This window comes from Streptomyces hiroshimensis (assembly GCF_014650335.1).
GTDB lineage: Bacteria > Actinomycetota > Actinomycetes > Streptomycetales > Streptomycetaceae > Streptomyces > Streptomyces hiroshimensis.
Genome location: NZ_BMUT01000005.1, coordinates 114,604 through 159,002, shown reverse-complemented (window position 1 = coordinate 159,002; position 44,399 = coordinate 114,604). Strand labels below are relative to the sequence as shown.

Annotated in this window: 41 protein-coding genes (1 of these 41 running past the window's edge); 30 read left to right on the top strand and 11 right to left on the bottom strand. The window is 72.3% G+C overall.

Going from position 1 to position 44,399, the window contains the following annotated elements:
- Positions 1-46: 46 nt before the first annotated feature.
- A complete protein-coding gene (gene ndgR, locus IE241_RS13685) occupies positions 47-775 on the bottom strand; it encodes an IclR family transcriptional regulator NdgR (protein WP_058046440.1) in 729 nt (242 codons plus the stop codon).
- Between the two features lie 127 nt (positions 776-902).
- Here ndgR and leuC point away from each other — a divergent pair, with 127 nt between their 5' ends.
- The 4 genes from leuC to IE241_RS13665 all read left to right on the top strand — a co-directional run bounded on the left by leuC (position 903) and on the right by IE241_RS13665 (position 4,190).
- Positions 903-2,345, top strand: a complete 1,443-nt coding sequence (gene leuC / locus IE241_RS13680; protein ID WP_190021989.1) for a 3-isopropylmalate dehydratase large subunit — start codon at positions 903-905, stop codon at positions 2,343-2,345.
- A 6-nt stretch (positions 2,346-2,351) separates the two neighbouring features.
- Positions 2,352-2,945 carry a 3-isopropylmalate dehydratase small subunit gene (gene leuD, locus IE241_RS13675; protein WP_190021988.1) on the top strand — a complete coding sequence of 198 codons (594 nt, stop codon included), beginning with the start codon at positions 2,352-2,354 and terminating at the stop codon, positions 2,943-2,945.
- A gap of 169 nt (positions 2,946-3,114) precedes the next feature.
- Complete coding sequence (locus IE241_RS13670) at positions 3,115-3,360, top strand: SCO5555 family protein (protein WP_190021987.1); 246 nt, start codon at positions 3,115-3,117, stop codon at positions 3,358-3,360.
- Between the two features lie 125 nt (positions 3,361-3,485).
- Complete coding sequence (locus tag IE241_RS13665) at positions 3,486-4,190, top strand: HU family DNA-binding protein (RefSeq protein ID WP_190021986.1); 705 nt, start codon at positions 3,486-3,488, stop codon at positions 4,188-4,190.
- 114 nt (positions 4,191-4,304) lie between these two features.
- Here IE241_RS13665 and IE241_RS13660 read toward each other — a convergent pair whose 3' ends face one another.
- On the bottom strand, positions 4,305-4,529 hold the full coding sequence (locus IE241_RS13660; protein WP_190021985.1) for a hypothetical protein: 225 nt from the start codon (positions 4,527-4,529) through the stop codon (positions 4,305-4,307).
- Positions 4,530-4,538: 9 nt separating this feature from the next.
- Entirely contained in the window at positions 4,539-5,273 is a 735-nt protein-coding gene (gene cofC / locus IE241_RS13655; RefSeq protein ID WP_190022197.1) for a 2-phospho-L-lactate guanylyltransferase, read from the bottom strand.
- 161 nt (positions 5,274-5,434) lie between these two features.
- Between cofC and IE241_RS13650 the strand changes: the two genes are divergently transcribed.
- The 3 genes from IE241_RS13650 to IE241_RS13640 are packed head-to-tail and all read left to right on the top strand — an operon-like array spanning position 5,435 to position 8,365.
- A complete protein-coding gene (locus IE241_RS13650; RefSeq protein ID WP_190021984.1) occupies positions 5,435-6,184 on the top strand; it encodes a lysophospholipid acyltransferase family protein in 750 nt (249 codons plus the stop codon).
- Entirely contained in the window at positions 6,181-7,182 is a 1,002-nt protein-coding gene (locus IE241_RS13645; protein ID WP_190021983.1) for an NAD(P)H-dependent glycerol-3-phosphate dehydrogenase, read from the top strand. Before IE241_RS13650 ends, IE241_RS13645 begins: the two co-directional genes overlap by 4 nt.
- Positions 7,183-7,216: 34 nt before the next feature.
- Entirely contained in the window at positions 7,217-8,365 is a 1,149-nt protein-coding gene (locus IE241_RS13640; protein ID WP_190021982.1) for a D-alanine--D-alanine ligase family protein, read from the top strand.
- A 13-nt stretch (positions 8,366-8,378) separates the two neighbouring features.
- On the opposite strand, the gene IE241_RS13635 is transcribed toward IE241_RS13640, so the two are convergent.
- On the bottom strand, positions 8,379-8,882 hold the full coding sequence (locus tag IE241_RS13635; protein WP_190021981.1) for a DUF3515 domain-containing protein: 504 nt from the start codon (positions 8,880-8,882) through the stop codon (positions 8,379-8,381).
- A gap of 20 nt (positions 8,883-8,902) precedes the next feature.
- Positions 8,903-9,136: an Lrp/AsnC family transcriptional regulator gene (locus IE241_RS13630; protein WP_030369306.1), complete on the bottom strand. Its 234-nt coding sequence runs from the start codon at positions 9,134-9,136 to the stop codon at positions 8,903-8,905.
- Between the two features lie 137 nt (positions 9,137-9,273).
- On the opposite strand from IE241_RS13630, the gene IE241_RS13625 reads away from it, so the two are divergent.
- Together IE241_RS13625 and thiD are read left to right on the top strand one after the other, a co-directional pair.
- Complete coding sequence (locus tag IE241_RS13625; protein WP_190021980.1) at positions 9,274-10,287, top strand: thiamine-phosphate kinase; 1,014 nt, start codon at positions 9,274-9,276, stop codon at positions 10,285-10,287.
- 10 nt (positions 10,288-10,297) lie between these two features.
- The gene (gene thiD / locus IE241_RS13620) at positions 10,298-11,089 is read left to right on the top strand and encodes a bifunctional hydroxymethylpyrimidine kinase/phosphomethylpyrimidine kinase (protein WP_190021979.1); all 792 of its coding nucleotides are present in this window, start codon (positions 10,298-10,300) and stop codon (positions 11,087-11,089) included.
- Positions 11,090-11,290: 201 nt separating this feature from the next.
- Here thiD and rpmB read toward each other — a convergent pair whose 3' ends face one another.
- Positions 11,291-11,476, bottom strand: a complete 186-nt coding sequence (gene rpmB / locus IE241_RS13615) for a 50S ribosomal protein L28 (protein ID WP_078660562.1) — start codon at positions 11,474-11,476, stop codon at positions 11,291-11,293.
- Positions 11,477-11,785: 309 nt separating this feature from the next.
- On the opposite strand from rpmB, the gene fakA reads away from it, so the two are divergent.
- From fakA to mutM, 9 genes are all read left to right on the top strand, one after another.
- Positions 11,786-13,576 (top strand): DAK2 domain-containing protein, encoded by a 1,791-nt coding sequence (gene fakA / locus IE241_RS13610; protein WP_190021978.1) that lies wholly within the window; start codon positions 11,786-11,788, stop codon positions 13,574-13,576.
- A 72-nt stretch (positions 13,577-13,648) separates the two neighbouring features.
- Positions 13,649-15,940 (top strand): ATP-dependent DNA helicase RecG, encoded by a 2,292-nt coding sequence (gene recG / locus IE241_RS13605; RefSeq protein ID WP_190021977.1) that lies wholly within the window; start codon positions 13,649-13,651, stop codon positions 15,938-15,940.
- A 210-nt stretch (positions 15,941-16,150) separates the two neighbouring features.
- A complete protein-coding gene (gene rsmD, locus IE241_RS13600) occupies positions 16,151-16,750 on the top strand; it encodes a 16S rRNA (guanine(966)-N(2))-methyltransferase RsmD (protein WP_190021976.1) in 600 nt (199 codons plus the stop codon).
- A 26-nt stretch (positions 16,751-16,776) separates the two neighbouring features.
- Entirely contained in the window at positions 16,777-17,256 is a 480-nt protein-coding gene (gene coaD / locus IE241_RS13595) for a pantetheine-phosphate adenylyltransferase (protein WP_308433676.1), read from the top strand.
- Positions 17,257-17,352: 96 nt separating this feature from the next.
- On the top strand, positions 17,353-18,525 hold the full coding sequence (locus IE241_RS13590; protein ID WP_190021974.1) for a F0F1 ATP synthase subunit B: 1,173 nt from the start codon (positions 17,353-17,355) through the stop codon (positions 18,523-18,525).
- A 189-nt stretch (positions 18,526-18,714) separates the two neighbouring features.
- Entirely contained in the window at positions 18,715-19,311 is a 597-nt protein-coding gene (locus IE241_RS13585) for a YceD family protein (RefSeq protein WP_190021973.1), read from the top strand.
- Between the two features lie 2 nt (positions 19,312-19,313).
- A complete protein-coding gene (gene rpmF, locus IE241_RS13580) occupies positions 19,314-19,487 on the top strand; it encodes a 50S ribosomal protein L32 (protein WP_015657589.1) in 174 nt (57 codons plus the stop codon).
- A 19-nt stretch (positions 19,488-19,506) separates the two neighbouring features.
- The gene (gene rnc, locus IE241_RS13575) at positions 19,507-20,364 is read left to right on the top strand and encodes a ribonuclease III (RefSeq protein ID WP_190021972.1); all 858 of its coding nucleotides are present in this window, start codon (positions 19,507-19,509) and stop codon (positions 20,362-20,364) included.
- A gap of 155 nt (positions 20,365-20,519) precedes the next feature.
- The gene (gene mutM, locus IE241_RS13570; protein ID WP_190021971.1) at positions 20,520-21,407 is read left to right on the top strand and encodes a bifunctional DNA-formamidopyrimidine glycosylase/DNA-(apurinic or apyrimidinic site) lyase; all 888 of its coding nucleotides are present in this window, start codon (positions 20,520-20,522) and stop codon (positions 21,405-21,407) included.
- A gap of 39 nt (positions 21,408-21,446) precedes the next feature.
- Here mutM and IE241_RS13565 read toward each other — a convergent pair whose 3' ends face one another.
- Positions 21,447-21,821 (bottom strand): winged helix-turn-helix transcriptional regulator, encoded by a 375-nt coding sequence (locus IE241_RS13565; protein WP_190021970.1) that lies wholly within the window; start codon positions 21,819-21,821, stop codon positions 21,447-21,449.
- Between the two features lie 157 nt (positions 21,822-21,978).
- On the opposite strand from IE241_RS13565, the gene IE241_RS13560 reads away from it, so the two are divergent.
- Positions 21,979-22,563 (top strand): flavodoxin family protein, encoded by a 585-nt coding sequence (locus IE241_RS13560; protein WP_455409962.1) that lies wholly within the window; start codon positions 21,979-21,981, stop codon positions 22,561-22,563.
- 142 nt (positions 22,564-22,705) lie between these two features.
- Here the strand turns inward: IE241_RS13560 and IE241_RS13555 are convergent, their stop codons facing one another.
- Entirely contained in the window at positions 22,706-23,779 is a 1,074-nt protein-coding gene (locus tag IE241_RS13555) for a CAP domain-containing protein (RefSeq protein WP_190021968.1), read from the bottom strand.
- 135 nt (positions 23,780-23,914) lie between these two features.
- On the opposite strand from IE241_RS13555, the gene IE241_RS13550 reads away from it, so the two are divergent.
- The 4 genes from IE241_RS13550 (at position 23,915) to IE241_RS13535 (ending at position 30,349) form a co-directional block, all read left to right on the top strand.
- Positions 23,915-24,196 carry an acylphosphatase gene (locus IE241_RS13550; RefSeq protein WP_190021967.1) on the top strand — a complete coding sequence of 94 codons (282 nt, stop codon included), beginning with the start codon at positions 23,915-23,917 and terminating at the stop codon, positions 24,194-24,196.
- Positions 24,197-24,619: 423 nt separating this feature from the next.
- Entirely contained in the window at positions 24,620-24,826 is a 207-nt protein-coding gene (locus IE241_RS13545; protein ID WP_030369319.1) for a hypothetical protein, read from the top strand.
- A gap of 268 nt (positions 24,827-25,094) precedes the next feature.
- The gene (gene smc / locus IE241_RS13540; protein ID WP_190021966.1) at positions 25,095-28,706 is read left to right on the top strand and encodes a chromosome segregation protein SMC; all 3,612 of its coding nucleotides are present in this window, start codon (positions 25,095-25,097) and stop codon (positions 28,704-28,706) included.
- A gap of 224 nt (positions 28,707-28,930) precedes the next feature.
- Positions 28,931-30,349, top strand: a complete 1,419-nt coding sequence (locus IE241_RS13535) for a sugar porter family MFS transporter (protein WP_190021965.1) — start codon at positions 28,931-28,933, stop codon at positions 30,347-30,349.
- 818 nt (positions 30,350-31,167) lie between these two features.
- Here IE241_RS13535 and IE241_RS13530 read toward each other — a convergent pair.
- Positions 31,168-32,661 carry a purine-cytosine permease family protein gene (locus tag IE241_RS13530; protein WP_190021964.1) on the bottom strand — a complete coding sequence of 498 codons (1,494 nt, stop codon included), beginning with the start codon at positions 32,659-32,661 and terminating at the stop codon, positions 31,168-31,170.
- A gap of 207 nt (positions 32,662-32,868) precedes the next feature.
- Here IE241_RS13530 and ftsY point away from each other — a divergent pair, with 207 nt between their 5' ends.
- Positions 32,869-34,113 (top strand): signal recognition particle-docking protein FtsY, encoded by a 1,245-nt coding sequence (ftsY, locus tag IE241_RS13525; RefSeq protein ID WP_190021963.1) that lies wholly within the window; start codon positions 32,869-32,871, stop codon positions 34,111-34,113.
- A 214-nt stretch (positions 34,114-34,327) separates the two neighbouring features.
- Here ftsY and IE241_RS13520 read toward each other — a convergent pair whose 3' ends face one another.
- A complete protein-coding gene (locus IE241_RS13520; protein WP_190021962.1) occupies positions 34,328-35,005 on the bottom strand; it encodes a bifunctional DNA primase/polymerase in 678 nt (225 codons plus the stop codon).
- Positions 35,006-35,479: 474 nt separating this feature from the next.
- Between IE241_RS13520 and nsdA the strand changes: the two genes are divergently transcribed.
- The 5 genes from nsdA (at position 35,480) to ffh (ending at position 43,007) form a co-directional block, all read left to right on the top strand.
- Complete coding sequence (gene nsdA, locus IE241_RS13515) at positions 35,480-36,973, top strand: transcriptional repressor NsdA (RefSeq protein WP_190021961.1); 1,494 nt, start codon at positions 35,480-35,482, stop codon at positions 36,971-36,973.
- A 312-nt stretch (positions 36,974-37,285) separates the two neighbouring features.
- Positions 37,286-38,596, top strand: a complete 1,311-nt coding sequence (locus IE241_RS13510; RefSeq protein WP_190021960.1) for an ammonium transporter — start codon at positions 37,286-37,288, stop codon at positions 38,594-38,596.
- Entirely contained in the window at positions 38,593-38,931 is a 339-nt protein-coding gene (locus IE241_RS13505; protein ID WP_190021959.1) for a P-II family nitrogen regulator, read from the top strand. The genes IE241_RS13510 and IE241_RS13505 overlap by 4 nt, the downstream gene beginning before the upstream one ends.
- 31 nt (positions 38,932-38,962) lie before the next feature.
- Positions 38,963-41,392: a [protein-PII] uridylyltransferase gene (locus tag IE241_RS13500; protein WP_190021958.1), complete on the top strand. Its 2,430-nt coding sequence runs from the start codon at positions 38,963-38,965 to the stop codon at positions 41,390-41,392.
- 76 nt (positions 41,393-41,468) lie between these two features.
- A complete protein-coding gene (gene ffh, locus IE241_RS13495) occupies positions 41,469-43,007 on the top strand; it encodes a signal recognition particle protein (RefSeq protein WP_190021957.1) in 1,539 nt (512 codons plus the stop codon).
- Positions 43,008-43,118: 111 nt separating this feature from the next.
- On the opposite strand, the gene IE241_RS13490 is transcribed toward ffh, so the two are convergent.
- Entirely contained in the window at positions 43,119-43,940 is an 822-nt protein-coding gene (locus IE241_RS13490; RefSeq protein ID WP_190021956.1) for a class I SAM-dependent methyltransferase, read from the bottom strand.
- Positions 43,941-44,238: 298 nt separating this feature from the next.
- Here IE241_RS13490 and proS point away from each other — a divergent pair, with 298 nt between their 5' ends.
- A protein-coding gene (proS, locus tag IE241_RS13485; RefSeq protein ID WP_190021955.1) for a proline--tRNA ligase crosses the window boundary here: on the top strand, positions 44,239-44,399 show its 5' end (the start). Its footprint extends 1,255 nt past the window's final position; only the first 161 of its 1,416 coding nucleotides appear in the window; the start codon lies at positions 44,239-44,241; its stop codon lies off the right edge, out of view.

Genomic DNA, 44,399 nt, shown 5'->3' with positions numbered 1-44,399 from the left:
CGTGCGCCGCTTCGTCGTTTCCGCTCTTGCTCGGCTCCGTGCTCGCTCAGCCGTTGCGGCGCAGCGCCTCCGTGAGGCGCACCGCGGCGTCCAGCACCGCCTGCGCGTGCATGCGGCCCGGGTGGCGCGTCAGCCGCTCGATCGGTCCGGAGACCGAGACGGCGGCGACCACGCGGTTGGAGGGCCCGCGCACGGGGGCGGAGACCGAGGCCACGCCCGGCTCCCGCTCGCCGATCGACTGGGCCCAGCCCCGGCGACGCACGCCCGAGAGCGCCGTCGCCGTGAAGCGTGCTCCCTGCAGGCCGCGGTGCAGCCGCTCCGGCTCCTCCCAGGCCATCAGCACCTGGGCGGCCGAGCCGGCCTTCATGGGCAGCGTGGAGCCCACCGGCACGGTGTCCCGCAGGCCGGACAGACGCTCCGCCGCGGCCACGCAGATGCGCATGTCGCCCTGGCGGCGGTAGAGCTGCGCGCTCTCGCCCGTGACGTCCCGCAGGTGGGTGAGCACGGGGCCGGCCGTGGCCAGGAGTCTGTCCTCGCCCGCCGCGGCCGCCAGCTCGCTCAGCCGCGGGCCGAGGATGAACCGGCCCTGCATGTCCCGCGCCACCATCCGGTGGTGCTCCAGGGCCACCGCGAGCCGGTGCGCCGTCGGCCGCGCCAGGCCCGTGGCCGTGACGAGCCCGGCCAGGGTCGCCGGCCCTGACTCCAGCGCGCTCAGCACCAGAGCCGCCTTGTCGAGTACTCCCACGCCGCTCGAGGCGCTACCGGTGTTGTCCATGCAACGATACTTGCGTCTCACACTGTGAAACGCAAGTTCAAATTTCCCGGAGAAGCGCCAACCTGGACACAGAGCACCCACAGGCACACGAATGTGACCGGCGACGGCGCCGGCCGGAGGGACAGCGATGGGACGCACACTCGCGGAGAAGGTCTGGGACGACCATGTCGTCAGGCGCGCCGAGGGCGAGCCCGACCTCCTCTACATCGACCTGCACCTGCTGCACGAGGTCACCAGCCCGCAGGCCTTCGACGGCCTCCGCAAGGCCGGCCGCCCCGTGCGGCGCCTGGACCTCACCATCGCCACCGAGGACCACAACACCCCGACCCTCGACATCGACAAGCCCATCGCCGACCCGGTCTCGCGCACCCAGCTGGAGACGCTGCGCAAGAACTGCGCCGACTTCGGCGTCCGGCTGCACCCGCTGGGCGATGTCGAGCAGGGCGTCGTCCACGTAGTGGGACCGCAGCTGGGACTGACCCAGCCCGGCACGACCGTCGTCTGCGGTGACAGCCACACCTCCACCCACGGCGCGTTCGGCGCGCTGGCGTTCGGCATCGGCACCAGCCAGGTCGAGCACGTCCTCGCCACGCAGACGCTGCCGCTGGACCCGTTCCGCACCATGGCCGTGACCGTCGACGGGGAGCTGCCCGAGGGCGTCACCGCCAAGGACCTGATCCTCGCCGTCATCGCCCGCATCGGCACCGGCGGCGGCCAGGGCTACGTCATCGAGTACCGCGGCACGGCCGTCGAGAAGCTCTCGATGGAGGCCCGGATGACCGTGTGCAACATGTCCATCGAGGCGGGTGCCCGGGCCGGCATGATCGCGCCCGACGAGACCACCTTCGCCTATCTGAAGGACCGGCCCCACGCCCCCCGCGGGGCCGACTGGGACGACGCCGTCGCGTACTGGCGCACCCTGCGCACCGACGACGACGCCGTCTTCGACCACGAGGTCGTCATCGACGCCTCCGAGCTCACCCCGTTCGTCACCTGGGGCACCAACCCGGGGCAGGGCGCGCCCCTGTCGGCGGCCGTTCCCGACCCGGCCTCCTACTCCGACCCCTCCGACCGCCTGGCCGCCGAAAAGGCCCTGGAATACATGGGGTTGACGGCAGGTCAGCCGCTCCGCGACATCCGCGTGGACACCGTGTTCGTGGGCTCGTGCACCAACGGCCGGATCGAGGACCTGCGCTCCGCCGCAGCCGTCCTGGAGGGCCGCCGGATCGCCGACGGCATCCGCATGCTGGTCGTCCCCGGCTCCGTCCGGGTGGCCCTGCAGGCCGTCGGCGAGGGGCTGGACAAGGTCTTCACCGCGGCCGGTGCCGAGTGGCGTCACGCGGGCTGTTCGATGTGCCTCGGCATGAACCCCGACCAACTGGCGCCGGGCGAGAGGTCCGCATCGACCTCCAACCGTAACTTCGAGGGCAGGCAGGGCAAGGGTGGCCGTACGCACCTGGTCTCGCCCCAGGTGGCCGCCGCCACCGCCGTACTGGGCCATCTGGCCTCCCCGGCCGACCTGCCCGGCCCGGCCGGCGCGTCCGACGTCCGCACTCCCCTGGGGGCCTGAACAGCCATGGAAGCTTTCACCACGCACACCGGCCGCGCCGTACCGCTGCGCCGCAGCAATGTCGACACGGACCAGATCATCCCCGCGCACTGGCTCAAGAAGGTCACCCGCGACGGCTTCGAGGACGGGCTCTTCGAGGCCTGGCGCAAGGACCCCGAGTTCGTGCTGAACCGTCCCGAGCGCCGGGGGGCCAGCGTCCTGGTGGCCGGCCCGGACTTCGGCACCGGCTCCTCCCGCGAGCACGCGGTCTGGGCGCTGCAGAACTACGGCTTCAAAGCGGTCGTCTCCTCGCGCTTCGCCGACATCTTCCGTGGCAATTCGCTCAAGAACGGACTGCTGACCGTCGTCCTGCCGCAGGAGACCGTCGACGCCCTCTGGGAGCTGACCGAGGCCGACCCGGCCGCCGAGGTGACCGTCGACCTCGTGGCGCGCCAGGTCCGGGCCGGCGCGATCACGGCTGATTTCGACCTTGACGAGAACGCCCGGTGGCGCCTCCTGGAGGGGCTCGACGACATCGGACTGACCCTCCGGCACGAGGGCGACATCGCCTCCTTCGAGGCCGGAAGGCCCTCTTTCAAGCCCTCCACGGCCCAGATCTGACACGGATTTCACGTCCGTCTGAACAACCTGTGCGGCTCCCGGGGGACCCCGGATTTTCGCTGCTCACCAAGGGTTTGGCATGATGCGCCCCCTGTCTTCGGACAGGGGGCGCATCGCTCTGTTGAGGCCCTGTGAAGCGACAACTCGCCTCAGATGGCACAATCGGTGCATGGAACGCGACAGCCAACTCGAGCTATACCGGCTCGTCGCGGACCGACTCAAGGAAGCGCACTCCCGGGTGCGCGCACTGCAAGTCCCGGAGGGCGTAAGGATGACGCTGTCCCGGAAGCTGCTGGCCATCACGGCCGCGGCGAAGCACGATCTCTCAGGCGCCGCAATGCGTCTGGACCGGCTGATGAACGACCTCGACGAGGGCCGTTTCCCCGAAGAGCCCGACCGTGACGGAACTCCGTGATGGTCGAGTTCGTTGCGGCACAAGGGTGATTAGACCGTTTCGTGTTTGATTTGCGGTATATATCTGCCTAACGTGCGAAAAGGCTGGAGCGCATTCGTTCCAGCAATGTCTCCGAAGGGGAAGACGTGAACAAGGCGCAGCTCGTTGAAGCGATTGCCGACAAGCTCGGCGGCCGTCAGCAGGCCGCAGACGCCGTTGACGCGGTGCTCGACGCGATCGTCCGTGCAGTTGTCGCGGGTGACCGGGTCTCGGTCACCGGCTTCGGCTCGTTCGAGAAGGTCGACCGCCCGGCCCGTTACGCCCGCAACCCGCAGACGGGTGAGCGCGTGCGGGTCAAGAAGACCTCGGTGCCGCGCTTCCGCGCGGGTCAGGGCTTCAAGGACCTGGTGAGCGGCTCCAAGAAGCTGCCGAAGGGTGGCGAGGTCTCCGTCAAGAAGGCGCCCAAGGGCAGCCTTTCGGGCGGCAAGGTCACCGCCAAGGCCGCGGCCAAGAAGGCCACCGCCAAGAAGGCCACGGCGAAGAAGGCCACCACGGCCGCCACCGCCAAGAAGGCCGCCGCGAAGAAGACCACGACGGCCAAGAAGACGACGGCCGCCGCGAAGAAGACCACCACGGCGAAGAAGACGACGGCGAAGAAGGCCACCACGGCCGCCGCCGCCAAGAAGACCACCGCCAAGAAGGCCGCGCCGGCGAAGAAGGCCGCCGCCACCGCCAAGAAGGCCGCCGCGAAGAAGACGGCGCCCGCCAAGAAGGCCACGGCGACCAAGGCCACGACGCGCAAGACCACCGCGCGCAAGACCACCGCCAAGAAGACCGCCGCCAAGAAGTAAGGCAGCGAACGGCGTCACGCGCCGGGCCGGGCTCCCCTCGGGGAGCCCGGCCCGCGGTGTGTGTACGCGGTGTGTGTACGGTGCCGGGGTCCGGCCGGATTCAGAGTGCCGGATTCAGAGTGTCTGCAGCGTCACCAGCGTCACGCGGCGGCCCTCCGGGGCCCCCTCCGCGCCCGCGGCGGCCTCCGCGCACTCGATGCGCACCCGCTGGCCCGGCCGCAGCAGGCGCAGGCCCCCCGCGTCGAAGGCCGCTGCGTCGAAGGACAGCGGGGTGCCGTCGTCCAGGAGCACGCTTCCGGAGCGCGTCTGAGGGTCGAAGGTGTAAGCGGTGGCCTGCATGTCAGCAGCCTAGTCGGCGCGCGGGGCGGAGCGTTCCCCCGCAGCCGCCCCGGGCCGCTGCGCACCGGCCGCACGGGGCGGCCGCACCGCGCCCCCTGCGTACCCGCCCTCCGGGCCCCAGGGGGCACCCACGACGGCTGCCGTACGCGGCCCCACGCCCAGGGCCAGGGCGGCCCGCAAATCCGCCTCCGTATCCACGTCCCGGCGCACGGAATCCACCCCGGCCAGCCCGATCTCCCGCGCCCCCGAGTCCCGGTGCCGGGCGCGCGAATGTCCTTCGAACGCCGGCGCCAATTCCTTTCCCGGCCCCGCCGCCAGCAGCGTCGTCCCGATTCCCGCCGCGTCCGCGAGAAATGCGCGGGGGAATTCCGCCGCCGAATCGAGAACCCGGCCCAGTTCCGCCGGGCGCAGGGCCGGAAGGTCCGCGTTGAGGGTCGCCACGGCCGCGCCGGGCCGCCCCGCCCGTACGGTCCGCGCACCGTGCGCAAGGGCGCCGTTCAGGCCTCCCGGCCCCTTCGGTTCGGCCAGGACGCGCGCCCCGAGGGCGGCGAGCTCGGCCCCCGCCAGCGGATCGCCCGTGACGACCACCACATCCCGTACCGCCGCACAGGCCAGTGCCGCGGCCACGGTGTCCACGGCGAACGCCAGCGCGAGCGCGGCACGGGGCCCCTCCCCGGCGCCCCTGGCGAGACGGCTCTTGGCCAGGGCCAGCGGCTTCACCGGCACCACCAGCGTCCAGACCACATCCGCCCCCTCTCTTCGCATCCGCCTCATTGTCACCCGCTGCCGCAGCCGCCCGCCGAGCGCGGGGTTACGGTGTTCTCGACAGACCGGGGACCTGGGGCGACACTTGTGCGGCCTCCGGGTTCAGCACAGCTCCAAGGTCCCAAGAGAAGGGTGTCCGAGTGTCCCGCCACAGAATCGGCTTCTGGTACCGCTTTACGGCGGTGTTGGCTAAACCGCCGCTCGTGGTTCTGTTCAAGCGGGACTGGCGGGGAATGGAGCACATTCCGGCCGACGGCGGTTTTATTACCGCCGTCAACCACAACTCGTATCTCGACCCGCTCTCCTACGCCCACTACCAGTACAACACCGGGCGTGTCCCCCGCTTCCTGGCCAAGGCCGCCCTGTTCAAGGGCAGCTTCGTCGGCGCGGTCCTGCGCGGCACGGGGCAGATCCCCGTCTACCGGGAGTCGGCCGACGCCGCAGCCGCCTTCAAGGCCGCCGTCGAAGCCATCAACAAGGGCGAGTGCGTGGCCTTCTACCCCGAGGGCACCCTCACCCGCGACCCCGACATGTGGCCCATGGAGGGCAAGACCGGCGCCGCCCGCGTCGCGCTCCTCACCCGCGCCCCCGTCATCCCGGTCGCCCAGTGGGGCGCCAACGAGGCCATGCCGCCGTACGCCAAGGAGAACAAGCTCCGGCTCTTCCCCCGCAAGACGCTCAAGGTGCTGGCCGGCCCGCCCGTCGACCTCTCCGCGTACTACGGCAAGGAGCCCACCGCGGACGTCCTGCGCGCCGCGACCGACGACATCATGGCCGCCATCACCGCCCTCCTCGCCGAACTGCGCGGCGAGCCGGCCCCCGCCGAGCCGTACAACCCCAAGAAGGCCCGTGCGGCGGCCCGCCGCAAGGCCCAGGAGGACAAGAAGTGACGCGCTGCGCCGTCTACGGCACCGGTTCCTGGGGGACCGCCTTCGCCATGGTCCTCGCGGACGCCGGCTGCGAGGTCACCATGTGGGGACGGCGCGCCGCCCTCGTGGAGGCCGTCAACACCACCCGCACCAACCCCGACTACCTCCCGGGCGTCGAGCTCCCGCCCTCCGTGCGAGCCACCACCGACCCCGCCGAGGCCGCACGGGGCGCCGACTTCACCGTCCTCGCCGTGCCCTCCCAGACCCTGCGCGGCAATCTCGCCGAGTGGGCGCCCCTGCTGCCCGCCGACACCGTCCTCGTCTCCCTGATGAAGGGCGTGGAGCTCGGCACCGCCAAGCGCATGAGCGAGGTCATCGAGGAGGTCGCCAAGGTCTCCGCCGACCAGGTGGCCGTCCTGACCGGCCCCAACCTCGCCAAGGAGATCGCCGCGCGGCAGCCCGCCGCCGCCGTCGTCGCCTGCCGCGACGAGTCAGTGGCCCAGCGCCTCCAGGCCGCCTGCCACACCGCCTACTTCCGCCCGTACACCAACACCGACGTGGTGGGCTGCGAACTCGGCGGCGCCGTCAAGAACGTCATCGCCCTCGCCGTCGGCATCGCCGACGGCATGGGGCTCGGCGACAACGCCAAGGCCTCCCTGATCACCCGCGGCCTGGCCGAGACCACCCGGCTGGGCCTCGCCATGGGCGCCGACGCGCACACCTTCGCCGGCCTCGCCGGCATGGGGGACCTCGTCGCCACCTGCGCCTCGCCGCTCTCCCGCAACCGCACCTTCGGCGCGAGCCTCGGCCGCGGCATGACCCTCGCGGAGACCATCGCGGTCACCAAGCAGACCGCCGAGGGCGTCAAGTCCTGCGAGTCGGTGCTGGATCTGGCGCGCCGCCACGGAGTCGACATGCCGATCACGGAGACCGTCGTGGAGATCGTGCACGAGGGCAAGCCGCCGCTCGTGGCCCTCAAGGAACTGATGTCGCGCAGCGCCAAGGCCGAGCGGCACTGACGCCGCCCGCACCACGAGGTACTCTCGTCGCGATATGAGCAGCGAGATCACCCCCCAGAGCCCTGGCCGGAAGCCGCGTGTGGCGGTCGTCTTCGGCGGCCGCAGTTCCGAGCACGCCATCTCCGTGGTCACCGCCGGCGCCGTGCTGCGCGCCATCGACCGCACGAAGTACGACGTGCTGCCGATCGGTATCACCACCGACGGCCGCTGGGCCCTCACCGCCGACGACCCCGAGCGGATGGCCATCGCCGACCGCGCGCTGCCGAACGTCGCGCAGCTCGCCCAGTCGCCCGACGGCTCCGTCGTCCTGCCGGTCGACCCCTCCGACCGCGAGCTCCTCTACACGGAGCCGGGCACGATGCCCAAGGCGCTGGGCGAGGTCGACGTGGTCTTCCCCGTCCTGCACGGCCCCTACGGCGAGGACGGCACCCTCCAGGGCATGCTGGAGCTCTCCGGCATCCCCTACGTGGGCGCCGGCGTGCTCGCCTCGGCCGTCGGCCAGGACAAGGAGTACATGAAGCGCGTCTTCATCTCCTTCGGCCTGCCCGTCGGTCCGTACGAGGTCGTCCGTCCCCGCGAGTGGGACACCGACCCGGCCGCCGCCCGCAAGAAGATCGTCGACTTCGCCGGCGAGCACGGCTGGCCCGTCTTCATCAAGCCCGCCCGCGCCGGCTCCTCCATGGGCATCACCAAGGTCGACGACGTCTCCGGCCTCGACGAGGCCGTCGCCGAGGCCCGCCGCCACGACCCGAAGATCCTCGTCGAGTCGCTGCTGCGCGGCCGGGAGATCGAGTGCGGCGTCCTGGAGTTCGAGGACGGGCCGCGCGCGAGCGTCCCCGCCGAGATCCCCCCGGTCACCGCCCACGAGTTCTACGACTTCGAGGCGAAGTACATCGACTCCGCCGCCGGCCTCGTCCCCGCGCCGCTGACGCCGGAAGAGACGGCGAAGGTGCAGGAGCTCGCCGTACAGGCCTTCGACGCCGCCTCGTGCGAGGGCCTCGTGCGCGCGGACTTCTTCCTCACCGAGGACGGCGAGTTCGTCATCAACGAGATCAACACCCTGCCGGGCTTCACGCCGATCTCCATGTACCCCCGTATGTGGCAGGAGAGCGGCGTCGGCTACACCGAGCTGATCGACCGCCTCATCCAGGCGGCGCTGCGCCGGCCCACCGGCCTGCGCTAGCCCGCGGACCGCGCTAGACGACCCCCACCGGGATCGTCTTCGCGACGGCGCCGGCGAGATCGGTGAGCGCACCGAGATCGCCGGCCTCGCCGACGACCTTCCTCGGCAGCGTCACCTCCACGAACGCCTCCCGCAGGGTGGTCGTGCAGCGGACGCTGCCGTCCGGCTGCCGCTCCGGCAGCCAGTCCACACCGTCGATCTCCACCGAGTCCGCGGCGGGGTTGTAGTGTTCGGAACCGGGCTTGATGATCTCGGGACGCTCCACCCCGCAGCGCAGGGCGATCGCAGGATCGCCCCACACGGCGGTGAAGTCCGAGACGGGATCGGCGGTGCGCCGCTGCTTCCCGTCCACGGTCTTCGGCAGTTCCTTGTGCAGCGCCCGGCAGAGCCCGGCCGCCCGCGCCGGCGGCGTGGGGACCGCGGGACCCTCCGCGCCGCCCGACGGCGAGCAGCCGGCGGCCGCGCACAGCACGACGACAGCGGACAGGCCGAGGGGCCGGCGGAGGGAAAACTTCACCGGCCGAGCATACGGGGGACCTAGAGATGGACGACCGGGCAGGTCAGTGTGCGGGTGATGCCCTCCACTGCCTGGATCCTGGCCACCACCATGCGGCCGAGCTCGTCCACGGTCTCGGCCTGGGCGCGCACGATCACGTCGTACGGACCGGTCACGTCCTCGGCCTGGATCACCCCCGAGATCTTCGAGATGACTTCGGCCACGGTCGACGCCTTGCCGACCTCGGTCTGGATCAGGATGTACGCCTGTACCACGGAACCTCCAGGGCGGCTACGAGGATCATGTGGGGAGAAGAGACGCCACGGTACCGCGTCGCCGCACGGCGCGGGGAGACCCGCGCTGCCTGCGCGGCGCGGCGTATGTCACAACCGATACTCCTAGGAGGAGCTCAGTGAAAGGCACCGTGGGCGAGTTGGGGGAGTTCGGGCTCATCAGAGAGCTTACTTCCCGGCTCACCACCACCCCTGCGGTCCGGCTCGGGCCGGGTGACGACGCCGCGGTGGTGGCTGCGCCCGACCGGAGGGTCGTGGCCAGTACGGATGTGCTTCTGGAGGGGCGGCACTTCCGCCGCGACTGGTCGACCGCCTACGACGTCGGGCGCAAGGCCGCCGCGCAGAACCTCGCCGACATCGCGGCGATGGGCGCGGTGCCGACCGCGATCCTGCTCGGCCTGGTCGTCCCCGCCGAACTCCCCGCCACCTGGCCGACCGAGCTGATGGACGGCATCCGCGACGAGTGCCAGGTCGCCGGTGCGGCGGTCGTCGGCGGCGACGTGGTGCGCGGCGAGACCATCACCGTCGCCATCACGGCCCTCGGCGACCTGCGCAACCACGAGCCGGTCACCCGCTCCGGCGCACAGCCCGGTGACATCGTCGCCGTGACCGGGTGGCTCGGCTGGTCCGCGGCCGGACTCGCGGTGCTCGCCCGCGGCTTCCGCTCGCCCCGCGCCTTCGTCGAGGCCCACCGGCGCCCCGAGCCGCCGTACCACGCGGGCCCTGCGGCGGCGGGCCTCGGCGCCACCGCGATGACGGACGTCAGCGACGGTCTCATCGCCGACCTCGGCCACATCGCGGAGGCCAGCAAGGTCCGCATCGACCTGCACACGGCGGCCATCGACGTGCCGACGCAGATGTCCGACATCGGCCAGGCCGTGGGCGTCGACCCGCTGCAGTGGGTGCTGACCGGGGGAGAGGACCACGCGATCGTCGCGACCTTCCCGCCGGACGTGAAGCTGCCCGCCCGCTGGAAGGTCATCGGCGAGGTCGTCAGCCCCTCCGCCCTGCCCCAGGTCACCGTGGACGGCGCCCCATGGGACAAGGCCGGCGGCTGGGACCACTTCGGGGAGCTGGAACCGGGGGAGCAGCACGGGGCGGGGCCGGGCGGCCCGCACGGGGCGGCGCTGTAGATTCGGCCCCATGCCGATACCCCCACGCGTGCTGACCGTCGCCGGATCCGACTCCGGCGGCGGTGCGGGCATCCAGGCCGACCTCAAGACCATGCTCGCCCTCGGCGTGCACGGCATGAGCGTGGTCACGGCCGTCACCGCGCAGAATTCCCGCGGCGTGCAGGGGGCCTGGGAGCTGCCCGCGGAGGCCGTACGGGCCCAGTACCGCAGCGTCGTCGACGACATCGGCGTCCAGGCCGTGAAGACCGGCATGCTCGCCTCGGAAGAGCTCGTGCGGACCGTCGCCGAGCTCCTGGCGGACACCGCCGCCCCCGTGGTCGTGGACCCGGTGGGCATCTCCAAGCACGGCGACGCCCTGCTGGCCGCCTCCGCCCTGGACGCGGTCCGCACGAAGCTGCTGCCGGCGGCCACCGTCGCCACCCCCAACCTCGACGAGGTCGCGTGGCTCACGGGGCTGCGGGTCGCCTCGGAGGCCGACATGCGGCGGGCGGCGGACGCCGTGCTCGCCTACGGGCCCCGGTGGGCGCTCATCAAGGGCGGGCATCTGGAGGGGGACGCGCTGGACCTCCTCACGGACGGCAGCGAGGAGCACTGGCTCCGGGCCCCGCGCCACGACAACCGCCACACGCACGGGACGGGGTGCACACTGGCGAGCGCCGTCGCCTCCGGGCTCGCCAAGGGGCACACGGTGCCGGAAGCCGTGGGGGCCGCCAAGGATTACGTCACCGGCGCCATCGCGGCCGGTTTCCCCCTGGGGGACGGCATCGGGCCGGTCGACCATGCGTGGCGGTGGCGTTCGTAGAGCAGCCGGATCCGTAGCGCATGGGGCGGGGCCCGCGCCATGCGGTGAGCGGGTACGGCAGGCAGGCCATCAGCAGGTACGGCAAGAAGCCGGCCCACCGTAAGGTGGACCGGCTTTCAAGGCAACCAGATGGGCAGCGCCACGACGTGAACGTCACAGCGAGACCGGCTCGCCCCCGCTTGCGCGGGGGACAGCACTCGCTTAGCGCGAGACCTTGTCGGCCTTGATGCACGAGGTGCAGACGTTGAGCCGCTTCGGCGTCCCACCGACCACAGCACGCACCCGCTGGATGTTGGGGTTCCAACGGCGGGGGGTACGGCGGTGCGAGTGCGAAATAGCGTTGCCGAAGCCCGGCCCCTTGCCGCAGACGTCGCAGTTGGCAGCCACGGGTTACTCCAAAGACGGGTCACCCCCGCTCACGCGGAGACGACAGGCACGTACGGAAAATCCCTGCGTGCCGAAATCTGTAGTGACCGGCATTACCAGGGGGATGGCCTGATTCTCATCAGGCAACCGGAGCAGCATACAACGGCTGCTCCCGTTCAACGAAACTACCATGGCCGCCCGGGCTGTGACCTGTCCGACCTGTCTGACCTGTCCCCTCGCCCCGGGCCGCCCGCCCTCCCTCCGGGCCGCGCCCCGGGACTAGTCTGCGATCACCGCTCCACCGCCCCAGGGAGTCCGAGGAGGACACACGTGCCGCACCCGCTGGACGCCTCCACGGTACGCACCTGGTGCGCACTGGCCCTCGACGCACTGGGGCGGGCCCGCGAGGAGATCGACGCCATCAACGTCTATCCCGTCCCGGACGGCGACACCGGCACGAACCTCTACCTGACCGTCGAGTCCGCCGCCAGGGCCGTCGACGCCGTCTTCGACGGCCACGCCACCACGGGCCCCGCCTCCCGCCCCACGCTCCCCGACGCCATCCGCGCCATGGCGCACGGTGCCCTCATAGGCGCGCGCGGCAACTCCGGCACGATCCTGGCCCAGCTGCTGCGCGGCATGGCGGAGGTCCTGGCGGGGGGCGGGGAGCCGCGCCCCGCGCCCTGCGGCACGGGGCGCCCTGCCGCTGACCGCACGGGGCGCCCCGGCACCCACGCCGATGCCGATGCCGATGCCGAGGCCGACGCCGAGGCTGCGGCTGCCGCCGACGCCGAGCTGCTGCGGCGCGCCCTGCGGCGGGCCGTGGAATCCGCGTACGAAGGCGTCGCCCGCCCCGTCGAGGGCACCATCCTCACCGTCGCCGCAGCCGTCGCCGACGCCGCCGCCACGGCACGGGGCGATGCCGCCGCCGTGGCCCGCGCCGCGGACGAGGCGGCCCGCTCCGCCCTCGCGATGACCCCCGGCCAGCTCGACGCCCTCGGCCGGGCCGGAGTCGTCGACGCCGGCGGCCTCGGCCTGGTGGAGGTGATCGGCGCGCTCGCCAGGGCCCTGTCCGGAGAGGCCCCTCCGCGCGGCACGCGCGCGTGGACGCGCCCCGTCCCCGTACCGCCGCAGCCCGCCGGACCGGCCCAAGGCCCCGTGCCCTGCCCCGCCGGCACCGCCCCAGGCGGCCCTTCGCCCGCCTTCGAGGTCATCTACCTCCTGGACGCCGACGACGCCGCCGTCCCCCGCCTGCGCACCCGCCTCGACGCCCTGGGCGACTCCCTCGTCGTCGTCGGCGGCGACGGCCTGTGGAACGTCCACGTCCACGTGGACGACGCCGGAGCCGCCGTCGAGGCCGGCATCGAGGCGGGGCGCCCCCACCGCATCCGCATCACCCACTTCGCCGGAGCCGCCGCCGGAGCACCGGCCGCGGACCCCGGCCGCACCCGCGAACCCGCCCAGCGCGCCGTCGTCGCGGTCGTCCCCGGCGAAGGACTCGCCGGGCTGTGTGCCGACGCAGGCGCCACCGTCGTCACGACCCGCCCCGGGGAGCCCCCCGCCAGCGGGGAGCTCGTCGACGCCATCCGGCGCGCCAACGCCCGCGAGGTCGTCCTGCTGCCCAACGACCCCGAGCTGCGGCACACCGCGGCCGCCGCCGCCGAGCAGGCCCGTGCCGAGGGCGTCCGCGTCGCCCTCATCCCCACCCGCGCCGCCGTCCAGGGCATCGCCGCACTCGCCGTCCACGAGCCCGCACGCCGCTTCGACGAGGACGTCGTCGCCATGACGTCCGCCGCAGGAGCCACCCGCTACGCCGAGCTCGCCGTCGCCGAGCGCCAGGCCTGGACCATGGCCGGCGTCTGCCAGGCGGGCGACGTGCTCGGCCTCATCGACGGCGACGTGGCCGTCATCGGCTCCGACCTCGCCGCCACCGCCGCGACCGTCCTGGACCGCATGCTGGCCGCGGGCGGCGAAATGGTCACCTTCGTCCTCGGCGCGGACGTCCCCGGCGCCGTCGCCGACGGCCTGGAGCGGCACGTACGGGGCGGCCACCTCGCCGTCGACACGGTGGTCTACCGGGGCGGACAGCAGGCGCCGCCGCTGCTCATCGGCATCGAGTGACGCCGGCCGGGACAGCCGACGAGGATCGGATGAGGCCCCGAATGACGCCGTCTGTCAGTGCCGTGGTGTGCAATGGGACGCGTGCCCGCGCTTCACGAACCCCTGAAGAAGATCCTCGGCGGCAGCACCGCGAAGGTGATGGCCGAGCACCTCGACCTGCACACGGCCGGTGATCTGCTGCACCACTACCCGCGCCGCTACGCCGAGCGCGGTGAGCTGACCCGCCTGGCCGACCTGCCGCTGGACGAGCACGTCACGGTCGTCGCCCAGGTCGCCAAGGCCGCCATGAAGACCTTCAACCACGGCAAGGGCGTCCGCCTGGAGGTCGTCGTCACCGACGGCAGCGGCGCCCTGACCCTGGTCTTCTTCGGCCGCGGGGCCTACGCGCGGGAGAAGGAGCTGATCCCCGGGCGCCGTGGCATGTTCGCCGGCAAGGTCTCGGTCTTCAACCGCACCCGCCAGCTTCTCCACCCCGACTACGAGCTGCTGGACCGCGACAGCGGGGCCGGCGCCGCCGAGGCCTTCGCGGGCCGCCTCCTGCCGATCTACCCCGCCTGCAAGCAGTTCCAGTCCTGGAAGCTCACCAAGGCCGTCGACACCCTGCTGGACCTGTTCGAGGCCGAGCAGTGGCAGGGCCTCACCGACCCGCTGCCCCCCTCGCTGCGCGACGGCCGTGGCCTCGCGGAGCTTCCCGACGCCTTCCGCAAGGTCCACCGGCCCCGCACCAAGGCCGACATCGAGGACGCGAGGGCCCGCCTGAAGTGGGACGAGGCGTTCGTCCTCCAGGTCGCCCTCGCCCGCCGCCGGCACGCCGACTCCCAGCTGCCGGCCGTCGCCCGCAAGCCCGTGGCCGGAGGCATCCTCGACGCCTTCGACGCCAAGCTGCCCTTCACCCTCACCGACGGCCAGCGCACCGTCTCCGCGGAGATCTTCGACGACCTGGCCACCGAGCACCCCATGCACCGCCTCCTGCAGGGAGAGGTCGGCTCGGGCAAGACCATGGTGGCCCTGCGCGCCATGCTCGGCGTCGTCGACGCCGGCGGCCAGGCCGCCATGCTCGCCCCCACCGAAGTGCTCGCCCAGCAGCACCACCGGTCGGTCACCGAGATGATGGGGGAGCTGGCCGAGGGCGGCATGCTCGGCGGCGCCGAGCAGGGCACCAAGGTCGTGCTGCTCACCGGCTCCATGGGGATGCCCGCCCGGCGGCAGGCCCTGCTCGACCTCGTCACCGGCGAGGCCGGCATCGTCATCGGCACCCACGCCCTCATCGAGGACAAGGTGCAGTTCCACGACCTCGGCCTGGTCGTGGTCGACGAGCAGCACCGCTTCGGCGTCGAGCAGCGCGACGCCCTGCGCTCCAAGGGCAAGCAACCGCCCCACCTCCTGGTGATGACGGCGACCCCGATCCCGCGCACCGTCGCCATGACCGTCTTCGGCGACCTGGAGACCTCCGTCCTGGACCAGCTCCCGGCCGGCCGCTCGCCCATCGCCACCCACGTGGTGCCCGCCAAGGACAAGCCCCACTTCCTGGCGCGCACCTGGGAGCGGGTGCGCGAGGAGATCGAGGGCGGCCACCAGGCCTACGTGGTCTGCCCCCGCATCGGCGACGACCTGGGAGAGGAGGGCGACACCAAGGCGGGCGCGAAGAACGCCTCGAAGGACGCCGCCAAGAGCGCCTCGAAGAGCGCCTCGAAGGGCGGGCCGGGGGACGAGGCCGGGCAGGCCGCGGCGGAGGGCGACGGCGAGCGGCGCCCGCCCCTCGCCGTCCTGGACGTCGCCGAGCAGCTCGCCAAGGGCCCGCTGAGCGGGCTGCGCGTCGAGGTGCTGCACGGCCGTATGCAGCCCGATGCGAAAGACGACGTGATGCGCAGCTTCGCCGCCGGCGAGGTGGACGTCCTGGTGGCCACGACGGTCATCGAGGTCGGTGTGAACGTGCCCAACTCCACCGTTATGGTGATCATGGACGCGGACCGGTTCGGCGTCTCCCAGCTCCACCAGCTGCGCGGCCGCGTGGGGCGCGGCTCGGCCCCGGGCCTGTGCCTGCTGGTCACCGACGCCCCGGAGGCGAGCCCGGCCCGCGCCCGCCTCGCCGCCGTCGCCGGCACCCTCGACGGCTTCGAGCTCTCCCGCATCGACCTCGAACAGCGCCGCGAGGGCGACGTCCTCGGCCAGGCCCAGTCCGGCGTCCGCTCGTCCTTGCGCATGCTCACCGTCATCGACGACGAGGAGATCATCGCCGCCGCCCGGGAGGAGGCCGCGTCCGTCGTCGCCGCCGACCCCGAGCTGGAGGCGCTGCCCGAGCTGCGCACCGCGCTGGACGCCCTGCTGGACGAGGAGCGGGAGCAGTACCTGGACAAGGGCTGAGGGCAACCGCAGGGCGCGCCCCGTCGGGCCACGGGCCGGTGCCCTGCCGCCGGGCCCCCGCGGAGGCGCCCGGCGGGCCCGGACGCCCTAGGCTGAAGGGGCGGCGCCCGGCCGGCCGACCGTCAGGTTCGCCGCAGCCCCGCCCCACCGCACACCGCCACACCCGCCCCACCGTCACACGTCACACCGTCGCGAAGGACCGAGGACCCCATGACCCGCGTGATCGCCGGCGTCGCCGGCGGACGCCGCCTGGCCGTGCCGCCCGGCACCGGCACCCGCCCCACCTCCGACCGGGCGCGCGAGGGCCTGTTCTCCACCCTGGAGTCCCTGCTGGGCACCCTCCACGGCACCCGCGTCCTGGACCTGTACGGGGGCTCGGGCGCGGTCGGCCTGGAGGCGCTCTCGCGCGGCGCGGCGCACGTCCTGCTCGTGGAGGCCGACGCCCGCGCGACGCGCACCATCCGGGAGAACGTCCGCACGCTCGGGCTGCCCGGCGCCGAGGTGCGCTCCGGCAAGGCCGAGCAGATCGTGGCCGGCCCGCCCCCCGCGGCCCCCTACGACGTGGTCTTCCTCGACCCGCCCTACGCGGTCACCGACGAGGCGCTCCGCGAGATTCTCCTCACACTCCGTACCGGGGGGTGGCTTGCGGAAGAGGCGCTGGCCACCGTGGAGCGCAGCACCAGAGGCGGGGAATTCCCCTGGCCGGACGGTTTCGAGGCACTGAGGGCCCGTCGCTACGGCGAGGGGACGCTTTGGTACGGTCGCGCCGCCTCGACGTGCGCCGAAGAGACTTCTCCCCGCGCGTCATGAATGGACCGGAGAGCGAGGAGACACCGTTGCGCCGCGCCGTCTGTCCGGGGTCGTTCGACCCCGTCACCAATGGACACCTCGACATCATCGCCCGCGCTTCCAGGCTGTACGACGTCGTCCACGTCGCAGTGATGATCAACCAGTCGAAGAAGGGCCTGTTCACGGTCGACGAGCGGATAGACCTGCTCCGCCAGGTCACCGCCGAGTACGGCAACGTGAAGGTGGAGTCCTTCCACGGCCTCCTCGTCGACTTCTGCAAGCAGCGCGACATCCCCGCCATCGTCAAGGGGCTGCGGGCGGTCAGCGACTTCGACTACGAGCTGCAGATGGCCCAGATGAACAACGGGCTCTCGGGCGTCGAGACCCTGTTCGTGCCCACCAACCCGACGTACAGCTTCCTGTCGTCCAGCCTGGTCAAGGAGGTCGCGGCCTGGGGCGGCGACGTCTCCCACCTGGTCCCGCCGCTGGTGCTGGAGGCGCTCACCGAACGGCTCGGCGAGCGCTGACACCCCGCGCCTGCCGGCAGCTGTCGGGCGGGGGCCGACTGCCCGTACAGTCGTCCCCGTTCGTGTCGTCCGGCAGAAGAAAGTGGCGAGCGCCAGGTGGACGTCCAGAAGAAGCTCGACGAGATCGTCACGACCGTCACCGGCGCCCGGTCCATGCCGATGTCCGCCTCCTGCGTCGTCAATCGTGCCGAGCTGCTCGCCCTGCTCGAGGAGCTCCGCGCCGGGCTGCCCGGCGCGCTCGCCCGGGCGCAGGAGGTCGTCGGCGACCGCGAGCAGCTGGTCGCCGAGGCCCGCGAGGAGGCCGAGCGGATCATCGAGTCCGCGCGCGCCCACCGCGGATCGCTGATCTCCGACACCGAGGTCGCCCGGCAGTCCCAGGAGGAGGCCGACCGCATCCTCGCCGAGGCCCGCCGGGAGGCCGAGGAGATCCGCGCCGAGGCCGACGACTACGTCGACAGCAAGCTCGCCAACTTCGAGGTCGTCCTCACCAAGACCATCGGCTCCGTCGGCAGAGGCCGCGAGAAGCTCCTGGGCCGCGCGGACGCGGACGGCGGCTACGGGGCGCAGTACGCAGACGGGGATGCCGGGGGCGACGGGGACGCCCCGGAGCCCAGCTCCGACCCCCGCGTCCAGCGGCAGCAGGCCGACGCCTACGTCGACGCCAAGCTCGGCGCCGTCTCGGCGGTCCTGAGCAAGACGCTGGAGGCCGTCGGCCGCGGCCGCGAGAAGCTCCTCGGCTCCCGCCCGGCCGACGAGCTGGGTGCCCACATGGCCGCCCAGGACGGCTTCCATGCCACCCATCCCACCAGCGACGCCGACTTCCTCGCGGGGCTGGCCGCGCCCCAGGCGCCGGCCTCCCCGGAGCCCGCCGCCGCGCCGCATGGGGCGCCCCATGCGGCGGGCTACGACGGCTACTACGAGTCGCAGGGCTACGGCTCCGACCCGTACACCTACCAGCAGCAGTACGGGGCGGACGGCGCTCACGGGCAGCAGCAGGCCGACCCGTACGCGGTCCAGGGCGGCTACCAGCAGGCCGACCCCTACGCCTGGCCCTCCCCGGCCCCGGGGGGCGACGGCTACGGCGCCCCGGGCGGCTACGTGCCCCAGCAGCAGCCGGTGCAGACCCCGACGCTCCAGCAGCACCAGCCCGCCCACCACCAGCCCGCCCAGGAGCGGCCCCAGGCGGGCGGAGCGCTGGACGAGACGAGCCTCTTCGACACGTCGATGATCGACCTGGAGCAGCTCCGCCGGTACGAACAGGGCCGCTGACCGGCACCGGACGAGGGCCGATTGGGTCTACGGCGACCCGTCCAGTATCCTGGCTCTTCGGTCGCGTGTGCATTCGCGATCTCGGCTGCCCTCATCGCATGCGTCACCGCATACGGCTCGGGGCCGCCGTCACCGCAGCGTAGAAAGCAGGAAGCCCTGAACGCCCGCCTCGATCACCGTTCCCCTCTCGTGTTCGACACACGCGAGCTGGGTCGGCGTCCCGGTGCGCTGAAGAGGGTCTCCCGCTCCGTACCGGCCCCCGATCACCTCGGTATCGAGGTCATCTCCGTGGCCGAGGGCGCGACCGTCGAGCTCGACCTCCGACTGGAGTCGGTCATGGAAGGGGTGCTTGTCACAGGCACCGCCCGTGCACCGCTCACCGGGGAGTGCGTAAGGTGTCTGGAGCCGCTCGAGCGTGAGCTCGAAGTGGACTTCCAGGAGATGTACTCCTACCCCGACGCCGATGACCGGAGCCGCCCCGCGGATACCGGCGACGACGCCGAGGAAGACGAAGAGGACATGCTCTTTCTCGAGGCCGACTTGCTCGACCTCGAACCCGTGCTGCGCGATGCGGTGGTGCTCGCACTGCCGCTGCAGCCGGTGTGCCAGGAAGACTGCCCCGGCCTGTGCTCCGAGTGCGGAGCGCGGCTGGCGGACGACCCGGACCACCACCACGAGACCGTCGACATTCGTTGGGCGGCACTGCAGGGACTCGCCGGTTCCGACCAGGACGGCGAGAAGGACAACGCACCCCGCTCCGTCGGGGATGACTCACAGGAGAAGTAGCCGTGGCTGTTCCGAAGCGGAAGATGTCGCGCAGCAACACGCGCCACCGCCGGTCGCAGTGGAAGGCTGCGGTCACCCCCCTGGTGGCGTGCGAGCGCTGCCACGAGCCGAAGCAGCAGCACATCGCGTGCCCGAGCTGCGGCACCTACAACAAGCGCCAGGTCCTCGAGGTCTGATCGGCGGGTGACAGGCTCAATGTCAGACGCCACTACGCCGAAGAGGGCGCCGGCGGACACGGCCTCGTCTCACACGCTTCTGGAAGGGCGGCTCGGGTACAGACTCGAGACCGCCCTTCTGGTGCGTGCGCTGACCCACCGTTCCTACGCGTACGAGAACGGCGGCCTGCCGACCAACGAGCGTCTGGAGTTCCTCGGGGACTCCGTCCTGGGCCTCGTGGTCACGGACACGCTCTACCGCATCCACCCCGACCTGCCCGAGGGCCAGCTGGCCAAGCTGCGGGCCGCGGTGGTCAACTCCCGTGCACTGGCGGAGGTGGGCCGTGGGCTCGACCTCGGCTCCTTCATCCGGCTCGGCCGCGGTGAAGAGGGCACGGGAGGCCGCAACAAGGCGTCCATCCTCGCGGACACCCTTGAAGCGGTGATCGGTGCGGTCTATCTCGACCAGGGCCTGGAGGCCGCTGCCGAGCTCGTGCACCGGCTCTTCGATCCCCTGATCGAGAAGTCCTCGAACCTCGGCGCCGGCCTGGACTGGAAGACCAGCCTCCAGGAGCTGACCGCGACGGAGGGGCTCGGCGTGCCCGAGTACCTGGTCTCCGAGACCGGTCCCGACCACGAGAAGACCTTCACGGCTGCTGCCCGCGTCGGTGGTGTCGCGTACGGCACCGGCACCGGCCGCAGCAAGAAGGAAGCGGAGCAGCAGGCGGCGGAAGCCGCCTGGCGCGCCATCCACGAGGCGGCGGAAGCACGCGCGGCCGCCGCCGCAAAGGCCGAGGCCTCGCAGAAGGCCGAAGCCGTGGACAAGGCGGAGGCCGGAAAGGCCGAAGCCGCGGAGCAGGCCGGGGCCGGCACGACCGAGGCCGACGCCGCATCCTGACGCACACGTCCCCGAACGCCGGGCGGCCCTGACTCCAGGGACGCCCGGCGTTCGGCGATCGTGCCGAAACAGCGCCGAAGCAGCGCGGGAACCGGAAGCGCCGCCGAACCGAAGCGCCGCCGAACCGAAGTGCTGCAGAATCCCGGAGGAGCACCGTGCCCGAACTGCCCGAGGTCGAGGTCGTACGGCGCGGCCTGGAGCGGTGGGCCTGCGGCCGCACCGTGGCGGCCGTCCAGGTGCTGCACCCCCGGGCGATCCGCCGCCACCTCGCCGGTCCCGAGGACTTCGCCGCCCAGCTGGCCGGCCGCCGCCTCGGCGTGGCCCGGCGGCGCGGCAAGTACCTCTGGCTGCCGCTGGAGACGGAGGGGCCCACGGGGCCCGACCGCGCGGTCCTCGCCCACCTCGGCATGAGCGGCCAGCTCCTCGTCCAGCCGCACGAGGCCCCCGACGAGAAGCACCTGCGCATCCGCATCCGGTTCGACGACACCGCCGGCACGGAGCTGCGCTTCGTCGACCAGCGCACCTTCGGCGGGCTCTCCCTGCACGACACGGTGCCCGGCGACCCCGACGGGCTCCCCGACGTCATCGCGCACATCGCCCGCGACCCACTGGACCCCGCCTTCGACGACGAGGCTTTTCACGCTGCTCTGCGCCGCCGCCGTACGACGCTCAAGAGGGCTCTGCTCGACCAGTCGCTCATCAGCGGCGTCGGCAACATCTACGCCGACGAGGCGCTGTGGCGCTCCCGGCTGCACTACGAGCGGCCCACCGCGACCCTGACCCGGCCGCGCGGCGCCGAGCTGCTCACGCATATCCGCGAGGTCATGAACGAGGCCCTCGCCGTGGGCGGCACCAGCTTCGACAGCCTCTACGTCAACGTGAACGGCGAGTCCGGCTACTTCGACCGCTCGCTGGACGCGTACGGGCGCGAGGACGAGCCGTGCCGCCGCTGCGGTACGGCCATGCGCCGCCGCCCCTGGATGAACCGCTCCAGCTACTTCTGCCCGCGCTGCCAGCGCCCGCCGCGCCCGCGCGCCGCCTGACCGCGTCCTGCTGCCCTGCGCCCGGCTTCCGGCGGCGTCCTACGCCCCGCGCTCCGCGTCGTACTTCTCCCGGGCCGCGAGGATCTCGGGCATGCGCTCCTCCAGCAGCCCGATCAGCCCCAGGAGCCGGCCGGCCACGTCCTGGCCCAGCGGGGTGAGCGCGTAGTCCACCCGCGGCGGGTTGGTCGGCTGCGCTTCACGGTGCACCAGGCCGTCACGCTCCAGCGCGTGCAGCGTCTGGGACAGCATCTTCTCGCTCACGCCGTCGACCCGGCGGCGCAGCTCGTTGAACCGCAGCGTGCACTCGTGCAGAGCCACGACCGTCAGCGCGCCCCAGCGCCCCGTGACGTGCTCCAGGGTGCCGCGGGAGGGGCAGGAGCGAGCGAAGACGTCGAAGGGCAGGTCCGGGTCCATGGCGCAAGCATACTCCCGCACAGCGCTAACCTCAGGATTGCGCTTTCTAAAAGTTAGTGCTTTCCTTCTGGGTGTGCCGCTCGGCACGCATCGCCGTTCCGTGTGCCGCCCGGCGCGCACCGCCCCCTCCTGAGGAGTCCCCATGTCTGCCGCCGCCTTGCCCCAGCCCGTCGTCTCGGTCGCCTACCACTCCGGCTTCGGCCACACCGCCGTCCTCGCCGAGGCCGTCCGCGACGGTGCCGCGGACGCCGGCGCGACCGTCCACCTGGTCAACGTCGACGAGATGACGGACGCCGCGTGGGAGCTGCTCGACGCCTCCGACGCGATCATCTTCGGCTCGCCCACCTACATGGGCACCGCCAGCGCCCCCTTCCACGCCTTCGCCCAGCAGACCTCCGGGCGCTGGGCCGACCGCGCATGGCAGGACAAGATCGCCGCAGGTTTCACCAACTCCGCCTCCAAGAGCGGCGACAAGCTGTCCACCCTGCAGTACTTCTCGCTCCTGGCGGCCCAGCACGGCATGCACTGGGTGAGCCTCGGCCTGCTGCCCGGCTGGAACAGCTCCGTGGCCTCCGAGAACGACCTCAACCGTCTCGGCTTCTTCCTCGGTGCCGCAGCGCAGAGCAACGCCGACCAGGGCACCGAAGGCGTCCACAAGGCCGACATCCTGACCGCTGAGCACCTCGGCGCGCGGGTGGCCGAGGCCACCCGCATCGCAGTGGCAGGCCGCGCCGCCCTCTAAGCGGCGGGATCACCCTTCACGGGGCTGCCCCTCGCGAGGTGTCAGGCGCCGCATGGGGCGGGCCTCGGGTGCCCGCATGGGGCGGGCCTTGAGTGCCGCACGGGGCGGGCCCGCCGCTCAGAGGAGCGCGCATGGAGGGTGGTCAGTAGCCGAAGTCCTGTGTCCACCAGGGGCCGCTCGCGCTGGTGTTCAGCCCGATGCCCAGGGTGCGGTAGTCGCGGTTGAGGATGTTCGCCCGGTGCCCTGCGCTGTGCATCCAGGCGTCCATCACGGCGTGGGCGTCCGGGTGGCCGCGGGCGATGTTCTCCCCGCCGAGGTTCCGGATGCCGTACCTGGCCGCACGGTCCCAGGGTGAGCGGCCGTCAGGGTCCGTGTGGTTGAAGAAACCGCGCCGGGCCATGTCGTCGCTGAACGCCTGGGCGAGCCCCGCCAGCCGGGTGCTGGCCTTCAGCGGCCGAAGGCCGGCCTTGGCCCGCTCCTGATTGACCAGGGAGAGCAACTGCCGCGCCACCGACGGGTACAGGGCGGCCTGATCGGCCGTCTGCTCCTGCCCGGCGGGCTGTACTTGACCGGCGACCCGGGTCTCGCCCCCGGCCTGGGCGTCGGCCCGGGCACGGGGCGCCGGAGCTGCGCTTTCCCGGCCCGGGGAGTCGGCGCGCTGTGCGTCGCCGGAGGCGCCGTCAGGCCCGTCGCCCGGAGCGCCGCCCGGATCGGTGCCCGCTCCCTCCGGCCCGGGAGGTGCGTCGGAAGGCGCCGCCGACGGCGCCGACGGCTCGGATGCGGCACCGACGGGCACCGCGGTGTCCGCACGCGGTGCGGGAGGCCGCTCGGCGTTGCGGCTCACGTGCGACTGGCCGCGGCCGGAGGGCCGGGCGTCGGGCCGCGTGAACTCGGTGACGGGCGGCTCGTCGGTCCGTACCTGCCCGCCGCCGTGGCCGTCGTTGCCGAGCTGGAGAGTGCCTCCACCGGAGAACAGGCCGGAGGTCATCGCGACCACGCCCATGGCCATGGCGGCGGACGCGCCCAGCAGCCCCGTCCGTACGGGGGTCTTCGGCCGTGCGCGCGGCCGCCGGGGATCAGGGGGCCATTCCCCGGCCGGGGCGCCGGGATCGTCGGAGTGGCCCGGGGCGGAGGCGCCGCTCGTCCTCCCGGCCTGCGGGGGAGCGGGGACGGGGCTGCCTGCGGTCCGGGGGGCAGAGCGTCGGTGGCGACCCATCCGCTGCCTTCCTTACGTGTTCGGCTCGGTGTGCGTCACTCGTACGGGGAGGGGAGACCTGTCGAGCGGCGACTGTACGGCAATAGACGCGGGGTCGAAGTGCTGATTATGCAATTGGCCGGTTAGCGTGCAGACATGAACGAGAATGTCCGTCTCACGGCGTGGGTCCGTGGACATGTGCAAGGTGTCGGCTTCCGGTGGTTCACACGGGAGAACGCTTTGCGTATCGGAGCGCTCGCCGGCTTCGCGTCGAATCTGTCCGACGGCCGCGTCCAGGTCGTCGCGGAGGGCCCGCGCGAAGGGTGCGAACTTCTGCTCGATTGGCTGCGGGCGGGCGACACGCCCGGGCGGGTGGAAGGAGTCACCGAGATCTGGGGTGACCCGCGGGGCGGATATGACGGGTTCGAGATCCGCTGACCATAACGGTTCGGAAAACGGGAAATCGTCGGGGAGGGTGCGCGCGGGGGCCGTGAAGAACGGGGGGCAAGCGTCGCGATGACCTTAGTGATATGCCTGTGGCATATGCGTGACAGAGAAATTCCCTGATGGTTGCCAAGACGGCCCGGGCGTGGAAGGCTGCGAGTCAACGGATGATCTCCACGCCCCTCCGGGCCCCGGCCGTGCCGGCGCCGCGCATTGACCGCCGCGCCCCCTGGGACGCCCGCGGATACGGGGTGTGATCGTGTTGACCGTCAAACTTTTTGGTGAGACTCTGGAAGCCCCGCGCACCTTAGCTGTTTGGCATTGAACACCGCAGTAGCGATGGCAGACACCGCGGGTGCGAATCCCTCACGACCCACACCGCTTCGGTCGGTCACTCAGTGTGGAGGACCATCCATCATGGCAAAGGCGCTTCTCGGTTACGTCGGCGGCTCCGACCCCCGAGTCCTCGCCGAGATGCGACGGCTTCAGCAGCGTGTCCAGGACCTCGAATCCGAGCTCATCCGGATGCAGGCCGAGAATGACGCGCTGTCTGCCGCCGCTCACCACGGCGACTCGCTGCTCGACAGCATCGACGTTTCCAAGGCGGAGCCTGCGCTCGCCTGACCAGAGGCCCTGCCCCGGGGGCCGGTCGGGCTGCACTGTCAGCCGCTTGAGAGTTGCAAGGGACGCTTCGGCGTCCCTTCGTCATTTCCGATCATCGTATGGTCGTGGCGTTTCCAGCGGTTGCGGCTATTTTTTCCCACTTTTCGGTGTGCTCTTAACGACTGATGTGCCCTGCCCCTTCCCACGTGAAACCAATTGAAGGGCGCGGCACGCCAGCATGCCGTCCGGGGCGGCTCCTGCAGAGGCCCGGCCGGTAGAGTCCTACCGCGTGCACCTCAAGAGCCTGACCCTGCGGGGGTTCAAATCCTTCGCCTCCGCGACGACCCTGCGCTTCGAGCCCGGGATCACCTGCGTCGTGGGGCCCAACGGCTCCGGCAAGTCCAATGTCGTCGACGCCCTCTCCTGGGTCATGGGGGAGCAGGGGGCCAAGTCCCTGCGCGGCGGCAAGATGGAAGACGTGATCTTCGCCGGGACGACCGGCCGCCCGCCGCTGGGCCGTGCCGAGGTCTCCCTCACGATCGACAACTCCGACGGAGCCCTGCCGATCGACTACTCCGAGGTCACCATCACGCGGATCATGTTCCGCAACGGCGGCAGCGAGTACCAGCTCAACGGCGACACCTGCCGGCTCCTCGACATCCAGGAGCTGCTCTCGGACTCCGGCATCGGCCGCGAGATGCACGTCATCGTCGGCCAGGGGCAGCTCGACTCCGTACTCCACGCCGACCCCGCCGGCCGCCGCGCCTTCATCGAGGAGGCGGCAGGCGTTCTCAAGCACCGCAAGCGCAAGGAGAAGGCGCTGCGGAAGCTCGACGCGATGCGCGCGAACCTCGCCCGCGTCCAGGACCTCACCGACGAGCTCCGGCGCCAGCTCAAACCGCTCGGCCGGCAGGCGGCCGTGGCGCGCCGCGCCGCCGTCATCCAGGCCGATCTGCGCGATGCCCGCCTCAGGCTCCTCGCCGACGACCTCGTCGCCCTCCGGGAGGCGCTGCGGGCCGAGCTGGCGGACGAGGCCGCCCTCAAGGCGCGCAAGGACGGCGCCGAGGCCGAGCTGAAGACCGCCCTCCAGCGCGAGGCGGCCCTGGAGGAGCAGGTGCGCACGCTCACCCCGCGCCTGGCCGCCGCCCAGCAGACCTGGTACGAACTCTCCCGCCTCGCCGAGCGCGTGCGCGGCACGATCGGACTCGCCGACGCACGCGTCACCAGCGCCACCGCCGCCCCCGCCGAGGAGCGGCGCGGCCGCGAACCGGAGGACCTGGAGCGCGAGGCCGCCCGCATCCGCGAACAGGAGGCCGAGCTGGAGGCCGCCCTGGAGGCGGCGAGCCGGGCCCTGGAGGACACCACCGAACACCGTGCCGCCCTGGAGCGGCAGCTGGCGGACGAGGAGCGCCGCCTGCGGGACGCCGCCCGCGCCATCGCCGACCACCGCGAGGAGCTCGCCCGGCTCCAGGGCCGTGTCACCGCGGCCCGCGGCCGGGCGGCCTCCGCGCAGGCCGAGATCGACCGGCTGGCCGCCGCCCGCGACGAGGCCCGGGAGCGTGCGGCCGCCGCCCAGGAGGAGTACGAGCGGCAGCAGGCCGAGGTCGAGGGTCTCGACGCGGGGGATGCCGAGCTGGCCGACCGGCACGAGGCCGCCAAGCAGGAACTCGCCGCCGCCGAGGCCGCCCTGAGCGAGGCGCGCGAGGAGGCCACCGCCACCGAACGCCGCCGGGCGGCGACCGGGGCCCGGCGCGACGCGCTCGCCCTGGGGCTGCGCCGCAAGGACGGCACGGGGGCGCTGCTGGCGGCGCAGGATCGTTTGGCCGGACTGCTGGGCCCCGCGGCCGAGCTCCTGACCGTCGCCCCCGGCTACGAACTGCCCGTCGCAGCGGCCCTGGGCGCCGCGGCGGACGCACTCGCCGTCACGGACACCGCCACGGCGGCCGAAGCGCTGCGGCTGCTCCGCAAGCAGGACGCGGGGCGGGCGGCGCTCGTGGTGGCACCGGGCCTGGAGCGCGGAGCGGCAGCGGCCTCCGGGCCGGGCCCCGTGCAGCCGCCCGCACGGGGCGGTGCGAACGCCGCCTCGTGCGCCCCCCGCCCCGCCCTCGAACTCGTCGACGGGCCCGCCCCCGTCCTCGACGCCGTGCGCGCGCTCCTGCGGGACGTCGTGGTCGTCGCGACGCTGGAGGACGCCGAGGAACTCGTCGGCGAACGGCCCGGGGCCGTCGCCGTCACCGCCGAGGGCGACCTGCTCGGGACCCACTTCGCGCAGGGCGGCTCCGGCGGCGCGCCGAGCCTCCTGGAGGTCCAGGCCGCCGTCGACGAGGCCACCGCCGAACTCGCCGACCTCGATGCCCGCTGCGACGGTCTGCAGGCGGCACAGCACGCCGCGGCCGCACGGCGCGCGGAGTGCGCGGCCCGCGTGGAGGAACTGGCGTCCGTGCGCAGCACGGCCGACCGGGAGAAGTCACAGGTCGCCCAGGCCCTCGGCCGGCTCGCCGGCCAGGCGCGCGCGGCGGCCGACGAGGCAGGCCGCACGGCCGCGGCCGTGGCCCGTGCCGAGGAAGCCCTCGCACGGGCCGGCGAGGAGGCCGGGGAACTGGCCGAGCGCCTGGCCGTCGCCGAGGAGGCCGCCCCGGCCGAGGGCGACGGAGAGCCCGACACCTCCATGCGGGACCGGCTCGCCGCGGACGGCGCCAACGCCCGGCAGACCGAGATGGAGGCGCGCCTTCAGGTCCGTACGCACGAGGAGCGCGTCAAGGCCCTCGCGGGGCGGGCGGACGGCCTGGACCGGGCAGCCCGCGCTGAGCGCGAGGCGCGGGCCCGCGCGGAGCAGCGCCGCGCCAGACTGCAGCACGAGGCCCGCGTCGCCGCGGCCGTCGCGTCGGGGGCCCGGCAGCTCCTCGCGCACGTCGAGGTCTCCCTCGTGCGCGCCGACGAGGAGAAGCGGAGCGCCGAGGAGGCGAAGGGCGCCCGGGAGCGCGAGCTGGCCGCCGAGCGCAACCGGGGCCGCGAGCTGAAGAGCGAGCTGGACAAGCTCACCGACACGGTGCACAAGGGCGAGGTGCTCGGCGCGGAGAAGCGGCTGCGCATCGAGCAGCTGGAGGCCAGGGCCCTGGAGGAGCTCGGCGTCGAACCCGCGGGCCTGGTCGCGGAGTACGGGCCGGACCAGCTCGTACCGCCGTCCCCGCCGGCCGAGGGCGAAGAGCTGCCGGAGGACCCGGACCACCCGAGGAACCGCCCCGTGCCGTACGTACGGGCGGAGCAGGAGAAGCGGCTCCGGGCGGCCGAGCGCGCCTATCAGCAGCTGGGCAAGGTCAATCCGCTGGCCCTGGAGGAGTTCGCGGCGCTGGAGGAGCGGCACAAGTTCCTCTCCGAGCAGCTGGAGGACCTCAAGAAGACCCGCAGCGACCTGCTCCAGGTCGTCAAGGACGTCGACAAGCGCGTCGAGGAGGTCTTCACGGAGGCGTACCGGGACACCGCCCGGGAGTTCGAGGGCGTCTTCTCGCGGCTCTTCCCCGGGGGCGAGGGGCGGCTCGTCCTCACCGACCCGGACGACATGCTGGCCACCGGCGTGGACGTCGAGGCGCGTCCGCCGGGCAAGAAGGTCAAGCGTCTGTCGCTGCTGTCGGGCGGGGAGCGCTCGCTGACGGCGGTGGCGCTGCTGGTCGCGATCTTCAAGGCGCGGCCGAGCCCGTTCTATGTGATGGACGAGGTCGAGGCGGCGCTGGACGACACCAACCTCCAGCGGCTGATCGGGATCATGCGGGAGCTCCAGGAGAGTTCGCAGCTGATCGTGATCACGCACCAGAAGCGGACGATGGAGGTCGCCGACGCGCTCTACGGCGTCTCGATGCAGGGCGACGGCGTCTCGAAGGTGATCAGTCAGCGACTGCGTTGATCTTGTAATCGCGCGGCGACGGCTTCACTTCTTCAAGTGTTGAACTCAACGTGTGGGAAGCCTGCAGGAAACTTCTTGGTTACGACCTATTGACTTAAGAAAATGAAGACATAGGGTCTGCAGCGTTGCTAATACCTTCAAGTGGTGGGCCCCCAAGTCCTGTGCCCCACTTGAAGTGCCAGCCCCCCACGCCCGGCAGTGCCGCCGGGCCTCAGGAGTACACGTTGACCAGCACTGCGACGGCGCAGGGGTCCGAGGGCCGCAAGGCCCAGCCGGACCACCTCGGCCATGTCATCTTCATCACCGCGGCCGCGGCCATGGGTGGCTTTCTCTTCGGCTACGACAGCTCCGTGATCAACGGCGCGGTCGAGGGCATTCGCGGGAAGTACGACATCGGCTCCGCAGCCCTGGCCCAGGTCATCGCCATCGCCCTCATCGGCTGCGCGATCGGCGCCGCCACGGCGGGCCGGCTCGCGGACCGCATCGGCCGGATCCGCGTCATGCAGATCTCCGCGACGCTCTTCACGATCAGCGCCGTCGGCTCGGCCCTGCCGTTCGCCCTGTGGGACCTCGCGTTCTGGCGCATCCTCGGCGGCATCGCCATCGGCATGGCCTCGGTCATCGGCCCGGCGTACATCGCCGAGGTCTCGCCGCCCGCCTACCGCGGCCGCCTCGGCTCCTTCCAGCAGGCCGCGATCGTCGTCGGCATCGCCGTCTCGCAGCTCGTCAACTGGGGCATCCTCAACCTCGCCGACGGCGACCAGCGCGGTCACCTCATGGGCATCGAGGCCTGGCAGCTGATGCTCGGCGTCATGGTCGTCCCGGCCGTCCTCTACGGCCTGCTCTCCTTCGCGATTCCCGAGTCGCCCCGCTTCCTGATCTCCGTCGGCAAGGTCGACAAGGCGAAGAGCGTCCTGGCCGACGTCGAGGGCCACACCGTCGACCTCGACAAGCGCGTCGCCGAGATCGAGCTCGCGATGCACAGCGAGGAGAAGTCCACCTTCAAGGACCTCCTCGGCGGCAAGGCGGGCTTCCTGCCCATCGTCTGGGTCGGCATCGGCCTGTCGGTCTTCCAGCAGCTCGTCGGCATCAACGTGGCCTTCTACTACTCGGCCACCCTCTGGCAGTCCGTCGGCATCGACCCGAGCGACTCCTTCCTGTACTCCTTCACGACGTCGATCATCAACATCGTCGGCACCGTGATCGCGATGATCTTCGTCGACCGTGTCGGCCGCAAGCCGCTCGCCCTCGTCGGCTCGGCCGGTATGGCCATCTCCCTCGCCCTCGAGGCCTGGGCCTTCTCCGCGCAGGCCGGTGACGGCTCCCTGCCGACCGCCCAGGGCACGGTCGCCCTCATCGCGGCGCACGCCTTCGTGCTCTTCTTCGCGCTCTCGTGGGGCGTCGTGGTCTGGGTCTTCCTCGGCGAGATGTTCCCCAACCGCATCCGCGCCGCGGCACTCGGCGTCGCCGCCTCCGCGCAGTGGGTCGCCAACTGGGTCATCACCGCGAGCTTCCCGAGCCTGTCGGACTGGAACCTCTCCGGTACGTACGTCATCTACGCGGTCTTCGCCGTGCTCTCGATCCCCTTCGTGCTCAAGTACGTCAAGGAGACGAAGGGCAAGGCGTTGGAGGAGATGGGCTAACCCCCCCCCGCCGCCCTCTCCTCAACAGGACGCTGCCCCGGCTCATCGGATGAGCCGGGGCAGCGTCCTGTTTGCGTACCTCCTGCTTTGCACCCGTCCTGCTCGCGTACGGCGACGAGCGGGGCAGCGCAGCGGCGTGGGGCGCCCGCCCGTGCGGGGGGCGCAGCGCCTGCGGCACGGGGGAAGTGGTGTACCGACGAGGCCGGCCACCGCATCCCGCCGTGCCGCGGCTGCGGGATGCCGCGTCGGCTCCCGCCTGCCACGTGCCATTGGCGCCCCGCCGCCGTGGCGCTCAGTGACAACTGGCGGGGCCCGGCGGCGGCCGGACCGGCCTGCAGCAGGCGCTGCACCGGTCTGCTGATCGGGTTGCTGCCACGGGGTGTCCCGTCGGCTGCGCCGGCCCGGCGTGCGGCACCGCTTCCCGCGGCTGTGGCGCTCAGCTGCAACGTAGGAGCTCGGCGGTGTACTGCGGGTACGGCCCTTGCGGCAGGGCCATACCCGCGTGCCCGCGCCGGGCCGCGGCTGCGGGACGTCTCATCGGCTCCTGGCCCGCCACGCACCACTGGCCCCCGGCCACCGTGGCGCTCAGCCGCAACGTATGGCTTCGGCGGTGTCGTACCGGCCTGTCACGCGTCGCCGTCCCGGCTGCCGCGGCCTTCAGTCGCCACGGTGCTCAGCCGCGACGTACAAACCCGGCGGTGGTGAACCGGCCCTCAGCAGGCGCCGCATGGGGCGCCGTCGCGGCGCGCGAACGCAAAACGTGGGTGCCCCCAACGTCATGACGTTGGGGGCACCCACGTTCAAGAAGCGGTGGCGCGTCAGGCGCCGACCTTCACGCGCTCCTCGTCGCCGGAGGCGGCACCCGCCGCATCCGCGGCGTCCGAAGCCGCGACCTCGCGCGGCACCGGCAGCACGGCCATGATCAGCGCCGAGATGGCGATCGTGGCGGCCCAGCCCAGCCCGTACTTGCCGACGAACGTCGAGGCCAGCGGACCGGTGAACCAGTCGCACTTGGTGAAGCAGATACCCGCGGCCAGGGCGACGGTCCAGGCCGTCATCGCCTGCCAGCAGAAGCCGCCCACGTACCAGTAGCGGCTGGTGCGGCCGGTGTCCATCAGGGCCTCCGCGTCGTAGCGCACGGCGCGGGCCTTGCGGCGCGCCATGTCGACCGTGTAGACGCCGATCCAGGCGGAGAAGGAGACCGCGAGCAGGATCAGGAAGGTGATGAAGGAGCCGAGGAAGCTCTTCGCGACCAGCATCAGCAGCAGACCGCCGACCAGCGAGATCACGGCGTTGATGCTGACGGCCATGGCGCGGGGGAGCTTCACGCCCATCGTCTGGGCGGTGAAGCCGGCCGAGTACATCGAGAGGCTGTTGATCAGCAGCATGCCGACGATGGCGGTGATCAGGTACGGCACGGCCAGCCAGGTCGGCAGGATGTCGCCGAGGAAGGAGACCGGGTCCGGAGCCTCGGCCAGACCCGGCGTGGCGACGGCCATGACGGCGCCCATGAGGACCATGGGGACCATCACGACGCCCGCACCGGAGACCGTGGCGCCGACGATCTTCTTGCCGGACGCCGCGTGCGGCAGGTAGCGCGCGAAGTCGGGGCCGGTGGGGACCCAGCTGATGCCGCCGGCGGCGATGGTGCCGATGCCGGCGATCATCATCGCGGTGGTGCCGGCCGGCTTCGAGAAGACGTCGTCCCACTTGATGTTGGCGATCAGGTAGACCAGCACCAGGACGCTGAAGATGCCGAAGAGGTACGTCGACCACTTGTTGCACACGTTCAGCGCCTTGCGCCCCATGCCGCTCACGAGGAACGTGCAGACGACGAAGGCGAAGAGCGTGACGACGATCAGCGGGGTGTTGCTCTTGATGCCGAAGACCAGGTCGAGAACGGTCAGCACCGCGTAGGCGCCGGTGACCGCGTTGATCGTCTCCCAGCCGAAGCGGGCGACCCACAGGATCGCGCCCGGGAAGAGGTTGCCGCGGACGCCGAACGTCGCGCGGGAGAGCATCGCGCCGGGCGCGCCGCCCCACTTGCCGGAGACCGACAGGACGCCGACCATGCCGAACGACGCGAGCGCGGCGCAGGCGGCGACGATCAGGACCTGCCAGAAGTTCAGCTGGTTGAAGACCACCAGGGCAGCGCCCATGGTGAGCAGCAGCACGCTGATGTTGGCGGCGACCCAGGTCGGGATGAGCTCACGGACCCGGCCGTGTCGCTCGTGATCCGGAACGGGCTCGATGCCGCGGGTTTCTATCGCGCCACCGGATTCGGCGGTGGACAGGTTGGACGCGTTGTCCATGTGGGGGGCTCCGTGCGGGTGAAGCGGGGCGGGAAGCCGGGCAGAAAAGGTCTTTGGGGACTCTACGCGCGTCGCACAGCCCCACGCCATCGTACTTTGCTCCAAGTTTAGCCTTTTAGTGCGATTGGTCCTTGTAGGAATCTCCGAAGACCCACGTCAGCGGCGAGGCCGCCTCCCGGCGGTGTGGTGTCCGATACTGGGGGCGTTATGGAAATCGTCATCCTTGCTGTAGTCATCGCTGTGGTCGCGCTCGGCGCGATCAGCGGGCTCGTGGTCAGCAGCCGTAAGAAGAAGCAGCTGCCCCCGGCCCCGCCGAGCAGCCCGTCCGTCACCGCGCCGCCCGCCGAGCCCCACGTCGGCGAGGAGGCCGAGACCCCCGGCGCCGAGCCGCGCAGGACCGTGGAGGAGGTCGAGCTCCCGGTCCCCGAGGCCCCGGCCGCCGAAGCCCCCGCGGAGGCGTCCGTCGCCCCGGCCGAGCCCGAGGCGCCCGCCGCGCCCGCGGTCGAGGTGCCCGAACCCACCGCCGGCCGCCTCGTGCGGCTGCGCACCCGTCTCTCCCGCTCCCAGAACTCCCTCGGCAAGGGTCTGCTGACCCTGCTGTCCCGCGAGCACCTCGACGAGGACACGTGGGAGGAGATCGAGGACACCCTGCTGACCGCCGACGTCGGCGTCGCCCCCACGCAGGAGCTCGTCGAGCGCCTGCGCGAGCGCGTGAAGGTGCTCGGCACCCGCACCCCCGAGGAGCTGCGCGCCCTGCTCCGCGAGGAGCTGCTGGCTCTCATCGGCACCGACGCCGACCGCAGCGTCCACACCGAGCCCGGCGTGGGCGTGAACGGCGAGGAGAAGCCCGGCGTCGTCATGGTCGTCGGCGTCAACGGCACCGGCAAGACCACCACCACGGGCAAGCTCGCGCGCGTGCTCGTCGCCGACGGCAAGTCCGTCGTCCTCGGCGCCGCCGACACTTTCCGTGCCGCCGCGGCGGACCAGCTGCAGACCTGGGGCGAGCGCGTCGGCGCCCGTACGGTCCGCGGGCCCGAGGGCGGCGACCCGGCGTCGATCGCCTTCGACGCCGTCAAGGAGGGCATCGCCGAGAACGCCGACGTCGTCCTGGTCGACACCGCCGGCCGTCTGCACACCAAGACCGGCCTCATGGACGAGCTCGGCAAGGTCAAGCGGGTCGTCGAGAAGCACGGCTCGGTCGACGAGGTGCTGCTCGTCCTCGATGCCACCACCGGTCAGAACGGCCTCGTGCAGGCACGCGTCTTCGCCGAGGTCGTCAACATCACCGGCATCGTCCTCACCAAGCTCGACGGCACCGCCAAGGGCGGCATCGTCGTCGCCGTCCAGCGTGAGCTGGGTGTGCCCGTGAAGCTCGTCGGCCTGGGCGAGGGGGCGGACGACCTCGCGCCGTTCGAGCCCGAGGCGTTCGTCGACGCGCTCATCGGCGACTGACGCGCCGTACGCCCGTACGCCTGTAGGGCCGGTACGCCCGTCCGCAGGGCCCGCGGGGCCGGCCGGTCCGCCGGGAGCGCCCCAGGGTGCGCCCCGGGCCGGGCAGGCGGCGTACAGGCCCTGGTGACGGTCCGGGAGAGAAAGGGCCCCCTCCGCAGGTGCAGCTGCGGAAGGGGCCCTTTCGCGTGGGGGCCGGCCGGGAGGCCGCCGGGGTTCAGGACGCCGCCGACCGGTGGCACACATAGGCGAGGGTGCCGAGGAGCAGCCGGGCCTGCGGGGGGCGGCCTGCGGTGTCCAGCGTGGGCGGGCGGAGCCAGCGCATGGGGCCGAGGCCGGCGTGGTCCGAGGGCGGCGCTGTGATGTGCTCCCCAGGGCCCAGGCAGCGCAGGTCGAGCCGGGCGTCGTCCCAGCCCATGCGGTAGAGCAGCTGGGGGAGCTCGCCGGCGGCACCGGGGGCGACGAAGAACAGCGCCCGGCCGTGCGGCGTGAGGGCCACGGGGCCCAGCGGCAGCCCCATGCGCTCCAGCCGGGCCAGCGCGTGCCGCCCGGCCGCCTCGGCGACCTCCAGGACGTCGAAGGAGCGGCCTACGGGCAGCAGCACGGCGGCACCGGGCACCTCAGCCCATGCGGCCGCCGCTGCGTCCAGCGTGGCGCCCGCGGGCACGCGTGGGGCGAAGGAGAGCGGGTGCGCGCCGGGGGAGGGGCAGTCACCGGCACCGCACGAGCAGACCGCGCCGGCCGGGCGACCGCCACGGGAGGCGCGGGCGCCGGGCACCACATCCCACCCCCACAGGCCGGTGTACTCCGCCACCGTCGTGACGCACTCGTACGCGCGTCCGCGGCGCCGAGAGCTCGAGCGCAGGTCCCGGATGCCGCCGATTGTGAAGCCCATGCCCCCTCCAACGGGTCGTGCTCGCGGATGGTTACGAGTCGGAGTGTCTCGAACACGGACCGTTGCCGAATCCCTTCCGGAGGCAGCGCGACGGTGTGCGACGGGTAGTGCGGTGCTGGACATGCGCCGGGGTGCGCATCGATCCACCCTCTCCTTGGGCCCTCCCTGATCGTCCCGTGTCAAGTCAATCGCGTGGAGGTGCGGTTGAGTTCATTCCTTGGGGTGGCGAATGGTGGCGTTTACTGGACTGCTCTCGCATCAGCCGTGATCGTAGGATTACTTTCGGTGCACGAACCCATGGGAGATGTGCCCCACCGGTGGGTATGCCGGAGGCATGAACCGTCTCGTCGCCCGGCCGGAATTCCTCGCGGCCCGGGGGTGCATCGCCGCACGGGCCGCTGCAAAAAGCGGCAAGCTGTGGGTGGTTCGTACGGTTCACGCACAGACAGCAGAGTTCGGGATGGGGGCTTCCAGGTGGGCGGCAACGGCAGCGGCACCGGCGGTGCCGAAAAGGCTGACAAGCGCCCCAACGAGCAGTTGGGCTCCTGGTTCCTGCGCAGCGGATGGTCCAAGGGCGAGCTCGCGCGGCAGGTCAACCGCAGGGCTCGTCAGCTGGGGGCCCATCACATCAGCACGGACACCTCGCGCGTGCGCCGCTGGCTGGACGGCGAGCAGCCGCGCGAGCCCATCCCGAAGATCCTCTCCGAGCTGTTCTCCGAGCGCTTCGGCTGCGTCGTCGGCATCGAGGACATCGGCCTGCGCTCCGCCCACCAGTCCCCGTCCGTCTCCGGCGTCGACCTGCCCTGGGCGGGCCCGCAGACCGTCGAGCTCATCAGCGAGTTCTCCCGCAGCGATCTGATGCTCGCCCGGCGCGGCTTCCTCGGCGCCTCGCTCGCCCTGTCCGCCGGCCCCGCGCTCATCGAGCCCATGCAGCGCTGGCTGGCCCCCGGCCCCGGCGGCAGGGACGGCTCCGGCGCGCCGTCGCAGGAGCGCTCCCCGCGCGCGGGACGCCTCTCCGGCCCCGAGCTCGACCTGCTCGAGTCGACCACGATGATGTTCCGTCAGTGGGACGCCCAGTGCGGTGGCGGCCTGCGCCGCAAGGCCGTCGTCGGCCAGCTCCACGAGGTCACCGATCTGCTCCAGGAGCCGCAGCCCGAGGCCACCTCCAGGAGACTGTTCAAGGCCGCAGCCGAACTGGCCGAGCTCGCCGGCTGGATGAGCTACGACATCGGCCTGCACCCCACCGCCCAGAAGTACTTCGTCCTCGCGCTCCACGCCGCCAAGGAAGCGGGTGACCGCTCGCTCGGTGCGTACATCCTCTCCAGCATGAGCCGTCAGATGATCCACCTCGGCCGCCCGGACGACGCCCTGGAGCTCATCCACCTCGGCCAGTACGGCTCCCGCGAGACGGCGACCGCGCGCACCCAGGCGATGCTGTACGCCGTGGAGGCCCGTGCGTACGCCAATATGGGCCAGCCCTCCAAGTGCAAGCGCGCGGTCAACATGGCGGAGGACTGCTTCTCCGACTGCTCCTCCGGCGACGGCGACCCCGACTGGATCCGCTTCTTCTCCGAGGCCGAGCTCAACGCGGAGAACGCCCACTCCTACCGCGACCTCGCCTATGTGGCCGGCCGCAGCCCCACGTACGCCTCCCTCGCCCGGCCCAAGATGGAGCGCGCGGTCGAGCTCTTCGCGCAGGACACCGAGCACCACCGTTCGTATGCGCTCAACCTCATCGGCATGGCCACCGTCCACCTGATGGAGGGCGAGCCCGAGCAGTCCACGGTCCTCGCCGGCAAGGCGCTCAAGATCGCCAAGCAGGTGCGCTCGGAGCGGGTCAACAACCGGCTCCGCAAGACCGTCGACAATGCCGCGCGCGATTTCGGGGACGTCGCCGAAGTCGTCGCCCTCACCGAGCAGATCACCGTCCACCTGCCGGAATCGGTGGAAGCAGTCCAAGCGGTCTGACCACCACCGGCCCCCGTACCCGGCCGCGGCGCTCCTCCCGAACAGCCCGACTCGGCTCCCCCACGCCAGGTCACACCGGGCGGACGTCGCGGCCGGCCTCGTGCGCCGGCGGGAGCGGCGCAGGGGTGGCGAAGGGGCGGCGAAGGTTAGCGGCGATCACCCGCCCGCCCCGGCCGATTCACCCGGGCGTAACACTCCCGCCGTCTTCGTCACTGCGGCGAAACAACCAGCGGCATCGGCTGAAATCCCGCTGCGCCAACCTCATGGCGAAAACCGGCCCGCTCGGGCCGCCGCTTCGAGGAGACACCGACCATGAATGGCGCGGATACCGCATTCGTATTGATCAGTGCCGCACTCGTGATGCTGATGACACCGGGGCTGGCCTTCTTCTACGGCGGCATGGTGCGGGTCAAGAGCGCCCTGAACATGCTGATGATGTCGTTCATCTCGCTCGGCATCGTCACCGTCCTGTGGGTGCTCTTCGGCTACTCGCTCGCCTTCGGCGACGACGTCGGCGCAGGACTGCTCGGCGATCTCGGCCACATCGGCTTCAAGGGCATCGGCCCCGAGACCCTGACCGGAGGCAAGGAAGGCATCCCCGTCTTCGCCTTCGCCCTCTTCCAGCTCATGTTCGCCGTGATCACCCCTGCGCTGATGAGCGGGGCGCTCGCCGACCGCGCGAAGTTCAGCGCCTGGGCCCTGTTCATCACCCTCTGGGTCTCGGTCGTCTACTTCCCGGTCGCCCACTGGGTCTGGCAGGCCGACGGCTGGCTGTTCAAGCTGAAGGTGATCGACTTCGCGGGCGGCACCGCCGTCCACATCAACGCGGGCATCGGCGCCCTCGCCGCCGTCCTCGTCGTCGGCAAGCGCATCGGCTTCAAGAAGGACCCCATGCGCCCGCACAGCCTGCCCCTGGTGATGCTCGGGACCGGCCTGCTGTGGTTCGGCTGGTTCGGCTTCAACGCCGGCTCCGCGCTCGCCGCCAACGGCGCCGCCGCCAACATGGCCATGAACACCCAGGTCGCCACCGGCGCCGCCATGCTCGGCTGGCTCGCCTACGAGCGCATCCGGCACGGCGCCTTCACCACCCTGGGCGCGGCCTCGGGCGCCGTCGCGGGCCTCGTCGCCATCACCCCCTCCGGTGCCGCGGTCAACGCCTTCGGCGCCCTCCTCATCGGCGTCGTCGCGGGCGCGGTCTGCTCCTGGGCCGTCGGACTGAAGTTCAAGCTCGGCTTCGACGACTCCCTCGACGTCGTCGGCGTCCACCTCGTGGGCGGCGTCATCGGCACCCTCCTCGTCGGCCTCCTCGCCACCGGCGGCGTCGGCGGCGCCACGCAGCTCGGCCGCCAGGCCGTCGGAGCCTTCTCCGTCATGGCCTACTCGTTCACCGTCTCCTGGCTCCTCGCCAAGCTCGTGGACAAGACCATCGGCTTCCGGGCCGCCGAGGACGACGAGATCAGCGGCATCGACCAGGCCTTCCACGCCGAGACCGCCTACGACCACACCGGGGTCGGCGCCGCCACCCGCACCGCCGCGCCCGCCCTCCACCGGCCGCCGGGCACCCCGGAGCAGGCCGGCCCGGAGCAGGCCGCCGCGCCGAAGAACAAGAAGGTGGACGCATGAAGCTCATCACCGCAATCGTCAAGCCCTTCCGCGTCGACGAGATCAGGGAAGCCCTCCAGACCTTCGGGGTCCAGGGCCTGACCGTCAGCGAAGCCAGCGGCTACGGCCGCCAGCGCGGCCACACCGAGGTCTACCGCGGCGCCGAGTACCGCGTCGACCTCCTGCCCAAGGCCCGCATCGAAGTCCTCGTCGAGGACGACGACGCCGAGGACGTCGTCGACGTCATCGTCAAGAAGGCCCAGACCGGCAAGATCGGCGACGGCAAGGTCTGGGTCGTCCCCGTCGAGACCGTCGTCCGCGTCCGCACCGGCGAGCGCGGCCCCGACGCCCTCTGAGACCCGCCAGCCCGCCCTGAAGGGAGCCGAGTTGACCGACCCGCAGACCTGCCCCGACGACTCGGAACCCGGCGGCTACGCGGCGGCCCGGCTGCGCCTCCTGCACCAGGGGGCGCTCACCGGGCCGCCGCGCCGTGCCGCTCTCGCCCGCCTCACCGACCAGTGGCTCGGCGCCCTGCTGGGCGAGACCCGGGGCGTCGCCCTCGTCGCCGTCGGCGGCTACGGGCGGGGCGAACTGTCGCCCCGCAGCGACCTCGACGTCCTCCTCCTGCACGACGGCACCGCGGACATCTCCAAGATCGCGGCCATCGCCGACCGCGTCTGGTACCCCGTCTGGGACATGGGGCTCGCCCTCGACCACTCCGTGCGCACCCCTGCCGAGGCCCGCCGCACCGCGGCCGGCGACCTCAAGGTCCACCTCGGCCTCCTCGACGCCCGCCACCTCGCCGGTGACGAAGAGCTCACCGCCGCACTGCGCACCACCGCCTACGCCGACTGGCGCGCCCAGGCCCCCGCCCGCCTCGCCGAGCTGCGCGAGCTCGGGGAGGAGCGCATCCGGCACCAGGGCGAACTCCGCTTCCTCCTCGAACCCGACCTCAAGGAGGCACGGGGCGGCCTCCGCGACGCCACCGCCCTGCGCGCCGTCGCCGCCTCATGGCTCGCCGACGCGCCCCGTGCAGGCCTCGAACGCGCCCGCGCCCATCTCCTCGACGTCCGCGACGCCCTCCACCTCACCACCGGCCGTGCCACCGACCGGCTCGCCCTCCAGGAGCAGGACCAGGTCGCCGCGGTCCTCGGCCTCCCCGACGCCGACGGCCTCCTGCACGGGGTGTACGAGGCCGCCCGTACGGTCTCCTACGCCGCGGACGTCACCTGGCGCGAGGTCGGCCGGGTCCTGCGCGCCCGCTCCGCCCGGCCCCGGCTGCGCCGCATCCTCGGCGGGCGCGGGGGGCGCGGCGGCTTCGTCGAGGTCGAACGGCTCTCCCTCGCCGACGGCGTCGTCGAGCAGGACGGCGAAGCCGTGCTGGCCCGCACGGCGCGACCCGAGCACGACCCCGTACTGGCGCTGCGGGCGGCCGCGGCGGCGGCCCAGGCGGGTCTGCCGCTGTCGCCCCATGCGGTGCGCCGCCTGGCGGCCTCCGCGGGCCCCATGCCGCAGCCCTGGCCGGCCGACGCCCGCGAGCAGCTCGTGACCCTCCTCGGCGCGGGGCCGCCCACCGTGCCCGTCTGGGAGGCCCTCGAAGCCGAGGGGATCGTCTCCCGGCTGCTTCCCGAGTGGGAGCACGTGCGCTGCCGCCCCCAGCGCAACGCCGTCCACCGCTGGACCGTCGACCGGCACCTCGTCGAGACGGCGGCCCGTGCCGCGGCCCTCACGCGCCGCGTGGGGCGCCCGGACCTCCTGCTCGTCGCCGCCCTGCTGCACGACATCGGCAAGGGCCTGCCCGGCGACCACTCCGTCACGGGCGAGGCCCTCGCGCGCGACGTCGCCCGCCGGATCGGCTTCGGCGCCGCCGACACCGACGTCCTGGCCACGCTCGTCCGGCACCACCTGCTGCTCATCGACACCGCGACCCGGCGCGACCTCGCCGACCCGGCGACCGTCCGTACGGTCACCGACGCCGTGACGGACACGGCCACGCTCGAGCTCCTGCACGCCCTCACCGAGGCCGACGCCCTCGCCACGGGACCCGCCGCATGGAGCGCCTGGCGTGCCTCGCTCGTCGCAGATCTGGTGCGCCGTGCCGCGGCGGCCCTCGCGGGCGGTGCGGAGGAGGAGCCCCATGCCCCGGGCCCGCCCGCCCCGGAGGCGCTCCGGCTGGCCGCCGACGCCCTCCGTACGGGCGGGCCGGTGCTGACCCTGGAGTCCCGTCCGGAGGGCATGGGGCCGGCAGAAAACGGTGCCCCGGCCCCGGTCGGCATGGAGCTGCGGATCGCCGTCCCCGACCAGCCCGGCGTCCTGCCCGCGGCCGCCGGCGTTCTGGCGCTGCACCGGCTGACGGTGCGGACCGCGGACCTGCGCGCCGTGGACGGGGCGCTGCTGCTGAGCTGGCGGGTGGCGGCGGAGTACGGCTCCCCGCCAGGGGCGGCCCGCCTGCGCAACGACCTCGTGCGCGCCCTGGACGGCTCTCTCGACGTCCCGGGCCGCCTGGCCGAGCGCGAGGCCGCGTACAGCAGGCGCCGGCGGGGAATGGTGCCCGCCCCGCCGAGCGTGACCGTCGCCGCTGCGGCCTCGCACGGGGCCACGGTCCTGGAGGTGCGCGCGCAGGACGAGCCCGGCCTCCTGCACCGCATCGGGCGGGCCCTGGACCAGGCGGGGGTGTGGGTGCGCAGCGCCCGCGTGAGCACGCTCGGGGCGAGTGCGGTGGACGCGTTCTACGTGACGGCCCCGGACGGGGCCGCGCTCACGCCCCGTGCGGCCTCCGCGGTCGCCCGCGCGATGGAGGAGGCGCTGGGCGGCTGACCGGACCGGGAGGGTGCGGATACCCTTGGGGGTCAGCCGCCGACTTGACACTCAACAAGAAGGATCCGCGACCACCGTGTTCGATACCCTCTCCGACCGCCTCGCAGCGACTTTCAAGAACCTCCGGGGCAAGGGCCGCCTCTCCGAGGCGGACATCGACGCCACCGCGCGCGAGATCCGTATCGCCCTGCTCGAGGCGGACGTGGCCCTGCCCGCCGTCCGCTCGTTCATCAAGCAGGTCAAGGAGCGGGCGCTCGGCGCCGAGGTCTCGCAGGCCCTCAACCCGGCCCAGCAGGTCATCAAGATCGTCAACGAGGAGCTCATCGGCATCCTCGGCGGCGAGACCCGCCGGCTGCGCTTCGCCAAGACCGCGCCGACCGTCATCATGCTCGCCGGTCTCCAGGGTGCCGGTAAGACCACGCTGGCCGGAAAGCTCGGCCGCTGGCTGAAGGCCCAGGGCCACAGCCCGCTGCTCGTCGCCTGTGACCTCCAGCGCCCCAACGCCGTGAACCAGCTCAGCGTCGTCGCCGAGCGCGCCGGCGTCGGCGTGTACGCGCCGCAGCCGGGCAACGGCGTCGGCGACCCGGTCCAGGTCGCCAAGGACTCGATCGAGTTCGCCCGCACCAAGCAGTACGACATCGTCATCGTCGACACCGCCGGCCGCCTCGGCATCGACGCCGAGATGATGCAGCAGGCCGCGGACATCCGCGACGCGGTCTCCCCGGACGAGATCCTCTTCGTTCTCGACGCCATGATCGGCCAGGACGCGGTCAACACCGCCGAGGCCTTCCGCGACGGCGTCGGCTTCGACGGCGTGGTGCTCTCCAAGCTCGACGGCGACGCCCGCGGCGGTGCCGCCCTGTCGGTCGCGCACGTGACCGGCAAGCAGATCATGTTCGCCTCCAACGGCGAGAAGCTGGACGACTTCGACGCGTTCCACCCGGACCGCATGGCGTCCCGCATCCTGGGCATGGGCGACATGCTCAGCCTGATCGAGAAGGCCGAGCAGACCTTCAGCCAGGACGAGGCCGAGAAGATGGCGGCCAAGCTGGCGAAGGGCCCCAAGGAGTTCACGCTCGACGACTTCCTGTCGCAGATGGAGCAGGTCCGCAAGATGGGCTCCATCAGCAAGCTCCTCGGCATGCTGCCGGGCATGGGGCAGATCAAGGACCAGATCAACAACCTGGACGAGCGCGACGTCGACCGCACCGCCGCGATCATCAAGTCGATGACCCCGGCCGAGCGCCAGGACCCGACGATCATCAACGGCTCGCGCCGGGCCCGTATCGCCAAGGGTTCGGGCGTGGACGTCAGCGCCGTCAAGAACCTGGTGGAGCGGTTCTTCGACGCCCGCAAGATGATGTCGCGCATGGCGCAGGGCGGCGGCATGCCGGGGATGCCGGGCCTGCCGGGCATGGGCGGCGGCGCCGGCCGCAAGAAGAAGCAGCAGAAGCAGGCCAAGGGCAAGCGCCAGAGCGGCAACCCGATGAAGCGCAAGGCCGAGGAGCAGGCCGCGGCCGCGCGCCGCGAGCAGGGCGGCGCCCTGGGGCTGCCCGCAGGCCAGGACGCCAAGAACTTCGAACTGCCGGACGAGTTCAAGAAGTTCATGGGCTGACCCAACGGGTTTTTGCAGGCCCCGTGCGGTGCGCCCCACGGTGCCCGCTCCGCAGTACGTCACAGCCCCCGCGGCCGAGCAGGCCGCGGGGGCTGTCGCATGCGCGCTGCGCTAGGCGCGGGCTATCAGATAGCGGAAGACATTGGGCATCCACACGGTGCCGTCACGGCGCAGATAAGGGTGGAGCGCCTCGGAGAGCTCCTTGACGACCTGCTCCTCGTCGGTGGCGCGGGCGGCCGCGTCGAAGGCCCCGGTCGAGAGCATGCCGCGCACCGCGCTGCCCATGTCCGCGTAGCCGTAGGGGCATGCCACGCGTCCCGAGCCGTCCGGGCGGAGACCGGCCTGCTGGGCCAGGTTCTCCAGGTCGTCGCGGCCGCACGGCCGCCAGCGCGCCGGCGCGCACATGGGGTCCGCGAGCCGGGCCGCGACTCGAAGCGCCCCCGACGCCGCGCAGCGCTCCTGGGGGCCCCAGCCCGCCAGCACCACGGGGGCGCCCCGCTCCGCGCACGAGGCGGCCCGGCCGAGCGTCGTGGCCATGCCTTGCGCACTGCCGCCCGCGCAGTACAGCGGGTCGAAGGCGGTGACGAGGTTGAAGGCCGGGGCGCCGGCGTCCAGGACGCTCTCGGGGGCCCCGTGCCCCAGGCGCGCGCCGCCGCCGCCCTCGGGCAGCAGCCGCTCGCGGGCGAGGGCGAGCCGGCGCCCGTCCGGGTCCACGCCGGAGACCGTGGCGCCACGCGATGCCGCCATGAGCAGGGCCAGGCCGGAGCCGCAGCCCAGGCTGAGCAGCCTGGTGCCGGAGCCGACCTCCAGGCGCTCGTACACCGCTTCGTAGAGCGGCACCAGCATCCGTTCCTGGATTTCCGCCCAGTCGCGGGCCCGCGACTCGGGCGACGAAGAGGACGGCCGGTGCCGCCGTACGAGCGTAGGTGTCATGGAAAGCGCCCCAATCCGCCGAGAGACGTGTGCATGCCCGATCCGCCGCCCCCCGTGTACTGCCGTGCGCGCTGCTGGAAAAGCACCCCCTTGTGCCAAGGGAACTGCTCATCGGTTCCCGAGTCCAGGGGGTGGCGCCAGCACGTTCCCGTACGCCCACGATGGCATGTGCCGGGCGCATCCGCACGGGCGGCGCACAGGGGCGCAGGCCCGCCCGGGGCGGCGTACGAACGGCGCGGGGCGGGGGCGAGGGGAGCGGATTCACGCTCGGACGGATCGGCCCCGTACCATTCGCACCATGGCAAAGGCTCCCATTCTCACCCCCCAGGCGGACGACTTCCCGCGCTGGTACCAGGACTTGATCAACAAGGCCGAGCTGGCCGACAACGGCCCGGTGCGCGGCACCATGGTCATCCGACCGTACGGGTACGGGCTCTGGGAGCGCATGCAGCAGGAGAT

Coding starts and splice junctions, on each gene's coding strand:
- ndgR (WP_058046440.1), bottom strand. CDS start 775: ATGGACAACACCGGTAGCGCCTCGAGCGGCGTGGGAGTACTCGACAAG.
- leuC (WP_190021989.1), top strand. CDS start 903: ATGGGACGCACACTCGCGGAGAAGGTCTGGGACGACCATGTCGTCAGG.
- leuD (WP_190021988.1), top strand. CDS start 2,352: ATGGAAGCTTTCACCACGCACACCGGCCGCGCCGTACCGCTGCGCCGC.
- IE241_RS13670 (WP_190021987.1), top strand. CDS start 3,115: ATGGAACGCGACAGCCAACTCGAGCTATACCGGCTCGTCGCGGACCGA.
- IE241_RS13660 (WP_190021985.1), bottom strand. CDS start 4,529: ATGCAGGCCACCGCTTACACCTTCGACCCTCAGACGCGCTCCGGAAGC.
- IE241_RS13640 (WP_190021982.1), top strand. CDS start 7,217: ATGAGCAGCGAGATCACCCCCCAGAGCCCTGGCCGGAAGCCGCGTGTG.
- thiD (WP_190021979.1), top strand. CDS start 10,298: ATGCCGATACCCCCACGCGTGCTGACCGTCGCCGGATCCGACTCCGGC.
- recG (WP_190021977.1), top strand. CDS start 13,649: ATGGGACGCGTGCCCGCGCTTCACGAACCCCTGAAGAAGATCCTCGGC.
- rsmD (WP_190021976.1), top strand. CDS start 16,151: ATGACCCGCGTGATCGCCGGCGTCGCCGGCGGACGCCGCCTGGCCGTG.
- rnc (WP_190021972.1), top strand. CDS start 19,507: ATGTCAGACGCCACTACGCCGAAGAGGGCGCCGGCGGACACGGCCTCG.
- IE241_RS13565 (WP_190021970.1), bottom strand. CDS start 21,821: ATGGACCCGGACCTGCCCTTCGACGTCTTCGCTCGCTCCTGCCCCTCC.
- IE241_RS13555 (WP_190021968.1), bottom strand. CDS start 23,779: ATGGGTCGCCACCGACGCTCTGCCCCCCGGACCGCAGGCAGCCCCGTC.
- IE241_RS13550 (WP_190021967.1), top strand. CDS start 23,915: ATGAACGAGAATGTCCGTCTCACGGCGTGGGTCCGTGGACATGTGCAA.
- IE241_RS13545 (WP_030369319.1), top strand. CDS start 24,620: ATGGCAAAGGCGCTTCTCGGTTACGTCGGCGGCTCCGACCCCCGAGTC.
- IE241_RS13530 (WP_190021964.1), bottom strand. CDS start 32,661: ATGGACAACGCGTCCAACCTGTCCACCGCCGAATCCGGTGGCGCGATA.
- ftsY (WP_190021963.1), top strand. CDS start 32,869: ATGGAAATCGTCATCCTTGCTGTAGTCATCGCTGTGGTCGCGCTCGGC.
- IE241_RS13520 (WP_190021962.1), bottom strand. CDS start 35,005: ATGGGCTTCACAATCGGCGGCATCCGGGACCTGCGCTCGAGCTCTCGG.
- IE241_RS13510 (WP_190021960.1), top strand. CDS start 37,286: ATGAATGGCGCGGATACCGCATTCGTATTGATCAGTGCCGCACTCGTG.
- IE241_RS13505 (WP_190021959.1), top strand. CDS start 38,593: ATGAAGCTCATCACCGCAATCGTCAAGCCCTTCCGCGTCGACGAGATC.
- IE241_RS13490 (WP_190021956.1), bottom strand. CDS start 43,940: ATGACACCTACGCTCGTACGGCGGCACCGGCCGTCCTCTTCGTCGCCC.